General features: G+C 75.1%; 52 protein-coding genes (1 of these 52 running past the window's edge). 11 read left to right on the top strand and 41 right to left on the bottom strand.

The window, feature by feature from the left end:
- The 6 genes from rdgB to clpS all read right to left on the bottom strand — a co-directional run.
- A protein-coding gene (rdgB, locus tag Cpa01nite_RS05575) for an RdgB/HAM1 family non-canonical purine NTP pyrophosphatase (protein ID WP_203667760.1) crosses the window boundary here: on the bottom strand, window positions 1-43 show its beginning. The gene continues 590 nt to the left of window position 1, outside the view; only the first 43 of its 633 coding nucleotides appear in the window; it begins with the start codon at window positions 41-43; the stop codon falls past the left edge of the window.
- Window positions 40-879 carry a ribonuclease PH gene (gene rph, locus Cpa01nite_RS05570; RefSeq protein WP_203667759.1) on the bottom strand — a complete coding sequence of 280 codons (840 nt, stop codon included), beginning with the start codon at window positions 877-879 and terminating at the stop codon, window positions 40-42. The genes rdgB and rph overlap by 4 nt, the downstream gene beginning before the upstream one ends.
- 61 nt (window positions 880-940) lie before the next feature.
- Window positions 941-1744, bottom strand: coding sequence for an MBL fold metallo-hydrolase (locus tag Cpa01nite_RS05565; protein ID WP_203667758.1), 804 nt, complete (start codon window positions 1742-1744; stop codon window positions 941-943).
- A 211-nt stretch (window positions 1745-1955) separates the two neighbouring features.
- The gene (gene murI / locus Cpa01nite_RS05560) at window positions 1956-2771 is read right to left on the bottom strand and encodes a glutamate racemase (RefSeq protein WP_203667757.1); all 816 of its coding nucleotides are present in this window, start codon (window positions 2769-2771) and stop codon (window positions 1956-1958) included.
- A 10-nt stretch (window positions 2772-2781) separates the two neighbouring features.
- Entirely contained in the window at window positions 2782-3534 is a 753-nt protein-coding gene (locus Cpa01nite_RS05555) for a DUF2017 family protein (RefSeq protein ID WP_203667756.1), read from the bottom strand.
- Entirely contained in the window at window positions 3535-3822 is a 288-nt protein-coding gene (gene clpS, locus Cpa01nite_RS05550; protein ID WP_239068552.1) for an ATP-dependent Clp protease adapter ClpS, read from the bottom strand.
- A 96-nt stretch (window positions 3823-3918) separates the two neighbouring features.
- Here clpS and Cpa01nite_RS05545 point away from each other — a divergent pair, with 96 nt between their 5' ends.
- A complete protein-coding gene (locus tag Cpa01nite_RS05545) occupies window positions 3919-5244 on the top strand; it encodes a nicotinate phosphoribosyltransferase (protein ID WP_203667755.1) in 1326 nt (441 codons plus the stop codon).
- Between the two features lie 74 nt (window positions 5245-5318).
- On the opposite strand, the gene Cpa01nite_RS05540 is transcribed toward Cpa01nite_RS05545, so the two are convergent.
- From Cpa01nite_RS05540 to Cpa01nite_RS05490, 11 genes are all read right to left on the bottom strand, one after another.
- Window positions 5319-5474: a hypothetical protein gene (locus tag Cpa01nite_RS05540; RefSeq protein ID WP_168217007.1), complete on the bottom strand. Its 156-nt coding sequence runs from the start codon at window positions 5472-5474 to the stop codon at window positions 5319-5321.
- 177 nt (window positions 5475-5651) lie between these two features.
- A complete protein-coding gene (locus Cpa01nite_RS05535; protein ID WP_203667754.1) occupies window positions 5652-7457 on the bottom strand; it encodes a DEAD/DEAH box helicase in 1806 nt (601 codons plus the stop codon).
- Entirely contained in the window at window positions 7454-7837 is a 384-nt protein-coding gene (locus Cpa01nite_RS05530; RefSeq protein WP_203667753.1) for a DUF3039 domain-containing protein, read from the bottom strand. The genes Cpa01nite_RS05535 and Cpa01nite_RS05530 overlap by 4 nt, the downstream gene beginning before the upstream one ends.
- A gap of 171 nt (window positions 7838-8008) precedes the next feature.
- Window positions 8009-8908 (bottom strand): type IV toxin-antitoxin system AbiEi family antitoxin, encoded by a 900-nt coding sequence (locus Cpa01nite_RS05525; protein WP_203667752.1) that lies wholly within the window; start codon window positions 8906-8908, stop codon window positions 8009-8011.
- Window positions 8909-9062: 154 nt separating this feature from the next.
- Window positions 9063-9401: a DUF2200 domain-containing protein gene (locus tag Cpa01nite_RS05520; protein ID WP_275406210.1), complete on the bottom strand. Its 339-nt coding sequence runs from the start codon at window positions 9399-9401 to the stop codon at window positions 9063-9065.
- Window positions 9402-9472: 71 nt separating this feature from the next.
- Window positions 9473-10267 (bottom strand): glucosamine-6-phosphate deaminase, encoded by a 795-nt coding sequence (gene nagB / locus Cpa01nite_RS05515; protein WP_203667750.1) that lies wholly within the window; start codon window positions 10265-10267, stop codon window positions 9473-9475.
- Window positions 10267-11337 carry an ROK family protein gene (locus Cpa01nite_RS05510; protein ID WP_239068550.1) on the bottom strand — a complete coding sequence of 357 codons (1071 nt, stop codon included), beginning with the start codon at window positions 11335-11337 and terminating at the stop codon, window positions 10267-10269. Before Cpa01nite_RS05510 ends, nagB begins: the two co-directional genes overlap by 1 nt.
- A 1-nt stretch (window position 11338) precedes the next feature.
- Window positions 11339-12304 (bottom strand): carbohydrate ABC transporter permease, encoded by a 966-nt coding sequence (locus tag Cpa01nite_RS05505; RefSeq protein ID WP_203667749.1) that lies wholly within the window; start codon window positions 12302-12304, stop codon window positions 11339-11341.
- Window positions 12301-13266: a carbohydrate ABC transporter permease gene (locus tag Cpa01nite_RS05500; RefSeq protein ID WP_203667748.1), complete on the bottom strand. Its 966-nt coding sequence runs from the start codon at window positions 13264-13266 to the stop codon at window positions 12301-12303. Before Cpa01nite_RS05500 ends, Cpa01nite_RS05505 begins: the two co-directional genes overlap by 4 nt.
- A 71-nt stretch (window positions 13267-13337) precedes the next feature.
- A complete protein-coding gene (locus Cpa01nite_RS05495) occupies window positions 13338-14633 on the bottom strand; it encodes an extracellular solute-binding protein (protein ID WP_203667747.1) in 1296 nt (431 codons plus the stop codon).
- Between the two features lie 103 nt (window positions 14634-14736).
- The gene (locus tag Cpa01nite_RS05490) at window positions 14737-15924 is read right to left on the bottom strand and encodes an ROK family transcriptional regulator (RefSeq protein WP_203667746.1); all 1188 of its coding nucleotides are present in this window, start codon (window positions 15922-15924) and stop codon (window positions 14737-14739) included.
- A 141-nt stretch (window positions 15925-16065) separates the two neighbouring features.
- On the opposite strand from Cpa01nite_RS05490, the gene Cpa01nite_RS05485 reads away from it, so the two are divergent.
- Both Cpa01nite_RS05485 and pgi read left to right on the top strand, forming a co-directional pair.
- Complete coding sequence (locus Cpa01nite_RS05485; RefSeq protein ID WP_203667745.1) at window positions 16066-17112, top strand: LLM class flavin-dependent oxidoreductase; 1047 nt, start codon at window positions 16066-16068, stop codon at window positions 17110-17112.
- 90 nt (window positions 17113-17202) lie between these two features.
- Window positions 17203-18885 (top strand): glucose-6-phosphate isomerase, encoded by a 1683-nt coding sequence (pgi, locus tag Cpa01nite_RS05480; protein ID WP_203667744.1) that lies wholly within the window; start codon window positions 17203-17205, stop codon window positions 18883-18885.
- Window positions 18886-18972: 87 nt separating this feature from the next.
- Here the strand turns inward: pgi and Cpa01nite_RS05475 are convergent, their stop codons facing one another.
- From Cpa01nite_RS05475 to Cpa01nite_RS05445, 7 genes are all read right to left on the bottom strand, one after another.
- Window positions 18973-19341, bottom strand: a complete 369-nt coding sequence (locus Cpa01nite_RS05475; protein ID WP_203667743.1) for a hypothetical protein — start codon at window positions 19339-19341, stop codon at window positions 18973-18975.
- Window positions 19342-19438: 97 nt separating this feature from the next.
- Window positions 19439-20515, bottom strand: coding sequence for a glycosyltransferase family 1 protein (locus Cpa01nite_RS05470; RefSeq protein WP_239068549.1), 1077 nt, complete (start codon window positions 20513-20515; stop codon window positions 19439-19441).
- Window positions 20512-23196: a sodium-translocating pyrophosphatase gene (locus tag Cpa01nite_RS05465; RefSeq protein WP_203667742.1), complete on the bottom strand. Its 2685-nt coding sequence runs from the start codon at window positions 23194-23196 to the stop codon at window positions 20512-20514. Before Cpa01nite_RS05465 ends, Cpa01nite_RS05470 begins: the two co-directional genes overlap by 4 nt.
- 127 nt (window positions 23197-23323) lie before the next feature.
- Entirely contained in the window at window positions 23324-24091 is a 768-nt protein-coding gene (locus Cpa01nite_RS05460; RefSeq protein WP_203667741.1) for a 16S rRNA (uracil(1498)-N(3))-methyltransferase, read from the bottom strand.
- A 2-nt stretch (window positions 24092-24093) separates the two neighbouring features.
- Complete coding sequence (gene dnaJ / locus Cpa01nite_RS05455) at window positions 24094-25227, bottom strand: molecular chaperone DnaJ (protein ID WP_203667740.1); 1134 nt, start codon at window positions 25225-25227, stop codon at window positions 24094-24096.
- Between the two features lie 97 nt (window positions 25228-25324).
- Window positions 25325-26356 carry a heat-inducible transcriptional repressor HrcA gene (gene hrcA, locus Cpa01nite_RS05450; protein ID WP_203667739.1) on the bottom strand — a complete coding sequence of 344 codons (1032 nt, stop codon included), beginning with the start codon at window positions 26354-26356 and terminating at the stop codon, window positions 25325-25327.
- A 48-nt stretch (window positions 26357-26404) separates the two neighbouring features.
- Complete coding sequence (locus tag Cpa01nite_RS05445) at window positions 26405-27994, bottom strand: MFS transporter (protein ID WP_239068548.1); 1590 nt, start codon at window positions 27992-27994, stop codon at window positions 26405-26407.
- A 49-nt stretch (window positions 27995-28043) separates the two neighbouring features.
- Between Cpa01nite_RS05445 and Cpa01nite_RS05440 the strand changes: the two genes are divergently transcribed.
- Window positions 28044-28895, top strand: coding sequence for a DUF3097 domain-containing protein (locus Cpa01nite_RS05440; protein ID WP_239068547.1), 852 nt, complete (start codon window positions 28044-28046; stop codon window positions 28893-28895).
- Window positions 28896-28920: 25 nt separating this feature from the next.
- Here the strand turns inward: Cpa01nite_RS05440 and Cpa01nite_RS05435 are convergent, their stop codons facing one another.
- Window positions 28921-29832 carry a DUF2189 domain-containing protein gene (locus tag Cpa01nite_RS05435; protein ID WP_203667738.1) on the bottom strand — a complete coding sequence of 304 codons (912 nt, stop codon included), beginning with the start codon at window positions 29830-29832 and terminating at the stop codon, window positions 28921-28923.
- A 160-nt stretch (window positions 29833-29992) separates the two neighbouring features.
- Here Cpa01nite_RS05435 and Cpa01nite_RS05430 point away from each other — a divergent pair, with 160 nt between their 5' ends.
- A complete protein-coding gene (locus Cpa01nite_RS05430) occupies window positions 29993-30442 on the top strand; it encodes a DUF4870 domain-containing protein (protein WP_203667737.1) in 450 nt (149 codons plus the stop codon).
- Window positions 30443-30532: 90 nt separating this feature from the next.
- Here the strand turns inward: Cpa01nite_RS05430 and hemW are convergent, their stop codons facing one another.
- Window positions 30533-31780, bottom strand: coding sequence for a radical SAM family heme chaperone HemW (gene hemW, locus Cpa01nite_RS05425; RefSeq protein ID WP_203667736.1), 1248 nt, complete (start codon window positions 31778-31780; stop codon window positions 30533-30535).
- A complete protein-coding gene (gene lepA / locus Cpa01nite_RS05420) occupies window positions 31777-33657 on the bottom strand; it encodes a translation elongation factor 4 (protein WP_239068546.1) in 1881 nt (626 codons plus the stop codon). Before lepA ends, hemW begins: the two co-directional genes overlap by 4 nt.
- Window positions 33658-33922: 265 nt before the next feature.
- Here lepA and rpsT point away from each other — a divergent pair, with 265 nt between their 5' ends.
- On the top strand, window positions 33923-34183 hold the full coding sequence (gene rpsT, locus Cpa01nite_RS05415) for a 30S ribosomal protein S20 (protein ID WP_147796102.1): 261 nt from the start codon (window positions 33923-33925) through the stop codon (window positions 34181-34183).
- A 255-nt stretch (window positions 34184-34438) separates the two neighbouring features.
- Here rpsT and Cpa01nite_RS05410 read toward each other — a convergent pair whose 3' ends face one another.
- Complete coding sequence (locus Cpa01nite_RS05410; protein ID WP_203667735.1) at window positions 34439-35770, bottom strand: helix-turn-helix domain-containing protein; 1332 nt, start codon at window positions 35768-35770, stop codon at window positions 34439-34441.
- Between the two features lie 122 nt (window positions 35771-35892).
- Window positions 35893-36030 carry a hypothetical protein gene (locus Cpa01nite_RS05405; protein WP_203667734.1) on the bottom strand — a complete coding sequence of 46 codons (138 nt, stop codon included), beginning with the start codon at window positions 36028-36030 and terminating at the stop codon, window positions 35893-35895.
- Window positions 36031-36239: 209 nt separating this feature from the next.
- Between Cpa01nite_RS05405 and Cpa01nite_RS05400 the strand changes: the two genes are divergently transcribed.
- Complete coding sequence (locus Cpa01nite_RS05400; protein WP_203667733.1) at window positions 36240-36995, top strand: EAL domain-containing protein; 756 nt, start codon at window positions 36240-36242, stop codon at window positions 36993-36995.
- A 42-nt stretch (window positions 36996-37037) separates the two neighbouring features.
- On the opposite strand, the gene holA is transcribed toward Cpa01nite_RS05400, so the two are convergent.
- The 8 genes from holA to Cpa01nite_RS05360 all read right to left on the bottom strand — a co-directional run bounded on the left by holA (window position 37038) and on the right by Cpa01nite_RS05360 (window position 48253).
- Window positions 37038-38003, bottom strand: a complete 966-nt coding sequence (gene holA, locus Cpa01nite_RS05395) for a DNA polymerase III subunit delta (protein WP_203667840.1) — start codon at window positions 38001-38003, stop codon at window positions 37038-37040.
- 76 nt (window positions 38004-38079) lie between these two features.
- Window positions 38080-39822: a ComEC/Rec2 family competence protein gene (locus tag Cpa01nite_RS05390; RefSeq protein ID WP_203667732.1), complete on the bottom strand. Its 1743-nt coding sequence runs from the start codon at window positions 39820-39822 to the stop codon at window positions 38080-38082.
- Window positions 39819-40685 (bottom strand): ComEA family DNA-binding protein, encoded by an 867-nt coding sequence (locus tag Cpa01nite_RS05385; RefSeq protein ID WP_203667731.1) that lies wholly within the window; start codon window positions 40683-40685, stop codon window positions 39819-39821. Before Cpa01nite_RS05385 ends, Cpa01nite_RS05390 begins: the two co-directional genes overlap by 4 nt.
- 385 nt (window positions 40686-41070) lie before the next feature.
- The gene (locus Cpa01nite_RS05380) at window positions 41071-42024 is read right to left on the bottom strand and encodes a DegV family protein (protein WP_239068545.1); all 954 of its coding nucleotides are present in this window, start codon (window positions 42022-42024) and stop codon (window positions 41071-41073) included.
- Window positions 42025-42188: 164 nt separating this feature from the next.
- A complete protein-coding gene (gene leuS, locus Cpa01nite_RS05375) occupies window positions 42189-45152 on the bottom strand; it encodes a leucine--tRNA ligase (RefSeq protein WP_373307331.1) in 2964 nt (987 codons plus the stop codon).
- Between the two features lie 86 nt (window positions 45153-45238).
- The gene (locus tag Cpa01nite_RS05370) at window positions 45239-46471 is read right to left on the bottom strand and encodes an MFS transporter (protein WP_203667730.1); all 1233 of its coding nucleotides are present in this window, start codon (window positions 46469-46471) and stop codon (window positions 45239-45241) included.
- A 232-nt stretch (window positions 46472-46703) separates the two neighbouring features.
- Window positions 46704-47441 (bottom strand): metal-dependent transcriptional regulator, encoded by a 738-nt coding sequence (locus tag Cpa01nite_RS05365; protein WP_275406205.1) that lies wholly within the window; start codon window positions 47439-47441, stop codon window positions 46704-46706.
- Between the two features lie 35 nt (window positions 47442-47476).
- Window positions 47477-48253, bottom strand: a complete 777-nt coding sequence (locus Cpa01nite_RS05360) for an LLM class F420-dependent oxidoreductase (protein ID WP_203667729.1) — start codon at window positions 48251-48253, stop codon at window positions 47477-47479.
- An 84-nt stretch (window positions 48254-48337) separates the two neighbouring features.
- Here Cpa01nite_RS05360 and Cpa01nite_RS05355 point away from each other — a divergent pair, with 84 nt between their 5' ends.
- The 3 genes from Cpa01nite_RS05355 (at window position 48338) to Cpa01nite_RS05345 (ending at window position 51395) form a co-directional block, all read left to right on the top strand.
- A complete protein-coding gene (locus Cpa01nite_RS05355) occupies window positions 48338-49390 on the top strand; it encodes a hydroxymethylglutaryl-coenzyme A reductase family protein (protein WP_203667728.1) in 1053 nt (350 codons plus the stop codon).
- Window positions 49391-49756: 366 nt separating this feature from the next.
- A complete protein-coding gene (locus Cpa01nite_RS05350) occupies window positions 49757-50956 on the top strand; it encodes a hydroxymethylglutaryl-CoA synthase (RefSeq protein ID WP_203667727.1) in 1200 nt (399 codons plus the stop codon).
- 16 nt (window positions 50957-50972) lie between these two features.
- Window positions 50973-51395, top strand: a complete 423-nt coding sequence (locus Cpa01nite_RS05345; RefSeq protein ID WP_203667726.1) for a hypothetical protein — start codon at window positions 50973-50975, stop codon at window positions 51393-51395.
- Here the strand turns inward: Cpa01nite_RS05345 and Cpa01nite_RS05340 are convergent, their stop codons facing one another.
- The gene (locus Cpa01nite_RS05340; protein ID WP_203667725.1) at window positions 51396-53216 is read right to left on the bottom strand and encodes a hypothetical protein; all 1821 of its coding nucleotides are present in this window, start codon (window positions 53214-53216) and stop codon (window positions 51396-51398) included.
- A gap of 118 nt (window positions 53217-53334) precedes the next feature.
- On the opposite strand from Cpa01nite_RS05340, the gene Cpa01nite_RS05335 reads away from it, so the two are divergent.
- A complete protein-coding gene (locus tag Cpa01nite_RS05335) occupies window positions 53335-54387 on the top strand; it encodes a glutathione S-transferase family protein (protein WP_203667724.1) in 1053 nt (350 codons plus the stop codon).
- A gap of 112 nt (window positions 54388-54499) precedes the next feature.
- Here the strand turns inward: Cpa01nite_RS05335 and Cpa01nite_RS05330 are convergent, their stop codons facing one another.
- The 3 genes from Cpa01nite_RS05330 to Cpa01nite_RS05320 form a co-directional block, all read right to left on the bottom strand.
- Window positions 54500-55411 (bottom strand): VOC family protein, encoded by a 912-nt coding sequence (locus Cpa01nite_RS05330; protein ID WP_239068544.1) that lies wholly within the window; start codon window positions 55409-55411, stop codon window positions 54500-54502.
- Window positions 55412-55516: 105 nt separating this feature from the next.
- Window positions 55517-56155 (bottom strand): CYTH domain-containing protein, encoded by a 639-nt coding sequence (locus tag Cpa01nite_RS05325; RefSeq protein ID WP_203667723.1) that lies wholly within the window; start codon window positions 56153-56155, stop codon window positions 55517-55519.
- Window positions 56156-56252: 97 nt separating this feature from the next.
- On the bottom strand, window positions 56253-56858 hold the full coding sequence (locus Cpa01nite_RS05320; RefSeq protein WP_308439350.1) for a GNAT family N-acetyltransferase: 606 nt from the start codon (window positions 56856-56858) through the stop codon (window positions 56253-56255).
- Window positions 56859-57005: the final 147 nt, after the last annotated feature.

Raw genomic sequence — 57005 nt, 5'->3', positions numbered from 1 at the left:
GCGCGTTGTGGGTGGCGAGGACCAGGCGGGCCGGGCCGGTCACGCGGTCACCGCCGCGCCCGCCGCCGCACCGCCGCGCACCGTCACGGTCTCGCCCGCGGGCAGGGCCAGCACCTCGCGCTGCACGCGCGCGAGCTCGGACGTGCCGACGAGGGCCAGGTCGAGCAGCGAGTCGAGCTCCGCGCGGTCGAACGGCGCGTGCTCCGCGGTGCCCTGCACCTCGACGAAGCTGCCCGAGCCGGTGACGACGACGTTCATGTCGGTGTCCGCGCGCACGTCCTCCTCGTAGGGCAGGTCGAGCACCGGGCGCCCGCCGACGACGCCGACGCTGACCGCCGCCACCGAGTCGCGGAGCACGACCTTGCGGCCGTCGACCGCGCCCTGGGCGATGCCCCACGCGACGGCGTCCGCGAGCGCCACGTAGGCGCCGGTGACGGAGGCGGTGCGGGTGCCGCCGTCGGCCTGCAGGACGTCGCAGTCGAGCACGATCGTGTTCTCGCCGAGCGCGGCGACGTCGATGATCGCGCGCAGCGACCGGCCGATCAGCCGGGAGATCTCGTGCGTGCGGCCGCCGACCTTGCCGCGGACGGACTCGCGGTCGGAGCGCGAGCTCGTGGCGCGGGGCAGCATCGCGTACTCGGCGGTCACCCAGCCCTCGCCGGAGCCCTTGCGCCAGCGCGGCACGCCGGCCGTGAACGACGCCACGCACAGCACCTTGGTGCCGCCGAACTCGACCAGCACGCTGCCCTCGCCCGCGTCCAGGTAGCGGCGGGTGATCGCGATCGGGCGGAGCTCGTCGGCGGCGCGGCCGTCGCCGCGGGGGGTGCTGGTGCGGCCGGCGGCGGGCACGGCGGAGGCGGGGACGGCGTCGGAGGTCATCCCCCGAGGGTAACGACACCGCCCGGGCGCGGCGGAACGGCCACGACCCGGCCGCGGGGCGTCAGAGCGCGACGACCGTCCCGGGCCGGGCCAGGTCGAGCGGCCCGTCGTACGCGGCGGCGGCCTCGGCGAGGCTCTCCGCCGGGTCGTTCCACGCCACCAGGTGGGTGAGCAGCAGCCGCCGGGAGCCGTTGCGCTGCGCCGCCTGCGCCGCGCGCCGGGCGGTCAGGTGCACGCCGCGCGGGGCGTCCGGGGTCGTCTCCAGGTACGCCGCCTCGGCGAGCAGCAGGTCCGCGTCGGCGGCGAGCGCGTCGAGGCCCGGGCAGTCGTCGGTGTCGCCGGTGTACGCGAGCGTCACCGTGCGGGCCGGGTCGGTCTCGGACGGCCCGGTGACCCGGAAGCCGAACGCGGGCACCGGGTGCTCGACCGGCACGGGCTCGATGGTCAGCGGCCCGACGGTGACGGGCTCCCCCGCGCGCCACGTGCCCAGCGCGAGGTGGTCGGCCGTGCTCGTCGCGGGGTCGTGCCCGGACAGCTGCGCCAGGCGCTCGCGCACGCCCTCGGGGCCGTGCAGCGGCAGCGGCGTCGGGCGGGCGCCCCGCGGGTCGTAGCGGAGCATCACGCCCAGCACCACGACGTCGGCGACGTGGTCGGCGTGCAGGTGGCTGATCGCGACCGCGTCCAGGTCGGCCGGGGCCAGGTGCCGCTGCAGCGGGCCGAGCGCGCCGTTGCCGAGGTCGAGCAGGACGTTCCAGGTGCGGGTGCCGCCGGCGCCGTCCGGGCCCTCGGCCTGCACCAGGTAGCACGACGCCGCCGAGTCGGGGCCGGGGAACGAGCCGGCGCTGCCGACGACCACGAGCCTCATCCGCGGGCCCCTTCCGCATGCGTGTCGGCGCACCGACGTCCGCCGGCGGCCCAGGGAGCCATGATGCCGTGCGGGGCGCCGCGCCGGGCGGCGGTCGGTCCCGGGCGTGACGTGTCGCTCGTCACGCGGCGGCGCGGGCGTCGGTGGATCCACCGGGACGGACCCGCCGGGGCGCGTCGGCGCCGGTGGATCCACCCGGCCCCGGGCGCCGTCAGCGCAGCGCGCCGCGCGCCTCCACGTGCCGCACCTCGGGCCCCAGGAACCGCCGGGCCAGCGTCGCGAACGAGTCCGGGTCGCCGGTCGCGAGGAACCGGTGCTCCGGCGGCCCGGCGGCCGGGTCGCGCTCCAGGTCGTGCGCCACCAGCTGGCGGTACACGTCCTTGGCGGTCTCCTCGGCGGACGACACCAGGGTCACGTCCTCGCCCATGACGTACGAGATGACGCCGGTGAGCAGCGGGTAGTGCGTGCAGCCCAGCACGAGGGTGTCGACACCCGCCTCCTTGACCGGGTGCAGGTACTCCTCGGCGACGCTCAGCAGCTCCGGTCCGGACGTGACGCCCGCCTCGACGAACTCCACGAACCGCGGGCACGCCTGCGTCGTCACGTGCACGCCGGGCGCCACGGCGAAGGCGTCCTCGTACGACCGCGACTGCACGGTCGACGCGGTGGCGATCACGCCGATCTTCCCGGTCCGGGTCGCGGCGACGGCGCGGCGCGCGGCGGGCAGGATCACCTCGACCACCGGCAGGCCGCGGCGCAGCGTGTACCGCTCCCGGGCGTCGCGCAGCACGGCGGACGACGCGGTGTTGCAGGCGATGACCAGCATCTTCACGCCGGCGTCGACCAGGTCGTCCATCACCTCGAGCGCGTGCGCGCGGACCGCCGCCAGCGGCTTGGTGCCGTACGGGGTGTTGAGGGTGTCGCCGATGTAGAGCACCGACTCGTGCGGGAGCTGGTCGATGATCGCCCGCGCGTTGGTGAGACCACCCACCCCCGAGTCGAAGATCCCGATGGGTGCGTCGTTCACGGCACCGATCCTAGTCCCGGGCGCCGAGCGCGCCCGGCAGGTCGGCGAGCAGGCACGCCATCAGGGTCTCCTGCCACCAGCCGAGCGCGAGGAACACCGAGCCCAGGTACTGCCGCGCCTGCCCCTCGGCGTCCGCGGGGCGCCCGTGGACGACGTCCCGCTCCAGGCGCTCGCTCGCCTCCTCGTCGGTGACGCCGAGCCGCTCGCCGAGCACCAGCCGGACGTCGGTGAGCGTGGCCGCGAGCGCCGGGGCGCGGTCCTTCGCGACCCGGACGACGGCGACGGCCTCGTGCCGGCCGCGGTCGCGGCGGCGCCGGCGGGGCGGCTCGTCGTCGGCCGCCGCGGCGTCCGGGGGCTCCTCCCCCGGTGCGCCGTGGCCGAGCGCCTCGACCGTCAGCGCGTCGAACAGCACCGCGAGCCGGTCGATCTTCTGCTGCCGCAGGTCGTCCTCGGTCAGCCGGCGGAACTCCGCCGCGACATCGGCGTCGTCGCGGGACGCGTCGGGCAGCAGCCGGTGCACGGCCGGGTCGTCGGGCGCGGGCAGCGGGTCGAGCCGGAGCCGCATCGCGAGCGCGGCGGGGTCGTCGGGGCCGCCGGACGCGTCGGGCTGCGGCCGCGCGCTGCCGGTCTCCCGCGCGCGGTCCTCGAACCGCCCGCCGCCGAGCAGCTCGGCCACGTCCGCGACCACCGTCGCGAGCACCTCGCGCTCGCCCGGGTCCACCTCCGCGACCAGGTGGTCGCCCTCCCGCCGGAACGCCCGCACCTAGGCGTCGCTCCGCTGCAGCGTGGCCCACAGACCGAACGAGTGCATGGCCTGCACGTCCACCTCCATCTGCTCACGGTTGCCCGTCGACACCGCGGACCGGCCCTCCTCGTGCACCTCGAGCATGAGCTTCTCCGCCGTGGCCTGCGGGTACCCGAAGTACGAGCGGAACACGTAGGTGACGTAGGACATGAGGTTGACGGGGTCGTTCCACACGATCGTGACCCAGGCGTCGGCGAGCTCCCCGTCGGCGCGGGTCGTCTCCTCGGGTGCGGTCTCCACGGACACCCGACCACTGTAGGTGCCGTCGGCGACGGGCCCGGACCCGCGCCGGCCTCGCGCCGCGGCGGCGCGCAGCCGCAGGTCGCCGCATACGGTGTGGCCATGACCTCGAGCACCGCGCTGCTGACCGACCGGTACGAGCTGACCATGCTGCAGGGCGCCCTCGCCGACGGGACCGCCGACCGCCGGTGCGTCTTCGAGGTGTTCACGCGCCGCCTCCCCCACGGCCGCCGGTACGGCGTGCTCGCCGGCACCGGGCGCGTGCTGGAGGCGCTGGCCGACTTCCGGTTCGGCGCCGAGGAGCTCGACTGGCTGGCCCGCGAGCGCGTCGTCGACGACGCCACGCTGGAGTACCTGTCGACCTACCGGTTCACGGGCTCGGTGCGCGGGTACGCCGAGGGCGAGATGTTCTTCCCGCACTCCCCCGTGCTGACTGTCGAGGGCACGTTCGCCGAGGCCGTGCTGCTCGAGACGGTCGTGCTGTCGGTCCTCAACTACGACTCGGCGATCGCGTCGGCCGCGTCCCGCATGACGAGCGCCGCGATCGGCCGGCCGGTGCTGGAGATGGGCGCGCGCCGGGCGCACGAGCAGGCCGCCGTCGCCGCCGCGCGGGCCGCCGCCGTCGCCGGGTTCGCCGGGACCTCGAACCTGGAGGCCGGCCGCCGGTACGGGCTGCCGACGATCGGCACCGCCGCGCACGCGTTCACGCTGCTGCACGACGACGAGGAGGCCGCTTTCGCCGCGCAGGTCGCCTCGTCGGGGCCGGGCACGACGCTGCTGGTCGACACCTACGACGTCCGGCGCGGCGTCGAGCGGGCGGTCGCGGCGGCCGGCACCGGGCTCGGCGCCGTGCGGCTCGACTCGGGCGACCTCGGGGTGCTCGCGCAGGAGGTCCGGGCGCAGCTCGACGGGCTCGGGGCGCACGGCACGAAGATCGTCGTCACCTCGGACCTGGACGAGTACGCCATCGCGTCGCTCGCCGTGGCGCCGGTCGACACGTACGGCGTCGGCACCTCGCTCGTCACCGGCTCCGGGGCGCCGACCTGCGGCATGGTCTACAAGCTCGTCGCCCGGGAGGGGTCGGACGGCCGGCTGGCCCCGGTGGCGAAGGCGTCGACGTCGAAGGGGTCGGTCGGCGGCCGCAAGTCGGCCGCGCGCCGGCTGGACGGCGACGGCCGGGCCGTCGAGGAGGTCGTGGTCGGCGGCGACGACGCCGCGGTGCGCGCCTGGACGCCGGACGCCGACGACCTGCGGGCGCTGGTCGTGCCGCTGGTGATCGACGGTGAGGTCTGCCCGGGCTGGACCGGCGCCGAGGGCGTGACGGCCGCCGCGGCGCGGCACGCGGCGTCCCGGGACGAGCTCCCCCGCGGCGCCCGGCGGCTCTCCGCGGACGAGGCGGCGATCCCGACGGTGACGCTCACGGTCTAACCCTCGGCCCCGCACACGACGGCGCCCGCGCTCCCCGAGGGGTGCGCGGGCGCCGTCGGGCGTCGTGCGGTGCGTTAGACGCGGGCCTTGCCCCGGCGCAGCAGGCCGAGGATCAGGCTGACGACGAGCACGGCGATACCGATCCAGATGAGGATCTTCGCGGCCTCGACGGCCACGCCGACGATCAGCAGGACGGCACCGATGATGATGAGGATCAGCCACGTGGGCATCTGACGGCTCCCTTTCGCTTGCGTCATCGCGTCACCGGGGGGTGGACGCGCTGGTCACGGGGAAGACCATGGCACCGATCCTGAGGTTCGGCACGTCGAACGCCCGGGTTGCGGAACGGACGACCGGTGGTACGTCCGGGCCGCTGACCTGCGGTTTCCCGCCGGGTGTGACGTCGGTCAGCGCTTGCCGACGAACCAGCCGCGCAGCATCGCCACGCGTGCCTCGAGCTGCTTCGGGTCCGCCAGGGCGACCTCCGGACCCCCGCAGCGGCGGCGCAGCTCGGTGTGCACCGCGCCGTGCGGCTGGCCGCTCTTGCGCGACCAGGCGCCGACGAGCTGGGCCAGCTCCTTGCGCAGCTCGGCCTGCTTGCGGTGGTCCATCTCGGCGCGGTCCTCGACCGGCTGGGCCTTCGACCGCTTGGCGCTCTGCTGGCTCGCCTGGCGCTGGCGCAGCAGGGTCGTCACCTGGTCGGGGTCGAGCAGGCCGGGCAGGCCGAGGAAGTCGAGCTCCTCGTCCGAGCCGACGTCCGCGCCGGTGCCGAACTCGCCGCCGTCGAACAGCACGCGGTCGAACGACGCCTGCGCCTCGAGCGCCTCGAACGTGCCCTGCAGCGCGTCCGACCCCTTCTCGGCGCGGTTCGCCTGCGCGACCAGCGCGTCCTCGGGGTTGTAGCCCTCGCCCTGCTCCTCCGCCGTCAGCGGCCGGTCGAGGGCGTGGTCCCGCTCGACCTCCATGCTGTTGGCCAGCGCGAGCAGCGGGGCGACGCTCGGCAGGAACACCGACGCCGTCTCGCCGCGCTTGCGGGCGCGCACGAACCGGCCGATCGCCTGCGCGAAGAACAGCGGCGTCGAGGTGCTCGTGGCGTACACGCCGACGGCGAGTCGCGGGACGTCGACGCCCTCGGACACCATGCGGACGGCGACCAGCCAGCGTTCGTCGGACGCCGAGAACTCGTCGATCCGGGCGCTCGCGCCGTCGTCGTCCGACAGCACGACCGTCGGTGACTTCCCGGTGAGCCGCGCGATGTGCCCGGCGTACGCGCGGGCGTCCGTCTGGTCCGTCGCGATGATCATGGCGCCGGCGTCCGGCACGGTGCGGCGGACCTCCGTCAGCCGGCGGTCGGCCGCGGCGATCACGGACGGGATCCACTCGCCGTCCGGGTTGAGCGCCGTCCGCCACGCCTGCGCCGTCATGTCCTTGGTCAGCGGCTCGCCGAGCCGGGCGCTGACCTCGTCGCCGGCCTTGGTGCGCCAGCGCATGGAGCCGGAGTACGTGAGGAACAGCACGGGGCGGACGACGTGGTCGCGCAGCGCCTCGGAGTACCCGTAGGTGTAGTCGGCCTTGCTGCGGCGGATGCCGTCGACGCCGCGCTCGTACTCGACGAACGGGATCTGGGCGGTGTCGCTGCGGAACGGCGTGCCGGTCAGCGACAGCCGGCGCGTCGCGCCCTCGAACGCCTCGTGCACGGCGTCGCCCCAGGAGAGCGCGTCACCGCCGTGGTGCACCTCGTCGAGGATCACCAGCGTGCGGGCGGCGGTCGTCCGGGCGGCGTGCAGCGCGGGCTTGGACGCCACGCCGGCGTAGGTCAGCGCCACGCCGTCGAACCCGTGGCCGTGCCGGCCCTGGGAGTTCTTGAAGTTCGGGTCGAGCTTGATGCCGACCCGCGCCGCCGCGTCGGCCCACTGGTGCTTGAGGTGCTCGGTGGGCGCGACGACGGTCACCCGGCGCACGACGCCGGCCTGCAGCAGCTCGGTGGCGATGCGCAGCGCGAACGTCGTCTTGCCCGCGCCCGGCGTCGCGACGGCGAGGAAGTCCCGCGGCTCGGTCGTCAGGTACTGCTCGAGCGCCTCGGCCTGCCAGGCGCGCAGCTTGCCCGCCGTCCCCCAGGGCGCACGCGCAGGGAACGCCGGGGGCAGCTGCGATGCTGCCGACGGCGAGGCGTGCGTGCTGGGTGCGGAGGCGGGGCGGTCCGCGGCGCTCACTGGCCGCCGGAGGAGTCGCCCGACCCCTTGCCGCGCCCGAAGCCCCAGCGGCGGCCGCCGCCGGAGCCCTTGCCGGAGTCCCCGTCGCCGCCGTCCTGCGGCTCGCGGAGGCCCTCGTAGATCTCCTTGCACACCGGGCAGACCGGGAACTTGTTCGGGTCGCGGCCCGGCACCCAGACCTTCCCGCAGAGCGCGACCACGGGCTTGCCGGACATCGCCGACTCCATGATCTTCTCCTTGCGCACGTAGTGCGCGAATCGCTCGTGGTCGCCGGGCTCGGCCAGCTGCTCCTCGGGGCGCTCCAGGAGCCCGGTCCCGGCGCCGGTGCTGGGGTCCGAGAGACGGTCCGGCTCGGTGCTCGGCGGCAGGGGCTCACTCATGGTGACAACTGTACGCGGCCCCTCCGACGCCCCCCGGCCTCGGCTGGGTGACCTCCGCCGCTCCGACCGGCCCGCGGCCCGCGGCCCGCGGCTCGCGGCCGTCGAGGTCGTCGGTTCCGTCCAGCTGATGCGTGGCGCAACTGCCGACCTCGGGCGGAACCGTCGACTTCGTCAGCGCGACGCGCGTGAGAGGGCTCGGGAGACGCGCGCCACGAGGCGGTCGGGCGCGCGGAGGTCGTCCCAGGTGACGCGCAGGATCCGCCAGCCCTCGTCCTCCAGCGCGTCCTGCCGCTGCTTCTCGGCGAACACGACCTCGGGCGCCGTGCCCCCGAACGCGCCCGAGTACTTGACGAAGCCGTCGAACTCGACCGCGACCCCGAGCGCGGTCCAGCCCAGGTCGAGGAAGAACCGGCCGCGGCGAGTGACCACCTCCACCTGCAGGTCCGGCCGGGGCAGGCCTCCCGAGTGGAGCGCCCAGCGCACCAGCGTCTCGCCCGGCGACTGCGCGCGCCCGTCCGCGAGCTCGATCACCTCTCTCGCCCGGACGATGCCGCGAGCACCTGATCGGGTGGCCAGAGTGGTGTCGAGCGCGTCCCGGTCAGCCCCCGCCCGCAGCGCCGAGTCGGCGATCACGATCCCGCGATCGGGCGACAGCGACGCCGCGCAGTCGACCACGGTGCGAGCGAGCGTCGTCACCGGCAGTCCGGACACCTCCGCCCGGTGCTCCGCGGGGAGGTCTCCGTGATGCCGCACGACGGGATCGCCGCCCCGGCTCCGCGGGCGGCTCGGCTGGATGAGGTGCGTCAGGCCGGACAGCCCGACGGTGTCGCACCCCCAGAGCAGCGCAGCGGACTCGTGGCTGAACCACCGCTCCCCCGACGTCTGCCGGTGGACCGCGTGGATCCGCGCGAGTGCGATCCGACGCCGGTCCCGCGCAGGCCCCAGCGACTCTCCTCGCTCGACGTAGGCGCCCCGCCGCACCCGCTCGAGGTCGCGCCGCCGGCGCAGCCGCCCGGCGGTCGTCGGGACGTCACGAACGAGCAGCACGTCGGTGCCCAGGGAGTCGACCATCCTCCACGATCCCGCGCGCCGGCCGGCGACGGCGGGGTCTGCGGACATCTGTGGACGGCCGGCGCCGAAGTCGTCGGTTGTGTCCATCCGACGGGGTGCGCAACCGACGACCTCGGGCGGAACCGCCGACCTCGCGCTCGGCCGGCCGGCGCCGCTACGGGGTGCGGAGGATGGTCGCCAGGCGCTTGCCGCGGGCCAGCTCGTCGACCAGCTTGTCCATCCAGCGGATCTGCTGCATGAGCGGGTCCTCGATCTCCTCGACCCGGACGCCGCAGACCACTCCCCGGATCAGGGCCGCGTCCGGGTTCATCCGCGGGGCGCGCTCGAAGAACTCCGCCAGCGTGCGCTCGTCCGCCAGCGCCGCCTCGATCCCCGGCCCGTCGTACCCGGTGAGCCACTCCAGGACCTCGCCGAGCTCCGCGACGTCGCGGCCCTTGCGCTCGACCTTCGTCACGTAGTGCGGGTGGATCGCCGCGAACGGCGTCCCGAAGATCCGGTGCCCTCCCGACGCCCCCGACGCCCCCGACGCCCCTGGCGCCGCCGACGCCCCCGACCCGGCCACGCTCAGATCCCCTGCCAGCCCGGCTTGGCCGCGAACGTCTCGCGGTAGTACGACGCCAGCTGCAGCCGGCTCGCCGCGGCCTCGTCGACCAGGACCGTCGCGTGCGGGTGGTGCTGCAGGACCGTGCCCGGCCACATCGCGCTGACCGCGCCCTCGGCGAGCTGGTGCACGGCCTCGGCCTTGTGCTTCCCGCTCGCGAGCAGGACCACGTGCCGCGCGGACATGATCGTCGCCAGCCCCTGGGTCAGGCAGTGCGTCGGGACCTGGGACACGTCGCCGCCGAAGAACCGCGCGTTGTCCTCGCGGGTCTGCCGGGTGAGCGTCTTGATCCGGGTCCGGGACGCCAGCGACGACCCGGGCTCGTTGAACGCGATGTGCCCGTCGGTGCCGACGCCGAGGATCTGCACGTCCACGCCGCCGGCGTCCGCGATCGCCGCCTCGTACGCCGCGCACGCCGCCGGGATGTCCGCCGCGAGGCCGTCCGGCCCGTGCACGTCGGCCGGGTCGATGTCGACGCGGGACGCGAACTCCTTCTCGACGACGTTCCGGTACCGCTCGGGGTGGTCGGCGGGCAGCCCGACGTACTCGTCGAGCATGAACGCCCGCACCCCGGCGAACGACAGGCCCTCCTCCGCGTGCCGGCGCGCGAGCTCGTCGTAGACGGCCAGGGGGCTGGACCCGGTGGCGATGCCCAGCACCGCGCGCCCGCCGTCCGCCGCGCGCCCGCGCACGACCCGCTCGATCGCGTCGGCGGCCAGTCGCGCGAGCTCGGCGCCCGGGGCGATGACGACCTCCATCAGGACTCCTTCCGTCCGACCAGCGCGGCGCCCACGGCGCCCACCGGGACTCCGCGCGGTGCGAGCGTCACCCGCTCCGCCATGTGCATCGCGGCCAGGAACGCGGAGTCCCGGGCCTCGTCGTCCAGGCGGGCGCGCACCACCCGCAGCAGCGGGTCGCCGAGCTCGCTGACGCCGCCGCCCACGACGACGTGCGCCACGTCGGTCGTGAGCAGCAGCACGCGGACGGCGGCGGCCACGGCCCCGGCGAACCGGTCGCGCACCGCCACGGCACCAGCATCCCCGGAGTCGGCCGCCGCGAACAGGGCCACGGGCGCCGGGCGGTCGCCTGGCCCGGGCCACGCCGCCGACAGGGCGCCGCCGGACGCGTACTGCTCGAGGCAGCCGCGCTGCCCGCACGGGCACGGCAGCCCGCCGGGCACGTGCACCAGGTGGCCGATCTCGCCGGCCACCCCCGACGCCCCGCGGCGCAGCCGGCCGTCCAGCACCAGTCCCGCGGCCAGCCCGGTGCCGAGCGCGAGGAACGCGAGGTCCGGCGCCGGGTCGGGCAGCAGGTGGGCGGCGCCGAGCGCGGCCACGTTGAGGTCGTTCTCCAGCCGGACGGGCACGCCGCCGAGCGCAGCGGACACGTCGGCGGCCAGGGGCACGGCGACCTCGATCCCGAGGTTCACCGCGTGCTCGACGCGGCCCGCCACCGGGTCGACGATCCCGGGCAGCCCGATGCCGACGCCGGCCAGGGCGCCCGGCGCCAGCCCGGCCTCGGCGACGAGCGCGCGCACGGCCTCCGCGGCGGTCCCGGCGACGCCCGCTCCCCCGGGCCGCGCGGCGAGCCGCACACGGGGCCCGAGCGCGCCGTCCGGCCCGACCAGCACGCCGAGCGTCTTGGTGCCGCCGACGTCGAGCCCGACGGACCAGCCGCCCGGGTCGCCCGCGGCGGCCTCGGCGGCCTCGGTGGCGATCCCTGTGGTGGCCTCGGCGGCGAGCCCCCCGACGACCCCCGCCGGTGCCGGCACGCCGGCCCCCTCCGGCCCCGCGGACGCGCCGCGCGGCCAGGTGATCAGCTCGTCCACGTCAGCCCTTCACCGCTCCGGACACCAGCCCCGACGTCATCCTGCCCTGCACCAGCAGGAAGAACACGATGACCGGCACGGCGATCAGGGTGGACGCGGCCATGACCTCGCCCCAGTCGACGCCGCGGTTCGCGGACGACGCGAGGAACGACCGCAGCCACAGCGGCAGCGTGCGGGCGGACTCGGCGGGCAGGGCGACGAGCGCGACGGTGAACTCGTTCCAGGCCTGCAGGAACGCGTACACGCCCGAGGCCACGAGCCCCGGCGCGAGCAGCGGGAACGTGATCCGCAGGAACGCCTGCACCCGGCTGAGCCCGTCGACCATCGCGGCCTCCTCGAGCTCGATCGGCACGCCGGCGACGAACCCGCGCAGCATCCAGATCGTGAACGGCACGACCGCCGCGGTGTAGAGGATCGAGACGCCGACGACGCTGTTGAGCAGGTTGGTCGACGACAGCATCTTGTACTGCGCGATGAACAGGCCCTCGGCCGGCAGCATCTGGACGAACAGCACGGCGACGACGAAGGTCAGCCGCCCGCGGAACCGGAACCGGCTGATCGCCAGCGCCGCGAGGAACGCGAAGACCAGCACCGCGACGACGGTGACTCCGGTGATCGCCAGGCTCATCCGCAGCGCGGACCCGAAGCCCGCGCCGTCCAGCACGGACCGGAAGTTGCCGAGCGTCGTGCCGGTGGGCAGGAACGTCGGCGTGGAGGCCCGCAGCCGCGCGCTCGGCAGCAGCGACGACAGCACCATCCAGTAGACGGGGAACGCCCACACGACGGCGACGACGACCGCGAGCAGCCCGAGCAGCGCGCGGCGCACCCGCCGACCCGTGCGGCCCCCGGGCGTGCCCCGGCGGGGGCCGGCCGGCGTCGGCACCGCGGGCGTCCCGGCCCGGGCGGGCGGCGCGGCGACGGGGGCGGAGGCGGCGGACGGAGCGGACGGGGCGGACGCGGCGCTCATCGGTCCTCCTTCAGCAGGTTCCGGACGTAGGGCCAGCTCAGCAGCACGGTGAGCGCGAGCACGAAGATCGAGACGGCCGCGGCGCCGGCGAAGTCCTGCCGCCCGATGCCGATCTCGTAGATGAAGTTGCCGAGCAGGTTGGTCTCGCCGACGGGGGCGCCGCCGTCCTGCAGCAGCTTGATCTGGGCGAACACCCGCAGGTCCCAGATGATCTGCAGCAGCAGGACGATGGACAGCACGGGGCGGACCAGCGGCAGCGTGACGTGCCAGAGGATGCGGGCGGGGCCGGCGCCGTCGATGCGGGCGGCCTCGAGCACCTCGTCGGACACCTGGGTCAGCGCGGCGTACATCGACAGCGCGACGAACGGCACGGACATCCAGACGATGATCACGGTGGCGACGAAGAAGAACGACAGCGGCTGGGCGAGCCAGGTGTGCCCGCTGTACTGGTCGAAGCCCATCTGGACCAGGAGCCAGTTGATGACGCCGGTGCGCCAGTCGAACAGCCACTTCCAGACGGTCACCGCGGCGACGAGCGGCATGGCCCAGGCGAGCAGCAGCGACACCTGCAGCACGACCCGGACGACCGGGTGCACGGCCTTCATCAGCAGCGCGAGCAGCGTCCCGATGCCGACGGTGGCGAACGCGTTGACCAGGCAGAAGACCACCGAGCGGACGACGACGGCCCACATCCGGTCGTCGCTGAAGATCCGCGCGTAGTTGTCGAGCCCGACGAAGGTCGGCGGCTGGCCGAACTGCTGCGCCAGGCCGAACTCCTGCAGCGACGTGACGATCTGCCAGTAGAGCGGGTAGCCCATGCCGGCGAGCAGGACCAGCACGGCGGGGATCAGCAGCACGTACGCGGTGGGGCTGAACCGCCGGCGGCGGCGGGCGGCGGGGGGCGGGGACGGCGACGGCGCGGGCGGGGTGGCCGGCGCCGGGCGGGCCGCGGTGGTGGACATGAGACCTCTCCTGACGGGCGACGACCGGACGGGCCCGGCCGCGGGGCTCGCGCCCCGCGGCCGGGACGGCGTCACTGGCCGTTGAGCATCGGCGTGATGCGCTCGTCGTACTGCGCGGCGAGCTCGGTCACGTCGCCGCCCTCGGCGATCGCCTGGAACAGCTCCTCGTAGACGAACGCCGCCTCGACGGCCGCCCAGCCCGGCGCGGCCGGGGTGAGCTTGGAGGCCGCGGCGGTCTCGATCATCGTCTGCGCGAACTTGTCGTCGCCGAGCGAGTCGACGTACTGCGCGTTCGCCGGGCCGAGGCCGTTCTCGCCCAGCATCTGCTGGTACTCGGACGAGAAGATGATCCGCAGCAGGTTCTCGGACAGCTCCGGGTGCTGGGACTGCGCCGAGATGGCGACGTTCGAGCCGCCCGCGAACACCGGTGCGATGCCGCCGTCCACGCCGGGCAGGGCGAAGATGTCGAACTTCGACTCGTCGGCCATGCCGTCGCGGACCTCCTCGCCGTCGTCGTTCGTCGTGAGGTCGCCGATCGACCAGCGGGCCCAGCCCGGCGCCATGATCGTCGCGGCGGCCGGGGCACCGCCCTCGGCGGAGTCGTTGAGGAAATCCCAGTACGCCACGTCGCGCTCGGTGGCCGGCACGTTGGACGCGCCCTGGTAGACGGCCTGCCACTCCTCGAGCCCCTTGACCGTGTTCGGGTCGGACAGCGTGGAGGTCCAGGCGCCGTCCTCCTCGACGGCGAGCTCGCCGCCGTTCGCGAACACCCAGGAGATGCCGTTGCGCCAGTCCTGACCGCCGATCGCGAAGCCCGACCGGGTCCCGTCATTGAGCGCCGTCACCGACTCGCCGAACTCGGCGAGCGTCGTCGGCTTCTCCAGGCCCGCGGCGGTCCAGATGTCCGGGCGGTAGAACATGTAGCGCGAGCCGAAGTAGTACGGCAGCGCGTAGTTCTTGCCCTCCGACATGCCGACCTCGACGAACGACGGCAGCAGGTCGTCGCCGCCCAGCTCGTCGTACAGCGGGGTGAGGTCGCGGAACGCGCCGATGGTGGTGAACGTCGGCGACTGCGTGTTGCCGATCTCCACCACGTCGGGCGTGTTCTCCGCGTCGGGCAGCGCGGTCGTCAGCTTGGTGACGACGTCGTCCCAGGTCTGCTCCTCGATCACGAGGGTCGACCCCGGGTTCTCCTCCTCGAAGGTCGTCTTGAGGTAGTCGCGCAGCTCCTCGGGCGTGTCGGCGCCGTTGAGCCACAGGGTGATCTCCGCGGCCTCGGGGGTGCCGTCGGACCCGGTCGAGCCGCCGTCGTCTCCCGACGAGCAGGCGGTCAGCACGAGCGCCGCCGCCACACCGACGGCTGCCATCCGTACGATCTTCACGTTGGTGTTCCTCCCTGATGCGAGGCGGGGCCTGCAAGCCCCGCCGGGGGTGGTGGTACCGGCACTGCAGGCGGTCGGCTCGGGGTCGTCACGTGACCCCGAGCTGACCGGACAGCACGAGGGCCGCGGCGCCGGACAGCGCCCCGTCCTCGTCCAGCGAACCCATCCGCAGCACGAGGTCCTGCCCCAGCAGGGGCAGGGTCCGGGCCCGGAGCGTGGCGAGCGCCTCGACCCTGAGGGCTCCGTCCAGCAGCTCCGGGGGACCCGAGAGCAGGACCTCGGCGAGGTTGAGGGCACTGACGACGGGAGCCAGGGCGACGCCCAGCTTCCGTCCGACCGACGCGAGCACCGCGTCGGACTCCTGGGGGGTGCGGCCGGCGGTGGCGCGGCGCAGCGCGGGCAGGGAGAGCAGGGTCTCCAGGCAGCCGGCGCGCCCGCACGCGCACGGCCGGGGCTCGGGGTCGCCGGCGCGCACGTCGCGGTCGTCGACGACGGTGACGTGCCCGATCTCGCCGGCGGCGTGCGCGCGACCGCGGACCAGCGCGCCGTCCAGCACGATCCCGGCGCCGAGGCCCTGCCCGACGGTGACGACCATGAGACCCGCCCCGGTCGCGCCGCCGTAGGTGTACTCCCCCAGCGCGTGCGTGTTGGCGTCGTTGGCGACCTGCACCGGTACGCCGAGCCGCTCGGCCAGCAGGTCGGCCAGGGGCAGGTCGTACCAGCCGCGGTTCGGCGCCTGCACGACCACCCCCGACGCGTCGATCACGCCGGGCGACCCGATGCCGACCCCGACGACCGGGCGGTCCGCGGCGGCGAGCAGCTCGCGGCACAGGTCCTCGAGCACGCCGACCGCGGCGTCCCCGGTCCGGCCGTCGAGCGACACCGTGCGGCGGGCGACCACCGCGCCCGTCAGCGTCATCACCGCGCCGCGCAGGCTGGCGTCGTCGGCGAGGTCGACGGCGACGACCTGGAACTCCTCGGTCCGCATCCCGACGAGCGTCGCGGGCTTGCCGACCCGGCCCTCGGGGCGGACGCCGAGCTCGGCGACCAGGCCCTCCGAGATGAGCACGGACACGAGGTCCGAGACGGTCACCCGGGTCAGGCCGGTGCTGCGCGCGAGGTCAGCGCGGGACGACGGCCCCTGGTGGAACAGGGCCTGCAGGACGAGCGACCGGTTGTGCGCCCGGGCGTGCTCCGGGAGCACCTTGCCCGTGGGTCGCAGCGTCCGCCCCACTCCGCGGTGAGCGGGAGCTGCGGACGGCGTCGTCGTCGTCATGTTTGTTAGTACACCTTCCTTACTAATCGACCGTCAAGGTGTTCGTGTGACCGTGACCACATCGTGACCGGGCGTTCACCGGCGTGACATACGGCCCCGGCGGCCGGGAATGCCGCACCCCCGCCCGGCGCTGCACCGGGCATGGAGCTCGGTCTGTACACGTTCGGCGACGTCCACCCCGACCCGGTGACCGGCGCCGTCACCTCCCCCGCGCAGCGGCTGCGCGACGTGCTGGAGCGCGTGCGCCTGGCCGAGCAGGTCGGGCTCGACCACGTCGGCATCGGCGAGCACCACCGCCCCGACTACGCGATCTCCTCCCCCGCGACCGTCATCGCCGCCGCGCTCGCGCAGACCGAGCGGATCCGCGTCGGCAGCGCCGTGACCGTGCTGTCGACCGAGGACCCCGTCCGGCTGTACCAGCAGTTCGCGACGATGGACCTGCTGTCCGGCGGCCGGGTCGAGCTGCTGGCGGGGCGCGGCTCGTTCATCGAGTCGTACCCGCTGTTCGGCGCCTCGCTCGACGACTACGACGACCTGTTCGAGGAGAAGATCCGGCTGCTGCTGCGGATCGACCGGGGCAACCCGGTGACCTGGTCGGGCCGGTTCCGCGCGCCGCTGCACGCCGCGGAGGTGCTGCCCCGCCCGCTCGACAAGCCCGGGCTCGGCGAGCACCTGCGGATCGCGGTGGCCACTGGCGGCAACCCGGCGTCGTCCGACCGCGCGGGCCGCCTCGGCCTCCCGGTGTCCTACGCGATCATCGGCGGCCGGCCCGCGGACTTCGCCCCGCTCGTCCGGCTGTACCGCGCGGCGCACGAGGGGGCCGGCCACGACGCCGCGACCCGCCGGGTCGAGGTCGCGGGCATGGGGTTCGTCGCCGACGACGCCGAGCAGGCGCGCGAGTTCTTCTTCCCGTACTGGCTGGACTCGATGCGCCGGATCGCCGCCGAGCGCGGGTTCGCCATCCCGAACCGGATCGCGTTCGAGTCCCAGGCGGCGAAGGGCGGGGCCTACTTCGTCGGGTCGCCGGAGGAGGTCGCCGAGCGCATCGTCGCGCTGCACGCGGTGCTCGGCCACGACCGGCAGATCTTCCAGATGGACCTCAGCGGCGTCCCCCAGCGGGAGTCGATGCGCGCGATTGAGCTGCTCGGCACCCGCGTGGCCCCGCTGGTCCGCGAGGCGCTGGGCTGAGCGGATCGGCCGGGCCGCACGTCCCGCGCCCCCACCCCGGCGACCTCGATACGGTGTGACCGTTCGATCTGCTTCCGAGAGGGACTCGCCGTGACTGCACCCGTCGACGCCACCACCACCGGCGCCTGGACCGCCCTGACCGCCCACGAGGAGGCGTTCGACCCCGACCTGCGCGGCTGGTTCGCGGCCGACCCCGAGCGGGCGACGCGCCTGACCCGGCAGCTCGCCGACCTCACCGTCGACCTGTCGAAGAACCTGGTCACCGACGAGACGCTGGCCCTGCTGGTCGCGCTGGCCGAGCAGGTCGACCTCAAGACCCGCCTCGACGCGATGTTCGCCGGCGAGCACATCAACGTCACCGAGGACCGCGCCGTGCTGCACACCGCGCTGCGCCGCCCGGCCGACGCCGAGCCGCCGCTGGTCGTGGACGGCCAGGACGTCGACGCCGACGTGCAGGAGGTGCTCGCCAAGGTCGCCGCGTTCGCGGAGAAGGTGCGCTCCGGCGAGTGGACCGGCGTCACGGGCGAGCGCGTCGCGACCGTCGTCAACATCGGCATCGGCGGCTCGGACCTCGGGCCGGTCATGGCGTACGAGGCGCTCAAGCCGTACGTGCAGGACGGCCTCGAGGTGCGGTTCGTGTCGAACATCGACCCGACCGACATCGCCGAGAAGACCAAGGACCTCGACCCGACGACGACGCTGTTCATCGTCGCGTCCAAGACGTTCGGCACGCTCGAGACCCTGACCAACGCGCGCCTCGCCCGCGACTGGCTGTGGCGGGAGCTCGTCGCCGCCGGCGCGATCGAGGACACCGAGGAGGCCCGCACCGGCGCGGTCGCCAAGCACTTCGTCGCGGTGTCGACGGCGCTGGACAAGGTCGCGGCGTTCGGCATCGACCCGGAGAACGCGTTCGGCTTCTGGGACTGGGTCGGCGGCCGCTACTCGGTCGACTCGGCGATCGGCACCTCGCTCGCGATCGCGATCGGCCCGGACGCGTTCGGCGAGCTGCTCGAGGGCTTCCACGCCGTCGACGAGCACGTCCGCACCACGCCGTTCGAGCAGAACGTGCCGGTGCTGATGGGGCTGCTCAACGTCTGGTACGTCAACTTCCTGGACGCGCACACGCACGCCGTCCTGCCGTACGCCCAGTACCTGCACCGGTTCCCGGCGTACCTGCAGCAGCTGACCATGGAGTCGAACGGCAAGTCGGTCCGCTGGGACGGCACGCCGGTGACGACCGAGACCGGCGAGGTGTTCTGGGGCGAGCCCGGCACCAACGGCCAGCACGCGTTCTACCAGCTGATCCACCAGGGCACCCGGCTGATCCCGGCGGACTTCATCGCGGTCGCCAACCCGGCGCACCCGCTGAAGGACGGCGACACCGACGTGCACGCGCTGTTCCTGGCGAACTTCTTCGCGCAGACCAAGGCCCTGGCGTTCGGCAAGACCGCCGACGAGGTCCGCGCCGAGGGCACCGCCGAGGACATCGTCCCGGCGCGGGTGTTCCCGGGGAACCGCCCGACGACGTCGATCCTCGCGCCCGCGCTCACGCCGTCGGTGCTGGGCCAGCTCATCGCGCTCTACGAGCACATCACGTTCGTCGAGGGCGTCGTGTGGGGCATCGACTCGTTCGACCAGTGGGGCGTCGAGCTGGGCAAGAAGCTCGCGCTCGAGATCGCCCCGGCGGTCGAGGGCGACGCGGGCGCGCTCGAGGGCCAGGACCCGTCGACCCGCTCGCTGATCGCGCGCTACCTGGAGCTGCGCCAGGGCTGACCCCCGGCCGCGCACGCGCCGACGGGCCCGCTCCGACCACGCGTCGGGGCGGGCCCGTCCGCGTCCGGGCCGGCGGGCCCGCCCGCGTCAGCCGACGGGCCGCGCCCGCCGCCCGCCCAGCGGGTCGTCCCGCACCCGGTCGTGCACCTGTGCCGCCACGGGCGGCAGCCCGCTGCCGACGTCGACCGACGGCAGCACCGGCCCGCCGAGCAGCACCGTCGGCTGCGGCACGGGGATCCCGTCCGCGGCCGGCCAGCGCGCGCCGTCGACCCGCTGCGCCCGGCGCCGCGAGCGCGCGAACGCCCGCAGCCCGATCCCGAGCATCGCGACGAGGACCAGCGCGGCCTCGTAGGCCAGCACCACCTGCGCGTACAGCGTCAGCCACACCTGGAGCACCAGCACGGCCACGCCGATCAGTACCGCGACCACCCGTCCCATGAGGCCCCCTCGGCTCATCCACGCTGCGGCGCGTGCGGCAGGCCAGCGTCCCGCCGATCCCGTGCGGCGTCAAGACCCGCCGGGTGACGGTCGTCGGGCCGCCCGGTGCCCGCGCTCACCCGGCCGCCGCGCCGTCCCCGAACCAGTCCGCGACCCGGGCGACGACGGCCCGGTCGAACGCGTCGTCGTCGTGGTGCGCCGACAGCCAGCGCACGAAGGACCCGCCCGCGACCGCGTCCAGCTGCCGCCGGCACGCGGCGGGCCGGGTGACCGCGAGCTCGAGCTGCTCGGCGGCCTCGTCGGGCGTCCGGTACAGGAACGGGTAGCCGTCGGGCAGCAGCGCCCGCGCCCAAGGCAGGTCCGGGAACACCCCGACGGCCCCGGCCGCGAGCGCCTCGACGTACTCGAGGCCGTACGACTCCTCGGTCGCGGTCGCGAGGAACGCCGTGGTCCGGCCGAGCGCCTCCCAGTACGAGTCGCGGGTCGCGGTCAGCGGGCCGACCCAGCACCACGGCCGCTCGGACATCCGCATGGCGACGTCCGACACGAGGTGCGACTCGTGCAGCCGCGCCTCGACCCGGATCGGCGTGCGGCGCTGCACGCGGTCGACGACCTCGAGGAACAGCCGCGGCTGCTTGCGCTCGGAGACGTAGATCGCCGGGTAGAGCACGACGGGGGTCTCCGGCTCGTGCCGGGGTCGGACGTGGTCGACCCGGAACCCGAGGTTGACCCACGCGATCCGCGCCCGCTCCCCCAGCGCCGGCACGGTGAGCCGGCCGATGAGCTCCGTGATCTCGGAGGCCGTCCGCGCGGAGTTCGCGAACGTCGGGAACAACGCGCAGGACAGCGCGAGGGCCGCGCGCTCGACGTCGTGCGGGTACCGGGTCGCGTCCCACCACACGAAGTTCATCACCCGCGGCCGCTCGCACCCGCCCGCGCGCAGCGTCCGCCACACCTGCACCGAGTCGAGCACGTCCATCGTGATGACCACGGTGTCGGTGCCGTCGACGAACTCGAGCGGCAGGAGGTCGAACCCGGCGCCGCGCCGCGGCCCCGGCCCGATCAGCACCGATCCGGGGAACACCCGCAGCAGCCTCCGGACCAGCGTGGCGCCGGCGTCGTGCCCCTGGACGAGCCCGTCGGGACCGACCAGCGCGTCGTCGTGCTTGACCGCGACCCGCACCGGGCTCACCGCCCCTCGGTGTCGACGAGCGCCCCGTCGTCCGCGCCGCCGGCCGGCCGCGGCAGCACGTCCCCGCGGTCCCGGACCGGGCCCCCGTCCGCCGAGACCACCGGCTCGGCGGGCTCCCCCGGCTCCGCCGCCTCGCCGCCGTCCCCCGGCTGCCCGCCGATCCGCATCGCGTAGAACGACCGGTGCACGAACACGGCCGACGCCACGAAGAACACCGCCGCCAGCACGCGCACCAGCGTGCCGCGTCCGTCGTCGACGAGGCTGACCGCCAGCTCGACGGCCAGCAGCCCGAACAGCGTCGTGAACTTGATGACCGGGTTGAGCGCGACCGACGACGTGTCCTTGTACGGGTCGCCGACGGTGTCGCCGACGATCGTCGCGTCGTGCAGCGCGGTGCCCTTGGCGTGCAGGTCGACCTCGACGATCTTCTTGGCGTTGTCCCAGGCGCCGCCGGCGTTCGCCATGAAGATCGCCTGGTACAGCCCGAACACCGCGATCGAGATGAGGTAGCCGATGAAGAAGTAGGGCTCGACGAACGCGAACGCCAGCGTGGCGAAGAAGATCGCCAGGAACATCGTCAGCATGCCCCGCTGGGCGTACTGGGTGCAGATCTCCACGACCCGGCGGGAGTCGGCCTCGCTGGCCCGCTCGGTGCCGTCCAGCCGGATGGTCGCCTTGATGAACTCCACCGCGCGGTAGGCGCCCGTCGTCACGGCCTGGATGGACGCGCCGGTGAACCAGAAGATCATCGCGCCGCCGGTGACCAGGCCGAGCAGGAACGGCGGGTGCAGCAGCGACAGGTTCTCCAGCCCGGTCGTCAGGCCGTGGGTGAGCGCCATGATGATCGAGAAGATCATCGTGGTGGCCCCGACGACCGCGGTGCCGATCAGCACGGGCTTCGCGGTGGCCTTGAACGTGTTGCCGGCGCCGTCGTTCTCCTCGAGCATCCGCTTGGCGTGCTCCCACCGCGGCGTGAACCCGTGCTCCGCCTCGATCTGCGCGGCGGCGCCCGGCAGCTCCTCGACCAGCGACAGCTCGTAGACGCTCTGCGCGTTGTCCGTGACCGGCCCGTAGGAGTCGACGGCGATCGTCACCGGCCCCATGCCGAGGAAGCCGAACGCCACCAGCCCGAACGCGAACACCGCCGGGGCGATCATCACCTGGTCGAGCCCCTGCTCGCTGATCAGGTACGCGCCGCCCATCAGGCCGACGACCGTCATGCCCAGCCAGTAGGCGGACACGTTGCCGGCGACGAGGCCGGACAGGATGTTCAGCGACGGCCCGCCCTCCCGGGACGACGTGACGACCTCGCGCACGTGCCGGCTGCTGGTCGACGTGAACACCTTGACCAGCTCCGGGATGAGCGCCCCGGCCAGCGTGCCGCAGGAGATGATCGTCGCGACCTTCCACCACAGCCCGCCGCCGGCGTCGTCGAGGTGGCCGAGCACCGCCCAGGTCGTGAGGTACGTCAGCGCGATGCTCACCACCGACGTGAGCCAGACGAGCGAGGTGAGCGGCTTCTCGAAGTCCATCCGCTCCGTGGCGGCGTACCGGCGGCGGGTCCACGCGTCGTTCGCCAGGTAGGACAGCGCCGACGCGATGACCATGACGGCGCGGACCACGAACAGCCAGACCAGCAGCGTCGCCTGCATGACCGGGTCGTCGACGGCCAGCAGCACGAACGTCACGAGCGCGACGCCGGTGACCCCGTAGGTCTCGAACCCGTCGGCGCTGGGGCCGACCGAGTCGCCCGCGTTGTCGCCGGTGCAGTCGGCGATCACACCGGGGTTCCGGGCGTCGTCCTCCTTGATCTTGAACACGATCTTCATGAGGTCGGACCCGATGTCGGCGATCTTGGTGAAGATGCCGCCCGCGATCCGCAGCGCGGAGGCCCCGAGCGACTCGCCGACGGCGAACCCGATGAAGCACGCGCCGGCGACGTCCGCGGGGAGGAACAGCAGGATGACCAGCATCATCAGCAGCTCGAGGCTGATCAGCACCATCCCGATCGACATGCCGGACTGCAGCGGGATGCGGTGCACCGGCAGCGGCCGGCCCGCCAGTGACGCGAACGCGGTGCGGGAGTTGGCGAGCGTGTTGACCCGGATGCCGAACCACGCGACGGCGTAGGACCCGGCGATCCCGAGCAGGCTGAACGCGATGATCGTGGCGACCCGGCCCCACTCGAACCCCACGAGCGCGCGGTAGTAGACGACGACCACCGCGGCGATGAACACCCACAGCAGCAGGAGGAACCGGCCCTGCTGGGTGAGGTAGGTGCGGCAGGTCGAGTAGATCAGCTCGGAGATCTCCCGCATCGCGGCGTGCACCGGCAGCCGGCGGAGCTGCACGTAGGTGGCGACGCCGAACGCGAGGCCGAGCACGCACACGAGCAGGCCGACGACGAGCAGCAGTCGGCCGGACACGCCGCCCAGCGCGGACACGGCGCCGAGGTCCGGCAGCACGAGGCTCGCCTCGCCGCCGTGGACCGCGCCGCCGTCCGCGCCCGACGCCGTACCGGACGCGGCGCAGCCGGCGAGGGACGCGACGACGGCTGCCGGACCGGCCCCCGCGAGCGCGACCCGCCGTCGCCGGCGGCGCCGACCCGGGCCGGTGCCGCGCGGCGGCTCCGCCGGTGCGGGCGAGGTGGTGGTCGTGCCGGTCCGGACGTCAGTGTTCACGGTCGGGTCCCTGGTGAGAGCGCCTTCGCTGCCACCCTCGACGCTAGGACCGGCCCGGCCCCGCCGGATGAGACGTACGGCCCACCCGGGGGCCACCCCCGCGCGTCAGCCGCGCGTCAGCCGCGCGTCAGCCCCAGCGCCCCAGCCGCTGCGCGAGCAGCGCGAGCGCCACCGGGCCCGCCGTCGACGTCCGCAGCACGTGCGGGCCGAGCAGCACCGCCTGCGCCCCGGCCTCCACCAGGTCGGCGAGCTCGCGCTCCGCGATCCCGCCCTCCGGGCCGACGACCACCAGCACGTCCGCGGGCGTCCCGGGCGCGGGCAGCGTCGCCGAGGCGAGCGGCGTGGTCGCCTCCTCGTGCAGCACGAGCACGGCGCCCCCGGCCTCGACCACCTCGCGCGCCCGGCGGACCAGCGCGGCGCTGGTCTGCGCCAGGTCGACGGCGGGGACGTGCGCCCGGCGGGCCTGCTTCGCGGCGGTCCGCACCGTGCCCAGCCAGCGCGCGCGGCTCTTGGCCGCCCGGTCGCCGCGCCACACGACGATCGACCGCTCGGCCTGCCACGGCACGACGCCGTCGGCGCCGACCTCGGTGGCCGCCTCGATCGCCATCTCGTCCCGGTCCCCCTTGGCGAGCGCCTGCACCAGCACCAGCCGCGGCGCGGGCACCGGCTCGACGACGACCTCGCGGACGCGCAGGTGCACGCCCTCGGGCCCGGTGGCCTCGACCTCGCCGACCAGCCGGGTGCCGGCGCCGTCGACGACGTCGACCCGCTCCCCCGCCGTCTTGCGCTGCACCACGCCCGCGTGCCGTCCCTCGGCGCCCGCCAGCAGGTAGGTGCCGCCGGCCGCGAGCGCGTCGAGGTCGCCCGGCTCCGCCAGGAAGACCGGAGCGGTCACGCTCAGCGCCCGGCGAGCTTGTCGCGGAGCTTGGCGAACACGCCGCCGCCGGACGCGGACAGCCGCGCCTCGGGCCGCTCCTCGCCGCGCAGGCCGGCGAGCCGCCGCAGCAGCTCGGCCTGCTCGTCGTCGAGCGACGTCGGCACGTGGACGTCCACGTGCACGTGCAGGTCGCCGCGGCCGCCGGCGTGCAGGTGGCCCACACCGAGCCCGCGCAGCGTGACGACCTGGGCGGGCTGGGTGCCCGGGCGCAGGTCGACCTCCTGCGGGCCGTCGAGCGTGTCGAGGGTCAGCACGGTGCCGAGCGCGGCCGCGGTCATCGGGACCTCGAGCGTGCAGTGCAGGTCGTCGCCCTCGCGGACGAACGTCTCGTGCTTGCGCTCGCGCACCTCGAGGTAGATGTCGCCGGCCGGGCCGCCGGCGGGGCCGACCTCGCCCTGCGCGGTGAGCTTGATCCGGGTGCCGGTGTCCACGCCCGCGGGGACGTCGACCTCGAGCGTGCGGCGCGACCGCACGCGGCCCTCGCCGGCGCACTCGGTGCACGGCTCGGGGATGACGGTGCCGAAGCCGTGGCACGCGGCGCACGGCTGCGAGGTCATGACCTGGCCGAGGAACGACCGGGCGACCCGCTGGACGGAGCCGCGGCCGCCGCAGACGTCGCAGGTGCGCGGCGAGGTGCCCGGGCGGCAGCAGGAGCCGTCGCAGGTCGGGCAGACCACGGCCGTCTCGACCGGGACCTCCCGGTGCGTGCCGAACGTCGCCTCGGCGAGGTCGATGTCGAGCCGCAGCAGCGCGTCCTGGCCGCGGCGGGCGCGCGGGATGGGGCCGCGCTGCGCGCCGGCGCCGGCCGCCGCGCCGAAGAACGTCTCGAAGATGTCCTGGAAGCCGAAGCCGCCCTGGCCGCCCATGCCGCCGCCGGGGGCCGACGGGTCCGCGCCCATGTCGTACATGCGGCGCTTCTCGGGGTTGGACAGCACCTCGTAGGCGCGCGAGACGTCCTTGAACCGGTCCTCGGAGCCGGCGTCCGCGCCCGCGACGTCGGGGTGCAGCTCGCGCGCGAGGCGGCGGTACGCCTTCTTGATCTGCTCGGGCGTGGCGTCCCGCTGGACGCCGAGGACCTCGTAGTAGTCGCTCACTCGTCACTTCCTGTGCGTGTGTCGTCCTCGCGCGCGTGCGCGGGTCGGGTGCTCGTTGCTGAACGTGCGGGGACGCGGGTCGGTGCCCGGCCGGCGCTCATCCGGCGAGGATCCGGGACAGGTACCGCGCGACGGCGCGCACGGACGCGATGGTCCCGGGGTAGTCCATGCGGAGCGGGCCGACGGAGCCGATCCGGGCGACCGCGGTCCCGCCGCCGTCGGGCCCGCCGTACCCGGTGGTCACGAAGCTCGTCTCGAGCAGCCCCTCGTGCTGGGTCTCGCGGCCGATCCGGACGGAGACCGCGGCCTCGTCCTCGGCCATCTCGCCGAGCAGGCGCAGCAGGACGACCTGCTCCTCCAGCGCCTCCAGGACGGGGCTGATCGTGCGCGCGAAGTCGGCCCCGCCGCCGCGGACCAGGTTCGCGGTGCCCGCCAGCACGACGCGCTCCTCGCTCTCCTGGGCCAGCGTGTCCTCGACCACCGCCACCACGCCCCGCACGAGCGGGCCGTCCACGGGGGCGAAGTCGTCGGCCAGGTCGGACAGCGCGGTGCCGAGCTCGGCGAGCCGGCGACCCGCCGCGGCGGTGTTCAGCCGGACGCGCAGCCGCGCCACCGTGCCGACGTCCAGCGGGTCCGGGACCTCGATCGTGCGCTGCTCGACGCGGCCGTGGTCGGTGATGATCACCACGAGCAGGTGCCGGTCGCCGACCGGGACCAGCTCCACGTGCCGCAGCGCGGTCCGGCGCAGCGACGGGTACTGCACGACGGCGACCTGGTGGGTCAGCTGCGCGAGCAGCCGCACCGAGCGGTCGACGACGTCGTCCAGGTCGGCGGCGTCCTCGAGGAAGGTCTCGATCGCGCGGCGCTCCGGCGCGGACAGCGGCTTGACGGTCGCGAGGCGGTCGACGAACAGCCGGTAGCCCTTGTCGGTCGGCACCCGGCCGGCCGAGGTGTGCGGCTGCACGATCAGCCCGGCGTCCTCCAGGGCCGCCATGTCGTTGCGGATCGTCGCGGGCGACACCCCGAGGGAGTGCCGCTCCACCAGGGCGCGGGAGCCGACGGGCTCGCGGGTGGCGACGTAGTCCTCCACGATCGCCCGCAGCACGTCCAGCCTGCGGTCCTCGCTCATCGCCACCTCCCTGGCCGACCTGGCACTCGCTGGAACCGAGTGCCAATTCTACGCGTCCGCGGGCGCGGACGCGGCGTCGGTCCCGGCGCCGCCTGCCGCGCCGGCCTCCGCGTCCGCGTCGCGCCGCCGCGCGCGCAGGTCGACCAGGCCGACGACGAGGGCCACGGCGACCAGCGCGACCGTGATGAGCAGCGCGCGCCCCGCGGCCGCCGCGCCCTCGACGCCCGACGCCAGGGCGGAGTAGTACGTCGACAGCGCGACGGCGACGCCGAGCGCCGACCCGATGCGCTGGCCGACCTGCAGCATGCTGCCCGCGACGCCCGCCCGCTCGACCGGCACGCGCGCCAGCGTGAGGGTCTGGTTCGGCGCGATCACGAACCCGCTGCCGGCGCCCGCGACCATCTGCGTCGCCGCCATGACGAACCCGACGGCCGGCGGGTCGACGAACCGGATCGCGAGGTCGGTGCCGATCAGCCCGAGGACGACCAGCCCCAGGCCGACGACGACCAGCGCCCGCCCCCGGGTCGCCACCAGGCGGCCGGAGCGCTGCGCCGACACCGCGGACGCGATCGCGAACGGCATGTTGACCAGGCCGGCCTGCAGCGGCGTGAACCCGGCGACCTGCTGCAGGTAGAGCGTCGCCACCAGGAACACCGACGTGAACCCCGCGAAGTAGGCGATGCCCAGCAGTGCGCCGTTCCGGAACGCCGGCTCGCCCAGTACCCGCGGGTCGAGCACGGCCGCGCTCGTGCGCCGCTGGTACCCGCGCTCCCACACCACCGTCGCGACGCCGAGCACGGCGGCGACCGCGAGCCACCACCAGCGCGCCGGGTCGTCGCCGCCCTCCCCCGTCGTCGTGACGAACGGCACCATCACCGCCGCGGCGGTCAGCGCCACGCCCGCCAGGCCGACCACGTCGAGTCGCGGGCGCCCGCCCGGCCCGGTCGCCGTCGCCCGGCCGACCGCCCCGCGCGGCAGGAACCGCAGCGCGAACGGCAGCACGACGGCGATGACCGGCACGTTGACGAAGAACACCCAGCGCCAGCCCTCCTCCGCGCCGAACGCCTGGATGATCAGGCCGCCGAGCAGCGGGCCGAGCGCCGTCGACACCCCGATGGTGGCGCCGAACCAGCCGAACGCCCGGCCGCGCTCGTAGCCGGTGAACAGCTGCTGGATCGTGCCGACCACCTGCGGGTTCAGCAGGCCCGCGCTCATGCCCTGCAGCAGGCGCGCGACCGCGAGCGCCTCGTCGGACGGCGCCAGGCCGGCGCCCAGGCTGGTGAGGGCGAACCCCACCAGCCCGATCAGGAACAGCGCCCGGCGGCCGCGGGCGTCGCCGAGCCGGCCCGCGGGCACGAGCACCAGGCCGAACGCCAGGGTGTACCCGGCGACGATCAGCTGCAGCTGGCTCGCGCCGGCGTCCAGGCTGCGCTCGATGGACGGCAGCGCCACGTTGACGATGGAGACGTCGAGCATCGTGATGAACCCGATCGCCAGGCAGACGCCGAGGGCGCGCCAGCGGTGCGGGTCGGGCTCGGAGCCGGCCGGGGTGCCCGGGCTGCTGCCGGGCCGGCCGCCCGGCTGGCTGCCGGCCGGGCTGCCGGGGCGGTCGGGGTGCTGCGCGGGGCTCGACGTCACCGTCGTGTCGTACCACGCGGCCGGTCGGTCGGCACCTAGGCTGCCGCGGGTGACAGACCGCTACGGAACCGACGTGCTGTCCGGCGGCTCGCCCGCCGCGCACCGCCGCCCCACCTCCACCCCCACGCCCGCCGAGCGGGGCCTGGTCGTCGAGGAGGTCACGACCGGCTGGGTCGGGGCCGTCGTCCGGGTCGAGAAGTCCGGCGGCGAGCACGTCGTCGTCCTGGAGGACCGCAAGGGACGCACGCGGACGTTCCGGCTCGGCCCGGGGTTCTGGGTCGACGGGAAGCCGGTCGAGCTGGTGCCGCCGCGGCCGACCGCACCCACCGGCCCGAAGCGCACCGCGTCCGGGTCGCTCGCCGCCGCCGACCAGCGCGCGCGGGTTGCCATCGGCTCGCGGATCTGGGTCGAGGGCAAGCACGACGCCGAGCTGGTCGAGAAGGTCTGGGGTGACGACCTGCGCGCCGAGGGCGTCGTGGTCGAGCTGCTCGACGGCGTGGACAACCTGGTGGACGCCCTCCGCGACTTCCGGCCGGGACCCGGCAAGAAGGTCGGCGTGCTGGTCGACCACCTGGTGCCCGGGTCGAAGGAGCAGCGGATCGCCGACGAGGCGGCGCGGACGGTGCCCGCCGGGACGCTGCTCGTGCTCGGGCACCCCTACGTCGACGTGTGGCAGGCCGTGAAGCCCGCGCGCGTCGGGCTCACCGCGTGGCCGACGATCGAGCGCGGCACCGAGTGGAAGCGCGGCATCCTGCGCGAGCTCGGCTGGCCCGCCGCCGAGCAGGCCGACGTCGCCCGCGCCTGGCAGCGGATCCTGCGCTCGGTGCGGTCGTACGCCGACCTGGAGCCGTCGCTGCTCGGCCGGGTCGAGGAGCTGATCGACTTCGTGACGGCACCCTGACCGCGGGCGCCGTCACGCGGCGTCGTCAGGGCGCGACGGGCTCGGCCTGGAGCCGGCGGTACATCCACGTCGTCGCCAGCAGGCCGACCGGGAACGACACCAGCTGGCCGACGCCGCACAGCGCCGAGCCGACCAGGTTCGCGGCGTACACGCCCAGGAACAGCAGGACGACCGTGCCGACGTTCCGGTACACGAGCGTGAAGCTGGCCTTGATCGCGTCCACCGGCGACAGGCGCTTGTCGATGACGAAGAACAGCGTGAACTGCGCGAAGAACGCGAACACGAGGCCCGGCAGCACGAACAGCAGGGACCCGATGCCGGTGCCCAGCCCGACGAGCAGGGCCGCGAGCAGGACGCTGCCGAGGTTCTCGAACCGGAAGAACGTGCCGACCTCGACCCGGCGGCCGTCCGCGACCTCGAGCGACGCGCGGGTCACGCCGGCCTGCATGAACGCCGTCAGCAGCAGGACGACCGCGAGCACCAGCAGGTAGCCGAACACGAGCCCGAAGCCGGCGCCGTCGCGCAGCTCCTGGGTGGCCGGGTCCACGCTGGCGACGCTGCCGCCGATGATCGCGATCGACAGCACGACGGACACGGCGACGATCACGGCCAGGTACGCGAGGACGCCCAGCAGGAACGGTCCGACGTTCTGGGTGAACTTGGTCCAGCCCCAGGAGAACGCCTCGCCGACGCCGGTGCCCCCGGTGGGCGCGCCGTACTGCTGGGGGTGGGGCGGGCCGTAGGGCGGCTGGCCGTAGGGCGGCTGCTGGCCGTAGGGCTGCTGCTGGCCGTAGGGCGGCTGCTGGCCGTAGGGCGGCTGCTGGCCGTACATCTGCTGCTGGCCGTAGCCGGGCGGCGGCGGGTACGCGCCCGCGGGCGGCGGCGGGGTCGCCGGCTCGTCGTCGCGCGGCGGCGTACCGCCGGGGTTCTCCGTCATCGCTGCCCTCCTGGCCCGGGCGTCGGTCGCCCGTCGCGCCAGCGAACCGAAGGCGGCCGACGCGTGTCAAGGAGGCCGATCCCTGGACAGAAGGGGACGAACGACCCGGTCACACCGCTACGCTGCGACCGCCGTAGCCCTGCAGCACCCGAGGAGACCCATGTCGTACGACCAGCAGCCGCCCGCCGGCGGCCCGCAGCAGCCGCCGTTCGGCGGTCAGCCCCAGCAGCCCTACGGCGGCCAGCCGCAGCAGCCGTACGGCGGCCAGCCGCAGCAGCCGCTGCGCCCGGACGAGGAGAAGACCTGGTCGCTGCTCGCGCACCTGGGCGGGATCCTGTTCTCGTTCGTCGCCCCGCTGGTCGTCTGGCTGGTGTTCAAGGGCCGCGGCCCGTTCCTGGACGACCAGGCCAAGGAGGCGCTGAACTTCCAGATCACCGTCGCGATCGCGTACGTCGCGTCGTGGATCCTCGCGGGGATCACGTTCGGCTGGCTGTCGTTCCTGCCCTTCGTGGTCGGCGTCGCCGCGCTGGTGTTCGCGATCCTGGCCGCCGTCGCCGTCAACAAGGGCCAGTGGTACCGCTACCCGGTCACCCTGCGCCTGGTGAAGTGACCCACGCGCACTGACGAGGCGAAGATCCGGCCCGACACGCCCCGGCGTGTCGGGCCGGATCTTCCACTCCAGCGGCCCGGGTGGTCCGGCTCAGTCCGCGAGCGTGCGGACGACCGCGTCGGCCAGCAGCCGACCGCGCCGCGTGAGGCGCACCCGCCGCCCCGGGGCGTCGCCCGCGGCCCCCAGGGCGGCCCGGCCGTCGACCAGCCCGTCGGCCACGAGGCCCGCGACCCGCGAGCGCGCGGCCGGGCTCAGCGCGTCGACCGGCAGCCCCTCGTGCAGCCGCACGCCGAGCATGACCCGCTCGAGCCGCGCCGAGGCGTCCTCGACCGTCTCGCGCCCCGCAGCCGGGCTCTCCCCCGCGGCCAGCCGCGCCGCGTAGGCGCGCGGGTGCTTGACGTTCCACCACCGCACGCCGCCGACGTGGCTGTGCGCGCCGGGGCCGACGCCCCACCAGTCGTCATTCCTCCAGTAGGCGAGGTTGTGCCGGCAGGCGTCCGCTGGGGTGCGCGCCCAGTTGCTCACCTCGTACCAGGTCAGCCCGGCGGCCGTCAGCAGGTCGTCGGCGAGCTCGTACTTCGCGGCCTGGTCGTCCTCGTCGGGCAGCGCGAGGTCGCCGCGCCGCACCTGGACCGCCATCTTCGTGCCCCGCTCGACGACGAGCGCGTACGCCGACACGTGGTCGACCCCGGTCGCCAGCGCCGTCTCCAGCGAGGTCCGCCAATCGGCGAGCGACTCCCCCGGCGTGCCGTAGATGAGGTCGAGCGACACGGCGAGCCCCGCGTCCCGCGCCCAGCGCACGACGTCTGGGATCCGCCGCGGGTCGTGGGTGCGCTCCAGGGTCGCGAGCACGTGCGGCACCGCGGACTGCATGCCGAACGACACCCGCGTGAACCCGCCCCGGCGCAGCTCGGCGAGCGACTCCGGGGTGACCGAGTCGGGGTTCGCCTCGGTCGTGACCTCGGCGTCGTCCGCCAGGCCCCAGGCGCCGCGGACGCCGTCGAGCATCCGGACCAGGTCGCCGGCCGGCAGCACGGTCGGGGTGCCGCCGCCGACGAACACCGTCGACGCGGGCCGCTCCGGCAGGCCGGCGTCCCGCATCACGCGGGCGCCGAGCGTGATCTCGGCCAGCGCCGTGTCGGCGTAGGCCACCTGGGACGCGCCGCCGCCGAGCTCGGTCGCCGTGTACGTGTTGAAGTCGCAGTACCCGCAGCGCACGGTGCAGAACGGGACGTGCAGGTACACGCCGAACCCGCGCCGGCCCGCGCCCGCGCGCACGCTCGGCGGGAGGGCGCCGTCCGCGGGAGCGGCGTCACCCTCCGGGAGCGCCGGGCTCACTTCTTCTTCGCGTCCTTGGCGTCCTTGGCGCCGCCCGCGTCGGACGAGAGCGCCGCGATGAAGGCCTCCTGCGGCACGTCGACCCGGCCGATGGTCTTCATGCGCTTCTTGCCCTCCTTCTGCTTCTCCAGCAGCTTCCGCTTGCGGGTGATGTCGCCGCCGTAGCACTTGGCGAGGACGTCCTTGCGGATCGCGCGGATGGTCTCGCGGGCGATGACGCGCGAGCCGACGGCCGCCTGGATCGGCACCTCGAACTGCTGGCGCGGGATGAGGTCCTTGAGCTTGGACGCCATCATCACGCCGTACGAGTACGCCTTGTCCTTGTGCACGATCGAGCTGAACGCGTCGACCTGCTCGCCCTGCAGCAGGATGTCGACCTTCACCAGGTCCGCGACCTGCTCGCCGACGGGCTCGTAGTCGAGGCTGGCGTAGCCGCGGGTGCGGGACTTCAGCTGGTCGAAGAAGTCGAACACGATCTCCGCGAGCGGCAGCGTGTAGCGCATCTCGACGCGGTCCTCGGACAGGTAGTCCATGCCGAGCAGGTCGCCGCGCTTGCCCTGGCAGAGCTCCATGATCGCGCCGATGAACTCGCTCGGGGCCAGGATCGTCGACTTCACGATCGGCTCGCGCACCTCGCGGATCTTGCCGCCCGGGAACTCGCTCGGGTTGGTGACCGTGACGACCTGGCGGTCCTCCATCGTCACCTCGTAGACCACGTTGGGCGCGGTCGAGATGAGGTCGAGGTTGAACTCGCGCTCCAGCCGCTCCCGGATGATCTCGAGGTGCAGCAGCCCGAGGAACCCGACGCGGAACCCGAAGCCCAGCGCGACCGAGGTCTCGGGCTCGTAGTTCAGCGCGGCGTCGTTGAGCTTGAGCTTGTCGAGCGCGTCGCGCAGCACCGGGTAGTCGGAGCCGTCGATCGGGTACAGGCCCGAGAACACCATCGGCTTCGGGTCGGAGTAGCCGCCGATCGCCTCGGTGGCCGGCTTGCTCGCGTTCGTGACGGTGTCGCCGACCTTCGACTGGCGGACGTCCTTCACGCCGGTGATGAGGTAGCCGACCTCGCCGACGCCCAGGCCCTTGGTCGGGACGGGCTCGGGCGAGATGACGCCGATCTCCAGCAGCTCGTGCGTGGCCTTCGTCGACATCATCGCGATGCGCTCGCGCGGGTTGAGGTTGCCGTCCTTGACCCGCACGTAGGTCACGACGCCGCGGTAGGTGTCGTAGACCGAGTCGAAGATCATCGCGCGCGCCGGGGCGTCGGGGTCGCCGACCGGGGCCGGGACCAGCTCGACGATCCGGTCCAGCAGCGCCTCGACGCCCTCGCCCGTCTTGCCGGACACCTTGAGGCAGTCCGCCGGGTCGCCGCCGATGAGGCTCGCGAGCTCCTCCGCGTACTTCTCGGGCTGCGCCGCCGGCAGGTCGATCTTGTTCAGCACCGGGATGATCTGGAGGTCGTTCTCCATCGCCAGGTACAGGTTGGCCAGCGTCTGCGCCTCGATGCCCTGCGCGGCGTCGACCAGCAGCACGGCGCCCTCGCAGGCGGCGAGCGACCGGGACACCTCGTAGGTGAAGTCGACGTGTCCCGGGGTGTCGATCATGTTGAGCGCGTAGGGGGTGTCCCCCATCGCCCAGGGCATGCGCACGGCCTGCGACTTGATCGTGATCCCGCGCTCGCGCTCGATGTCCATGCGGTCGAGGTACTGCGCGCGCATGGCGCGGGCCTCGACGACGCCGGTCAGCTGGAGCATGCGGTCGGCGAGGGTCGACTTGCCGTGGTCGATGTGCGCGATGATGCAGAAGTTGCGCAGCAGCTCGGGCGGGGTCGCCGCGGGGGTGATGCGCCGGGACTGCTCGGCGCTCGGGATCGGGGACACGTGCTCCCTCGGTTTCGCAGGGTCGGACTGCCACCATGGTCCCATGCCCGCGCCCGAGACCCGAGCCGCCGCTCGCGCGCGCCCGACGGGCTTCGTCCGCGAGGCGGTCTCCTGGTAGGCTTGTCAGTCGCGTGTCCGCCCGGGTCGGCGGGCACTAGTCCGGTTCCTCTCCGCGGGTGTCCCCACGCCCCAGTCCCGGCGCCGGACGCGCCCTCTACGACCTTGTTCCTCTCGCTCCGGCGAACACACGAAGAGAGACCACACCGTGGCCAACATCAAGTCCCAGATGAAGCGCATCCGCACCAACGAGAAGGCGCGCCTGCGTAACAAGGCTGTCAAGTCCGAGCTGAAGACGTTCGTGCGCCGCGTGCGCGAGGCCGTCGCCGGTGGCGACAAGGACGCCGCGGGCGTCGCGCTCGTCGCCGCGTCGAAGAAGCTCGACAAGGCCGTCTCGAAGGGCGTCATCCACGCCAACCAGGCCGCCAACAAGAAGTCGGCGCTGGCGAAGTCGGTCAACGCGCTCTGACGCGACCGTAGCCGTCACGAAGGGCGGCCACCCTCTCCACGGGGTGGCCGCCCTTCGTCGTCCCCGGGGCCGGCGCTCCGCCGAGCGGGCAGAAGATCTCCCCTCATCGGAGCGGGAGGCGACACCTGCTGCCCTTCCGGAGCGACCGCCGAGCGCCGTGCGACCCCGGGACGCGCCGAGGGCGTCACCCCCCCTGCGGGGTGACGCCCTCTGTGCGGGTCGGGCCGTGGCCCGTCCCGTGGGGAACGCGGTCGCTCAGTCCTGAGCCACCGCGCTCCACGCCTCCCACAGCACCGCGGGCACGGCCGGCCGGAAGCCCGCCTCCCGCAGCGCGCGGTCGAACGCCTGGGCCGCCCCGGTGACGTCGCCGTGACCGAGGAACCGGTCGCCGAGCTCGCGCCACACCGCGGCGGACTGCCGCGAGGCGGACATCATGCCGAGCATGTCGGCCGCCCAGCGGTACGCGCGGGACGCCGCGTCGACCTCGCCACGCGCGTGCAGCGCGTCGCCGATCGCGAGCTGCGCGGCCGCGCCGTCGAGCCGGGGCTGGTCGCCGAGCCGGTCGAGCGCCGCGCGGCCGTAGCCCTCCGCGGCGACCGGGTCGCCCTGCATGAGGTGCGCGCGGGACCGCTCGACGTCGAGGCGGGCCATCTCCACCTCGGAGCCGGACACCTGGAGCTCGGGGGCCGCGCGGTCGAGCTGCTCGAGCGCGGTCGCCGGCTCGGCCGGGTCGCTCCGCAGCAGCAGCCACGCGTAGTTGAGGCGCAGGCGCGGGATGTCGCGGCTGACCTCGCCCTCGCCCAGCAGCGCGAGCGCGCGCTCGGTGTACCGCTTGGCCAGCGCGTAGTCGTGCCGCTGCTCCGCGACGAGCGCCGCGTTCCAGTAGACCGACCCGCGGCCGCGCGGGGTGCCGAGCGACTCCGCCTGGCGGATCAGCTCGGCGGCGCGGTGCGTCGCGTACAGCAGGTCGCCGCGCTCGACGTACGACCACAGGGTCGTCGAGCCGAGGCGGAGGTGCTCGTCGGTGCCGGTCAGGCCGGCGTCCTCGAGCTCGGCGAGCTGGCGGTCGCCGACCTCGATCGCGCGGCCCAGGTCGCCGGACTCCACGTAGGAGGCGACGAGCGCGGTGGCGGCCGCGGCGGCGTCGAGGTGGTGCTGGTCGGCCCGGGCCTGCGTGAGCAGCGGCTCCAGGACGCCGACGGCGGACTCGAGGTCGCCGAGCATCTCGTGCGCCTGCGCGAGGGCGAGCTGGGCCTCGACCCGCACGCCGCGCGACACCGGCTCGAGGTCGAGCGCGAGAATGCGGTCGCGGGCCGACGCGGCCTCGCCCGACACCAGGTCGAGGCGGGCGAAGTCGAGCGCGAGCTTGGCGCGCGCCTCGGCCGGGCCCTCGTCGCCGTGCTTGAGGTACTCGACCGTGGACCCGAGCCGCTCGGCGATGACACCGAGCGCGGCGTCGGTCGGCTCGCGCCGACCGGACTCGATGAGGGAGATGTAGCTCGGCGAGAGCGCGTCTCCTGCGAGGGCCGTCTGGGAGAGCCCAGCGGCCAACCGCGCCTGGCGGACGCGGTCAGCAATGGTCGTCATGGGTGTCACTGTACCTATGACGCCTCGCCAGGGCGAGCACGTCACCCGTCCGCCGCGCGCGGGCCCCCGCTCGCCCCGCGCACCGAGAGTCAGCGGGGCGAGCCGGGAGGCGCCGGAGGCGTTCAGACCATCGTCCGGCAGCAGCCGGTGGCACCGCTCTGGATCGTGAAGCCGCCGGCGGCGTTCGCCACGCCGGAGGCACCGAGGGTCAGGGTCAGGGCGAGGGCGGCGGTGGCGACGGCCTTCAGCGTGTTGCGCATGGGAGCTCTCCTGTCACAGAACGTTGACTCTCTGTCACGAGAAGCATGACTGACGCGGAGCGCTTCGCACCACCTCCTGAGCGTTTTGGCCGGATGTCCGCCCAATCGGGTGAATCGACCGTCACTTCGCCGCGTGATCCCGGGATATCACCCCCGGTGAGCGACCTGAGGCCGTGTCATGACGCGTCGTATGTGGTGTCATAGAGGGCATGACGACGGGACAGGGCGACGCCGAGCGACTTCTCGCGGCCGAGATCGACGCCGCGATCCCGGACGTGCTGCGCCAGGAGTGGGACCGGCACGTCGCCCGTGAGCAGGTGGTGGTGGGACGGCAGGGGATCTTCTCCCCCCGCCTCCACCCCTTCGGTTACGAGCTCGCGTTCCGCGCGCCGGGCGCGACGTCGACGGACGCGGCGGGCTGGAGCGAGCTGCAGCACGAGCGTGCCACCAGCGCTGTGCTCCGCGCCACCTTCGGGCGGGTGGATGTGGACGAGGTCGGCCACGGGCGCTGGCTGTTCGTGCGCTGCCCGCGCGCGTTCCTCACCGGCGAGCTGCACCTGCCCCACCGGCCGGACCGGCTGGTCATCGAGATCACCGGGACCACCCGGATCGACGGCGACGTCCTGCGCGGGGTGCGCCGGCTGCGCGAGCAGGGCTTCCGGATCGCGATGGCCGGCTTCGTGTCGCGGCAGGACCAGCGCTCGCTGCTCCCCCAGGCCGACTTCGTGAAGATCGACGCGCGGGACCTCGACGTCGAGGGCGAGCCCGTGGTCGACCTGGCGCGCTCGCACGGCGCCCTGCTGGTCGCCGAGTTCGTCGAGACCAGCACCGAGCTCAAGGCCGCGCGGCGGCTCGGGTTCGACCTGTACCAGGGCAACCTGCTCGAGCGGAGCCTGCTGGTCGACCGGACCTCGGCGCCGCTGCTGCGGCCCGGCCGCAACACGCTGGGCCAGCACTACATCTGATCGGCGCGGGCCCGGGCGGGCCTCTGCCGGCTGCGCGTCCCGTCAGCGGCGGACGACGGCGGCGATCCGCAGGACCGCGCGCTCGACGGCGAACCGCGGGTCGCGACTCGCACCCTTGACCTCCGCGTCCGCCTGCGCGACGGCGGTGATCGCCGCGGCCAGCGCCTCGGGGGTCCACCGCGACAGCTCCTTGCGCGACCGGTCGACCTGCCACGGCGCGAGGCCGAGGTCCCGCTCGGCTCCGGGCCCGCGCCCGCGCACCGCGGACACCTTCGCGAGCACGCGCAGCCGCGCCGCGAGCGCCGCCACGAGCGGGACCGGGTCGACGCCGGTGGCGAACGCGTGCCGCAGCAGCGCGACGGCCTCCCCCGCGTTGCCGTCCACGGCGGCGTCGGCCACCCGGAACCCGGTCGCCTCGATCCGGCCGCCGTAGTACCGCTCGACCACCTCGACGCTGATCACGCCGGTGGTGTCGGCGACGAGCTGGGAGCACGCCGCCGCGAGCTCGCGGAGGTCGCTGCCGACCGCGTCGACGAGCGAGCGGACGGCGCGGGCCTCCATGCGCCGGCCGGCGCGCCGCAGCTCCTGGGTCACGAACGAGGCCTTGTCCGCGTCGCGCTTGATCGTCTCGCAGACCGCGACCGGGTGGCCGGCCGCGCGCACCGCGTCGAGCAGCCGCTTGCCGCGCTGGCCGCCGCCGTGCCGGAGCACGAGGACGACGTCCTCCTGCGGGGCGGCGACGTAGGACGTGGCCTCCAGGATCAGGTCGTCCGTGGCCTTCTCGACGTTCTCGACCACGACCACGCGGTCCTCGGCGAACAGCGAGGGGCTGGTCGCGAGCGTCAGCTCCCCCGCGCCGTAGGCGGCGCCGTCGAGCCGGGTCACCTCGATCTGGGCGTCCCGCTCGCGCGCGAGACCGACGACCCGCTCGACGGCGCGCTCGGCCAGCAGCTCCTCGGGCCCGGTCACGAGGACCACGGGGGCGAGCCCCACCTCGTCCCACGCCAGGCCGGCGGAGGCCGTCGACCCGCGACCACCGCCCCGGGCGGGGCGGCGCGAGGCGGAGGTGGAGGTCGGCACGCCCCTAGGGTGCCATGCCCCGCCGACACCGCAGGACCAGCACCAGCGCCGCCCCGCACGCGGTGGCGAGCAGCACCTGGCCCACCGCCCCGCCCGCCCACGCCACCTGCGCGCCGGGCAGCCCGGTGGCCGTCCGGGCGACGGCGGCGATCCACCAGCAGGCCGCGCCGGCGACGTGCGCGCACGCGGTCGCCGCGGCCGGCCACCACGGGCCGAGCACCGCGGCGAGCAGGCCCCCGACGGTCGCCGGCGCCACGGCCGGCGCGGCGGCGACGTTCGCCAGCACGGCGTAGGCGGGCACCGCCGGCGACAGCACGAGGACGACCGGGGCGCACACCGCCTGCGCGGCGACGGGGACGGCGAAGGCGGTCGCGACCGGGCCGGCCACGCGGCGGCGGGTGGTTGTCGAGGGCGGGGCGCCGGCCCGGCGCACGCCGTCCGGCGGCGCGGACCACCGGCGCGCGAGCGGCCCGGCGAGCAGCGCGATCCCGGCCGTGGCCACGACCGACAGCACGAACCCCACGTCGCGCGCGAGCCACGGGTCGACGACGACCAGGACGAGCACCGCGCACGCGAGCGCCGGCACCGAGCGCGAAGGGCGGCCCGCCACGATCCCGAGCACGCCGACCGCGCCCATCACGGCGGCCCGCACGACGCTCGACCCGGGCTGGACGACGGCGACGAACCCGCCCAGCACCGTCGTGACCGGCAGCCATCGCCACCGCCTCGGCACCCCGCACCGGGCGACGACCGCGAGTACCGCCGCCCCGAGGATCGAGAAGTGCGCGCCCGACACCGCGGTGATGTGCGCGAGCCCGGAGACGCGCATCGCCTCGTCGAGGTCGCCCACCCCGCGGGTGTCCCCCACGGCGACCGCCGGCAGCAGCCGCCCGGCGTCGCCCGGCACGGCGGAGGCGGTCGACACGAGCCCGACCCGCAGGGCGTCGGCGACGCGCAGGACGCCGGTCGGCGGCGCGCGGACCGCCGGGTCGCCGTCGGCGCGGGCGCGGGCGACGGCGCGCCGGGCCGGGTCCGGCAGCGTCGACAGGCGCGCCTCCACCTCGACGCGCGTGCCGTAGGCCAGGTCCGCGGCGGAGGCGGGCGCGTAGACCTCGACCGCGGCGCCGGTGCCGACCACCCCGCGGCCGGCCACCGCCCCGTCGGCCGGCACCGCTCCGTCGCCCGCCCCGCCGGCCACCGCCCTGGACGCCCCACCGCCGAGCACCTCCACCGACCGCGCCGCCAGCAAGAAGCGCACCGTGCCCGAGCCGCCCGCCCCGCCGGGGATCTGCGGCGTCGAGCGCACGGTGCCGACGAGCCGCACGCGGTCCCGCGCCTCGGCGAGCGCGCGGACCTCGCCCGCCTCGCGCGCCGTCACCTGGGCGGCGGTGGTGAGGAGCAGGACCGCCACCGCGCCGAGCGCGAGCGCGGCCTGGGCGCGCCGGGCCTCCGCGACCCCGACCCGGGCTCCCCCGCCGGCGCGGGCCGAGCCGGGACCTCCCGCACGCCCGGCATCCGCAGGCGCCGCGCCGCCCGCTTCGTGTTCGCGCCGCGCGGTCCCACCACCGCTGCCGCCGCCGGGGCTCCGTCTGCGGCGGCACAGCGGCACCGTCGCGGCCAGCACCGCGGCCACCAGACCCGACGCGACCAGGCCCCGCGCGCCGGTGCCGACGACCGCCGCCGCCACGCCCCACACCGCGAGCGCCGCCGGGACCAGGCGGACGTCGACCGGCTCCTCGACGCTCACACCCGCACCAGCTCCCGGATCTGCCCGAGCACGGCCGGCCCGATGCCGGAGACGTCGAGCAGCGCGTCCACGCTGTCGAACGGTCCGTGCTGCGTGCGCCACGCGACGATGCGGTCGGCGAGCACCGGCCCGATCCCGGGCAGCGTCTGCAGCTCCGCGCTGCCGGCCGCGTTGACGTCGACCAGCCCGTCCGCGGCGCCGGCCCCGGTCCCGGCCCCCGGCCCGCCCCCGGCCGCGCCCTCGTCCGTCCCGACCGCCGGATCCTCCCCGGGCGCGGGCACCCGGATCTGCGCGCCGTCCTGGACCACGGCCGCGAGGTTGAGCCCCGCGAGGTCCGCGTCCGGCAGCGCGCCGCCCGCCGCCGCGACCGCGTCGCCGACCCGCGACCCGGCGGGAAGCGCCACGACGCCCGGCGACGCGACCTGCCCGACGACGTGCACCCACACCGTCGACGCCCCGGTGGGCGACGCGTCGGCGGCGTCCGCGGCGCCACCGCCCGCGGAGTCCGGCCCGCCGGCCGTGGCCGTCACCACCGGCTCCTCGATCGCCACGGGCTCGCCCGTCGGCTGCGACGCGGCGCGGACCGCGACCGCGCCGCCGACGAGCGCCAGCGCCGCGAGCGCGACCACCGCGGTCCGGGGCGGCAGGCGCCACCGCAGGGAGTCGCCGAGCCGGGGCGCCCGGTCGGGGCCGGCGTCGTCCTCCGCCCACGTCGGGTCCTCTCCATCGGCGTCGGCACCGCGCGTCGACCCCGCCTGAGCCGCGGCCCGCAGCCGCGCCGTGCCGGCGATGACGCCGGCGGCCGGCCCCTCCGAGTGTTCCGGTGCGGCGCCGTCGTCCGCGGCGCGTCCGGGACGAACCACCTGGTCCCGCGACGCGGCCGGGAGCGGCTGGGTGGGCGGGTCCGGTGCGGACCACGCGACCTCGTGACCGACCGCGGCGTCGCGATCCCCCCAGCGGGCGGGATCGCCTTCGGCGCGCGCCGCACCCCGGTCGTCGCCCTGCGCACGAGCGGACCGGGGTGCACGGTCGCCCGCCGGGTCCGGCGCCGGTCCACCGTCGTACCAGGTCATGCCCGCGACGCTAGGTCGCGGCCCCGGGTTCCCGCCGACGCCCCCCACCACCCCTGGGGACCACGCGCGCGCCGGCACCTGTGGAGGGCTCGGCGCCCGCGCACCGAGTCGGCCCGCGCCGACCCCGCGCTCGCCCTCCTGCGCCGGCCTCGCCCGCGCCGATCCGGCACCGCCCTCAGCGGTCGGTGACCGTCACCGCCAGCGCCCCCACGCCGAGGTGCCCGCCGAGCACGGCCCCCACCTCGCGCACGAGCACCTCGTCGACCCCGGCGGCGGACCGCAGCCGCTCCGCGACCTCGGCGGCGACCTCCGCCCGGCCGAGGTGCTGCACGCCGACCCGCACCGCGCGCGCCCCGCGCCGCTCGACCTCCGCGAGGGCGAGCGCGTGCAGCCGGTCCCGGGCCGCGCGCCGGGTGCGCACCCGCTCGGCGACCTCGATCTTCCCGTCGTGCAGCGCCAGCACCGGCCGCAGCCCGAGCACGTTGCCGAACGCGGCGGCCGCCGCCGACAGCCGACCGCCGCGGCGCAGGTGGTCCAGCGAGTCGACGACGAACCACGCCGCCGTCGACCGCCCGACCTGCTCTGCGGCGCCCGCGACCGACTCGCCGTCCGCCGGCCCCCACACCGTCCCGCGGGCGGCCTCCGCGGCGGCCAGGGCGGCGAACCCGAGCCCGAGGCCCGCGCTCCGCGAGTCGACGACGTGCACCGGCAGCGGCGCGAGCTGGGCGGCGAGCCCGGCGGCCCGCACGGTGCCGGACAGCTCCCCGGACAGGTGCACGGACACCACCTCCGCGGCGCCCCGGGCGGCCGCGGCCTCGTAGGCGGTCGTGAACGCGGCGGGCGGCGGCTGCGAGGTCGTCACGCGGCGGCCGGACGCGAGCAGCGCGGCCAGGTCACCGGGCGACAGGTCCACGCCGTCGCGGAAGCGCTCGGCGTCGGCGGCCACGTCGAGCGGGACCACGTCGATCCCCCACGCGGCCGCGTCCGCCGGGGTCAGGCAGGACGTCGAGTCGGTGACGACGACCACCCGCGGGGCCGCGGGCACGGCGTCGCCGGGGCCGGGGTCGGCCACGGCCCGCGCCCCGCGCCGCAGCCGCCGGGCCACCCGCTCCGCCCACGCGGGCGGCACCACGGCGACCCGCAGGCCCGCCCGCGCAGCACCGCGCCCCGCCGCGACGCCACGCTCCGCCGCAGCACCGCGCCCCGCCGCAGCACCGCGCCCCGCCCCCGCGCCGCCCCCACTCTCGGGGGCGTCCGGCGCGGTCGGCGGGGCGTCGGCGCCGTCCGGCACCGTCAGGCCGGCACCACGTTGACGAGCTTCGGCGCCCGCACGATCACGGTGCGCACGTCGCGCCCGGCCATCGCGCGCTGGACCCCGGGGTCGGCCAGCGCGAGCTCGCGCAGGGTGGCCTCGTCGGCGTCGGCGGGCACCTCGGCCCGGCCCCGGACCTTGCCCTGCACCTGGAACACGCAGGTCACGGTGTCCTCGACCAGGTACTGCGGGTCGACGACCGGGAACGGCTCGTGCGCGAGCGACCGCTCGTGGCCCAGCCGGGACCAGAGCTCCTCGGCCAGGTGCGGCGCGACGGGCGCGGTCATGAGCACCAGCTGCTCGGCGACGGTGCGCGGGACGGCCGGCAGCGAGGTCAGGTGGTTGTTGAGGACGATCAGCTTGGCGATCGCGGTGTTGATCCGCATCGCCTGCATGTCCTCGCCGACCTCGGCGATCGCCCGGTGCAGCACGCGCAGCGTCTCGACGGTCGGCTCGGAGTCCACCACCGTCACCTCGCCGGTCTCCTCGGAGACGACGTTGCGCCACACGCGCTGCAGGAACCGCTGCGCGCCGACCACGGCCCGGGTCTCCCACGGGCGGGACAGGTCCAGCGGGCCCATCGACATCTCGTAGACGCGCAGGGTGTCGGCGCCGTACTCGGCGTACATCTCGTCCGGGGAGACGGCGTTCTTCAGCGACTTGCCGATCTTGCCGTACTCGCGGAACACCTCCTCGCCGTTCCAGGTGAAGCCGGACTCGACGGACTCGTCCTCGACCACCTCGGCGGCCGGGACGTACACGCCGCGGGCGTCCGTGTAGGCGTACGCCTGGATGTAGCCCTGGTTGAACAGCTTGTAGAACGGCTCGCGGCTGGACACGTGGCCCAGGTCGTACAGCGCCTTGTGCCAGAACCGGGCGTACAGCAGGTGCAGCACGGCGTGCTCGACGCCGCCGACGTACAGGTCGACGCCGCCCGCGCCGTGGGTGTCGCCGGCGTTGTGGCCGGGGCCCATCCAGTACTGCTCGAGCGCGGGGTCGACGACCTGGCCGGTCGCGTGGGACGGGTCCAGGTAGTGCAGGTAGTACCAGCACGACCCGGCCCAGTTCGGCATGGTGTTGGTGTCGCGGCGGTAGACCTTCGGGCCGTCGCCCAGGTCGAGCGTGACGTTGACCCAGTCGTCGTTGCGGCTCAGCGGCGCCTCGGGCGAGGACTCCGCGTCGTCCGGGTCGAAGGTGCGCGGCGCGTAGTCCGGCACGTCCGGCAGGTCGACGGGCAGCGCCTGCTCCGGGATCGCGATCGGCAGGTCGTCCTCGTCGTAGACGATCGGGAACGGCTCGCCCCAGTACCGCTGGCGGCTGAACAGCCAGTCGCGCAGCCGGTACGTCGTGGTGCGCGACCCGGCGCCGCGCTCGGCCAGCCAGTCGATGATCCGGGTCTTGGCCTCGGCGACCGACAGGCCGTCCAGGCTGATCTCGTCGTTCGACGAGTTGATGATCGCGCCGTCGCCGGTCCAGGCGCCCTCGTGGCCCTCCGGCGGCTGGACGGTGTGCACGACCGGCAGGCCGAACGCCGCGGCGAACGCGAAGTCGCGGGTGTCGCCGCCGGGCACGGCCATGATCGCGCCGGTGCCGTAGCCCATCAGCACGTAGTCGGCGATGAACACGGGCAGCTGGGCGCCGTTCACCGGGTTCAGGGCGTAGCCGCCGGTGAACACGCCGGTCTTGCGGCCGGCGTCGGCCTGGCGCTCGACGGCGGTCTTGCCGGCGGCCTCGCGGCGGTAGGCGGCGACGGCCACGGCGGGCGACTCGGCACCCCCGCGCCAGGACTCCGGCACGTCCTCGTCCCAGGCCGGCTCGGAGTCCGCGACGATCGCGTCGACCAGCGGGTGCTCGGGCGCCAACACGACGTAGGTCGCGCCGAACAGGGTGTCCGGGCGGGTGGTGAAGACGGTCAGCGGCTCGTCGGCGTCGGTGACCTCGAAGTCGACGTGCGCGCCCTCGGAGCGGCCGATCCAGTTCCGCTGCATCGCGGTGACCTTCTCGGGCCAGTCGATCAGCGACAGGTCGTCGGCCAGGCGGTCCGCGTACGCGGTGATCCGCATGTTCCACTGCCGCAGCGTGCGCTGGAACACCGGGAAGTTGCCGCGCTCGGACCGGCCGTCGGAGGTGACCTCCTCGTTGGCCAGCACGGTGCCCAGGCCCGGGCACCAGTTCACGGGCGTCTCGGAGACGTAGGCCAGGCGCTGGGCGTCGACGACCCGGCGGCGCTGCACGGCGTCCAGGTCGGCCCAGGCCGCGCCGGCCGGCACGCCGTCGATCCCGTCCGGCACCTCGCGCGCCCCCGACTCGTACGCCTCGACCAGCGTCGCCACCGGGCGGGCGGCGCCCCGGCCGCCGTCCGGGCGCACGGCGTCCTCGTCGTACCAGGACCCGAAGATCTGCAGGAAGATCCACTGCGTCCAGCGCACGTAGTCCGGGTCGATCGTGGCGAACGAGCGGCGCGGGTCGTGCGCGACGCCCAGGCGCTTGAGCTGGCGCGCCATGATCTCGATGTTCGCCTCGGTGGTCGTGCGCGGGTGCTGGCCGGTCTGCACGGCGTACTGCTCGGCGGGCAGGCCGAACGCGTCGTAGCCCAGCGCGTGCAGCACGTTGTCGCCCTGCATCCGGCGGAACCGCGCGACGACGTCGGTGGCGATGTAGCCCAGCGGGTGGCCGACGTGCAGGCCCGCTCCCGAGGGGTACGGGAACATGTCCATGACGAAGAACGGCCGGGCGCCCTCGCGCGCCGGGGCGCCGTCGCCGTCGGTCAGCGCGGAGCCGGCCGGGTTGGCCGCGAAGAACGTGCCGCGCTCGACCCACTCGTCCTGCCACCGGAGCTCGATCTGCTGGGCGAGCTCGGCGGTGTACCGGAACGGCACGTCCTGGCCGCCGGCGGTGGCCGGGGCGGAGGCGGGATCGGGCTGGGTGCTGGCGGGCGACGTCACCGGGGAAGTCTATCGACGCCCGCGGCCCGCGCCGGACGCGCCCGCGGGCTCCGCCGGGCGCGACCGGGACCGGCTCGCGGCGCTGGTCAGGCGGTGCGCCGCCGCGCGGCCCCGCCGAGCACAACGGCCGAGATGACCAGGCCGACGACGGTCAGCCCCGCCCCGACCCACGCCGGCGCGACGTAGCCCAGCCCGCCCGCGATGACGAGCCCGCCGACCCACGCGCCGAACGCGTTCCCGGCGTTGAGCGCGGAGTGGCACAGCGCCGCCCCGAGCGACGGCGCGGACGGCGACAGGTCCATCAGCCACGCCTGCAGCGACAGCCCGAGCACCTGCGTCGTGACGCCGAGCAGCACGATCGCGAGGACGCCCGGGACCACCCACTGCGCGAGCACGGCGATCAGCACCAGCGCGACGATCGTCGACGCGAAGCCGAGCAGCACCGTGCGGGCCACCGACCGGTCGGCGAGCTTCCCGCCGAGCAGCGTGCCGGCCGTCATGCCGACGCCGAACAGCGCGAGCACGACCGGCACCGTCACCTCGGCGAGCCCCGTCACCTCGGTCAGCAGCGGCGACACGTAGGAGTACACGGCGAACATGCCGCCGAACCCGATCGACCCCGCGGCGCAGGCGACCCAGAGCCGCCCGTTGCGGAGCGCGCCGAGCTCCGCGCGCACCGTGGCGCCGTCCCGGACCGGGAGGCCGGGCAGGAACCGGAGCAGCGCGAGCAGCGTCAGCGCGCCGAGCACGCCCACCGCGACGAACGCGACCCGCCAGCCGAACACCTGCCCCAGCACCGTCGACAGCGGGACGCCGACGACGTTCGCGATCGTCAGGCCGGCCATCATCGTGGCGACCGCCTGCCCGCGGCGCCCGGGCCCGGCGACGTGCGCGCCCATGACCGCGCCGACGCCGAAGAACGCGCCGTGCGGCAGGCCCGCGACGAACCGCGCCGCCACCAGCCAGCCCAGCGACGGCGCGAGCGCCGACAGCACATTGCCGACCGTGAACGCCGCCATGAGGATCAGCAGCAGCGTCCGGCGGTCCATCCGCGCGGCCATCGTCGTCAGCAGCGGCGCGCCGACGACCACGCCCAGCGCGTACGCCGTGATCGCGTGGCCGGCCTCGGGGATCGTGCCGTCGAGGTCCTCCGCGATCAGCGGCAGCAGGCCCATCGTCGCGAACTCGGTGGTGCCGATCGCGAACCCGCCGAGCGCCAGGGCCAGCAGCGGGAGGCGCGCGCGGCGGCGCACCAGGTGCGGGTCCAGGATCACGTCGGTGTCCACGGCGGGCGGCGTGCCCGGCGCGCTGGTCTGCATGTGCGGCTCCCGCGGTCGTGGTCGGTGGACCGCGGGCGCCCGGCGGGATGCGCCGACGGGTGCGGCGGCCCGTCCCGGCAGACCGCGTCGGTGGGGCGTCCGGTGCGGCCCAGCCTACCGGTCGGTCGGTCCCGGCCCGGCCCGCGTCCGGCCGGCCGGGTGCGCGCGCCGAGTGTCCAGAACTCCGGGGACGAACCGGGTCGAACGGGGCGGGTTTCTGGACTCTCGTGCGTCAGGACGGGTCGAGCAGCACCCAGATCGCCCGCGCGGCGACCTCGCCCAGCTCGACGGGGCGCGGCTCGGGGGCCGCCCCGACCGCCTCCGCCGCGGCGTCGGCGAGCGATCCGCCCGCCAGCGGCGGCAGCACCCGCACGGCCGTCATCCCGGCGAAGTCCCGCCGCTCGACGACCTCCACCCGCGCGTCCAGCACCACGCCGACCGAGGCCAGGTAGCGCAGCAGCCCGGGGTCGGCGTCGGAGATCCGGGCGATCCGGCCCGAGCCGGCCGTGAGGTCCCACAGCATGTCCGCGGCCGGCGTCGGCACGGTGCCGTCGGGCGCGGGGATCGGGTCGCCGTGCGGGTCGCGGGTCGGGTGGCCCAGGCGGGCGTCGATCCGCTCGACCATGAGGTCCGACACCGCGTGCTCGAGCACCTCGGCCTCGTCGTGCACCTCGTCCCACGCGTAGCCGAGCTCGCTGACCAGGAACGTCTCGATCAGCCGGTGCCGGCGCACGACCTGGACCGCGTGCCGCACGCCCTCGTCGGTCAGGGTGATCGCGGCGTACGGCGCGTGCTCGACCAGGCCCTGGTCCGCGAGCCGGCGCACGGTCTCCGACACCGTCGACGCGCCGACGCCCAGCCGCTCGGCGAGCATCTTGGTCGTGACGGGGGCCGTCGACCACTCCCGGGCGGTCCAGATCACCTTGAGGTAGTCCTGGGCCACGGGGGTCAGGTCGCTGGTCTCGCTCACGACGACCAGGGTAGGGCCCCGCCCAGGGGGCAGGCTCAGCCCTGGGCGTCCCGCCAGGCCACCCACTGCTCGACGAGCGACAGGTCGTAGTCCGGCCCCGACACCCCGACCGTGAACAGCGTCACCCCGGCGTCGACCAGCGGCGCCGCCACGTCGGCCGGCGGCGCGGACACCCCCACGCTGCGCTCGACCAGCGCCGCGGTGTCGCGGCCGACCGCCGCGCCGTGCTCGTCGAGGATCGCGCTCTTGCGGGTCAGCGTGTCCAGGTCGCCGAACGAGTGCCACACGTCGGCGTGCTCGGCCACGACGCGCAGCGTCTTCCGCTCGCCCCCGCCGCCGACCAGGACCGGGATGTCCCGCGTCGGGGCCGGGTTGCCGGCGGCGAGCCGGGCCTTGATCCGCGGCAGGGCCGACGCCAGCTCGGCGATCCGCGTGCCCGGGGTGCCGAACTCGTAGCCGAACTGGTCGTAGTCCTTCTCGAACCACCCGGCGCCGATCCCGAGGATGAGCCGGCCGCCGCTGATGTGGTCGACGGTGCGCGCCATGTCGGCCAGCAGCTCGGGGTTCCGGTACGAGTTGCAGGTGACGAGCGCGCCGATCTGCACGCGGCTCGTCTGCTCCGCCCACGCGCCGAGCATGGTCCAGCACTCGAAGTGCTTGCCGTCCGGGTCGCCTGTCAGAGGAAAAAAGTGATCCCAGTTGAACAAGACGTCCACTCCGAGGTCCTCCGCGCGGCGCACCGCGTCGCGGATCTGCGCGTAGTCGGCGTGCTGGGGCTGGATCTGGACTCCGATGCGGATCGGTCGCGTCATGGGTGCACCGTACGTCCGCGGCGACCCGCGCGCCCCCGCCGTCTACGCTGGCCGACGCCCCACCCGCGATCCCCGGAGGTCCCCATGCCCGCCGCCGACACGTCCGCGCCGATCCCCCTGCGCTGGGTCGGACCCCTGCGGGTCAGCGGCAACGTCATGACCGGCGAGACCGAGGTGCCGCTGGCCACCTACGAGTCGCCGCTGTGGCCCAGCGTCCGCCGCGGCGCCCGGCTGTCGACGATGGTCGAGGGCGGGATCAAGGCGACGCTCGTCGACGAGCGGATGTCCCGGTCGGTGCTGCTCGAGGCCGACGACGCCGAGGCCGCGCTGGCCGCCTGGCAGCACCTGTCGTCCCGGCGCGAGGAGCTGGCGGCGGTCGTCGCCACGTCCAGCCGGTTCGCCCGGCTGATCGACCTGCACGTGCAGATCGCCGCGAACCTGCTGTTCGTGCGGTTCGAGCTGACCACGGGCGACGCCTCCGGCCACAACATGGTCACCAACGCGGCCGACAAGCTGATGGACCACGTGCTCGCGACGGTCCCGGGCGTCCGATACGGGTCGATCTCCGGCAACTTCTGCTCGGACAAGAAGGCGACGGCGGTCAACGGCATCCTCGGCCGCGGCAAGAACGTCGTCACGGAGATCGTGCTCCCCCGCCGGCACGTCGAGCGGTTCCTGCACACGACGCCCGAGGCGGTCGTGCAGCTCAACATCCGCAAGAACCTCATCGGCACGATGCTCGCGGGCGGCCTCCGGTCGGCCAACGCGCACTACGCGAACATGCTGCTGGCCTTCTACCTCGCGACCGGCCAGGACGCGGCCAACATCGTCGAGGGCTCGCAGGGCCTGACGCACGCCGAGGTCCGCGACGGCGACCTGTACTTCTCCTGCACGCTGCCCAACCTGATCGTCGGCAGCGTCGGCAACGGCAAGGGCCTGGACTTCGTCGAGGAGAACCTGACCCGGCTCGGCTGCCGCGAGGAGCGCGAGCCCGGCGACAACGCCCGCCGGCTGGCGGTGCTGTGCGCCGCGACCGTGCTGTGCGGCGAGCTGTCGCTCATGGCGGCGCAGACGAACCCGGGCGAGCTGATGGCCGCGCACCTCACGCTGGAGCGGGGCACCCCGGCGAAGGGCTGAGCGCCCGCCCGCCGCCCTCGCGCCGCGCGCCCCTCCCGCGCCCCGCCCTCCCGCCGACGTTGCAGAAGATGCGGTGTTCACCACCGGGAAGCCAGCATCTTCTGCAAGGTCGGCGCACCGGGCCGCCGAGCAGGCCCTGACCCGGCATGTGACCATGTTCACGAACGGGATGAAACCGGGCGCCGGGAGCGTTCCGTGTGGAGCAGGTGAAGAGTGCCGACGCTCGCTGGTCGGGGCTCGCACGCAGGGCTACAGTCGTCCGGGCCTCGCGTGACCGCCGACGACGGCGGGCCGCACCAGGGGCCCGTCGCCGCTCCGGGTCACCACCCGCGGACGACGTCCAGCCGGAGAGGAACCCACCCCGACATGCAGCTCGGCATCGACGACCTGGCCTTCGCCACCGCGGGCCGGTACCTCGACCTGGCGGACCTGGCGCCCGTGCACGGCGTCGAGCCGGCCAAGTACACGGTCGGCCTCGGCCAGGACCGGATGAGCGTGTGCGCGCCCGACGAGGACGTCGTGACGCTGGCCGCGGCCGCCGCGCTCCCCCTCGTGGAGGCCCTGGCCGACGACGAGCGCGCGGCGATCCGCACCGTGCTCCTCGCCACCGAGAGCGGCATCGACCAGTCGAAGTCGGCGGGCGTGTACGTGCACGCGCTGCTCGGCCTCAGCCCCGCCGCGCGGGTCGTCGAGCTCAAGCAGGCCTGCTACTCGGGCACCTCGGCGCTGCAGATGGCGCTCGCGCTCGTGGCGCGGAACCCGGAGCAGAAGGTCCTGGTCATCTGCTCCGACGTCGCCCGGTACGACATCGGGTCGGCCGGCGAGCCCACCCAGGGCTGCGGCGCGGTCGCCATGCTGGTCACCGCGAACCCGCGCCTGGTCGCGATCGAGCCCGTGTCGGGCCTGCACACCTCCGACGTCATGGACTTCTGGCGCCCGAACTACCGCACCACCGCGGTCGTCGACGGCCGGCTGTCGCTGCGCGCGTACACCGACGCGCTCACGGGCGCGTGGGAGGACTTCCGCGCGCAGGGCGGCGCCGAGTTCGGCGACATCGACGCGTTCGTCTACCACCAGCCGTTCACCAAGATGGCCGTCAAGGCGCACGCGCACCTGACCCGCCTGGCCGGCGCCCCGCGCGACGCCGCCGTCATGGACGCGCAGATCGCCGACACCCTCCGGTACAACCGGGAGATCGGGAACTCGTACACCGCGTCGATGTACATCGGCCTCGTGTCGCTGCTCGACCACGCGACCGAGGACCTCGGCGGCTCGCGGATCGGCTTCTTCTCGTACGGCTCCGGCGCCGTCGGCGAGCTGTTCACCGGCGTCGTCCAGCCGGGTTACCGCGCCCACCTGCGCACCGCCGCGCACCGCCGGCTGCTCGACGAGCGCGACCGGGTGTCGCACGCGGAGTACCTGCGGATCGTCGCGCCGGTGAACCCGGTCGACGGCGGCGAGCACGACGTCGAGCGCCTGACCCGCGGCCCGTTCCGGCTCGCGGCGATCACCGGGCACCAGCGCCTGTACGAGCCCACGACGGCAGCCGCGACCGCGGTCGCCTGAGACCGGCGCGCGGCACGTGACGGGACGACGCGTCGGCGACGAGGTCGCCGACGCGCTGGCCGAGCGGCTCGCCGGGCCCGACCTCGCCCACGTGCGGCTCGACAGCCGGCGGCCGGCGCCGCCCACCCGGCTGGTCGTGCTGGACCTGACCGGCCCCGGCTGGGCGGTGTCGCTGGCGGTCGGCGACGACGGCGGGACCGTCGTGTCCGCGGACGGCGTCCCGCTGGCCGAGCCCGACGTCGCCGGCGACGTGACCGGGTTCGTCGACGCGACCGTGCTGCCCCTCGTCGCGGCGCTCGACGCCGGTGCGGTCGCGATCGAGCGCGAGCACGACCGCCGGGGCCGGGTGCGCGACGCCACGGTCACGTTCTCCGGCACGCCCCCGGCCGGCCTGCCGCCCGTGCACCGCTACCGGGCGCTGCCCGGCGCCCGCGGCTGACTACTGGTACGTCACCAGGTCCGGCACCGGCTGCACCGCGTAGGTCTGCGCCGGGTCGAGCATCGGCGTGTCCTCGTCGTAGAAGTTCTTCCAGCCCCAGTGCACGTCCGGCGCGCCCTGGCGCAGCGTCGCCCAGGTGCCGGCCTTCGCCGGCTGGGAGCCCTGGCCGTCGGCATGGATGATCATGGCGAGCTCGTCGTGGCCGGTGTGCAGCCGCTCGCGGTCGGTGATCATCCGCAGCGAGAACTGGTGCAGCAGGAACATCTTCTGCGGCAGCTGCCGGTCCCGCGTGAACGTCGCCAGCCAGTCCGCGGTCGCGTTGACCTCGTCGATGCCGACCGAGCCGATCTGCCGCAGGTGCACCTGGTCCGGCGCCAGCCGCCACTCCGGGTCGAGCGCGAGGCCGACGTGCGGGTACTCGAGGAGCTCCGCGTACCGCTGCGCCTGCGTCACGAAGTCGGTCCGGCCGGGCTGCAGGTCGATGACGACCGCCTGCCCCGCCTCGCCGGCGGCCTCGACCAGCGGGCGCAGGTCCTCGACCGACCGGCCGCGGGAGTACGAGCCGTCCGGCTCGGGCGCGGCGGACGCGATGGTGGCGATGATCTCGAGCGTCGGCACGACCGTGTCGTCGGTCAGCGCGTCGTACGGGGCGGCGGTCTGCTGCGCGCGGGCGATCGCGGCGGGCACGTCCTGCTCCCCCAGCACGCCGAGCGCGGGCGTCCCCGGGGTCCCGTAGAGCGCGACGTACCGCTTGCCGGCGACGCCCGGGGCCGAGGCGGCGTCCGGGAAGACGAGCTGGCCGCCGCCCGGCAGCTGCACGCCGGTGGCGGCGCTGGCCACGCGGGGCCCGAGCCGGGCGGCGTCGCCGAACGACGACCCGACGGCGACGACGGTCCCGACGCCGGTCAGCGCCTCGACCGCGGCGGAGGTGGCGCGGGGGTCGGCGCCGGGCACGTCCACGACCGGGACGCCCGCCGCGCGCGCCGTGGCGGCGGCCACCGCGGTGCCCGCGGGGTCGGCGTGGGTGTCGACCAGGAGGGCCGCGGCGTCGACGGGCTCGGGCGGCTCGACGGTCGTGCCGTCGGCGCCGAGGACGCTCGGCGCGGCGCCGTCGGCCGTCCCCTCGCCGTCCGGCGCGGCCGCGGTCGACGCGGCGGAGGTCGACGCGCCGCCGCCCGGCGACGCGGAGGGCGCGGCGCCGGCGGCGTCCTCGGCGGCCAGCAGCGCCGGCTCCGGCGCCTCGAGCCCCGCGACGGCCGCGACCAGGTCGCCGTCCGCGACCTCCTCCGCGTCGCCGAAGGCCAGCCCGAGGTCCGCGGGCGCCGGATCCGCCGCGTCGACCGCCGCGACGCGCACGTCGTCGGGCAGGTCGGCCGCGAGCTCGTCCTGCTCGGCCGGGTCGTCCGCCACGACCACCACGTCCGTCGTGCCGAGCCGGTCCAGCTCGTCCGCGACGCCGTCGCCGGCGACCAGCAGCGGCGACCCGAGCGCCACGGCGGCCGACGCGGCGGGCGCGACGACCGCCGGGTCGTCGTCGGCCACCAGGACCGCCGCCGGCGCCTCCGCGAACAGCGCCCCGCTGACCGCGAGCGCCACCTCCGCCGCGGTCCCGTCCGGCACCACGGTCGTCGCGGCGTCCGGCAGGGCGACGGCCGAGCGCAGCGTCACGGGCGTCGGCGTCGGGTCGGGGCTGCCGTCCTCGGTGCTGCCGCCCGTGCAGGCGGCGAGCAGGCCGACGGCCGCGAGCGCGGCGACGCCTCGCCGGGGTCGGGCCCCGCGGGGCCGGGTCGGACGGGTCGGGCGGGCGGCTGCGGCAGGCACGGCTCTCCGGGGCCGGGGACACGGGGACCCCGCCACTGTAGGCACGGCCACCGACGCCCGGCGACGCCGCCGACGTCCGACGTGTGCGTGGCGGTGGCCGACGCGCGATGATCGGGGCATGACCCAGAGCCCCACCGACGAGTTCAGCACCGCCGGCGCGTACGTCACGTCCGGCGAGGAGTTCGTCCGCGACCAGAGCTACATCACGACGCGGATCACCGCCGACGGCCGCGACGGCTACCCCGTCGAGCCCGGGCGGTACCGCCTCGTGGTGTCGCGGGCGTGCCCGTGGGCGAACCGCGCGATCATCGTGCGCCGGCTGCTGGGGCTCGAGGACGCGATCTCGCTCGGCGTGTGCGGCCCGACGCACGACGCCCGGTCGTGGACGTTCGACCTCGACCCGGGCGGCATCGACCCGGTGCTGGGCATCCCCCGCATCCAGGACGCCTACTTCCGGCGGTTCCCCGACTACCCCAAGGGCATCACGGTCCCCGCGATCGTCGACGTGCCGTCGGGCGCGGTCGTCACGAACGACTACGCCCAGCTGACGCTGGACCTGTCGACGGAGTGGACGGCGCACCACCGCGCGGGCGCCCCCGACCTGTACCCGGAGCACCTGCGCGACGAGATCGACCAGGTCGCCCGGAAGGTGTTCACCGACGTGAACAACGGCGTCTACCGCTGCGGGTTCGCCGGGTCGCAGGAGGCCTACGAGCGCGCGTACCACCGGCTGTTCTCCCGGCTCGACTGGCTCTCCGAGCGGCTGTCGACCCAGCGGTACCTGGTGGGCGACACGATCACCGAGGCCGACGTCCGGCTGTTCACCACGCTGGTGCGGTTCGACGCCGTCTACCACGGGCACTTCAAGTGCAACCGGAACAAGCTGACCGAGATGCCGGTGCTCTGGGCCTACGCGCGGGACCTGTTCCAGACCCCGGGGTTCGGCGACACGATCGACTTCGACCACATCAAGCGGCACTACTACGTCGTGCACGAGGACATCAACCCGACGCAGATCGTGCCCGCCGGCCCGGACCTGCGCGGCTGGCTGACCGAGCACGGCCGCGAGGCCCTCGGTGGCCGCCCGTTCGGCGACGGCACCCCGCCGCCCGCGGTCCGCGAGGCGGAGCGCGTCGACCCGGCCCACACCGCGGAGGCGATGGCGGGCTGAGCCCCTGCCGCGGCACGACCTCGCCCGTGAGGTCGTCACAACGCGCCGAGGTCGTCAGGAACGACTGACGACCTCGTGCCGATGTGACGACCTCGCCGGGGGCGGGCTCCCGCTACGCCGCGGCGGGGCGCACGCGCACTACGTTGCGCCACGGGTCGTCGAACGTGACCGTCGCGCCGTCGTCGCGGACCGCGACCCCGTGCGCGCGCAGGCGCTCGCGCAGCGCGCCGAGGTCGTCGGTGCCCGGGACCACGAGCGTGACCTCGCCCAGGCCGAGGCTGCTCGCGCGCGGGCCGGCGCCGGCCGAGTTCCACGTGTTCATCGCCATGTGGTGGTGGTACCCGCCGGCCGAGACGAACAGCGCGCCGTGCCACTCCGCCATGACGTCGAAGCCGAGCGCGTCGACGTAGAACGCCCGCGCCCCGGCGACGTCGCCGACCTGCAGGTGCACGTGCCCGACGACCGGGCGCCCCGCCGGCGCGGCGAGGGCGGCCTCGGTGACGTGGCCCTGGATGAACTCGTTCGGGTCGAGCCGCAGCGAGTCCATCTGCACCCGCCCGTGCTCGTCGTAGCCCCAGAGCTCGCGCGCGCGGTCCCAGTACAGCTCGACGCCGTTGCCCTCCGGGTCGGTCAGGTAGAACGCCTCGGACACCAGGTGGTCCGCGCTGCCGACGTACGTGCGCGGCGCCCGGGCGGCGACCGACGCCAGCGTGGCCGCGAGCGCCTCCTGGGTGTCGAACAGGATCGCCGTGTGGAAGAGGCCGGCCTGGCCGCGGCTGGTCGGCGGCAGGTCGGGCGTGTGCCGCAGCACCATCAGCGGCTGCGTCCCCCGCCCCAGCACGACGACGTCCGGGCGGCCGACGCCCTCGATGCGCTCGTCGGGCCGCTCGACGACCTGGAGGCCGAGCACGTCGCGGTAGTAGCGCAGCTGCAGGTCGAGGTCGCCGACCAGCAGGGTCACGGGGCCCATGGCGGTGTCGGCGGCGAGGCGGTCGAGGGCGGGGCGCGGGTCGGCGGCGGTCATGCCGATACGATAGTTGAGGCTTCAACGGTTGTCGAGACACATGTCGTCGTCCGGGCGCGCGAGAGCCGCGCGGGCGCGTGGACCGGCCCTGAGGGCGGCGCCCCGTCAGCCCCGGCGCTGCAGGTCGTTGCGCCCGAAGTCGGTGAGGAACCGCGGCCCGCGCTCGCGCAGCTCCGCCTCGTACTCCCCCGCCCACCCGCGGTACGGCACCCGGGCGAGCCCGTCGTTGGCGAACCGCGCGTCGTCGGTGACCTCGGACTCGCAGAACGCCGGGATCTGCAGGTCGGTGACCGGGCCGGACCGCTCGCACTCGGCGATCACCAGCGGGGCGTTGGGCCCGCCGAACACGTCGACCACCCAGCCGTCGGCGCCCAGCCACACGGAGTACCGGTTCTTGACGATCCGGTGCCCGCCGCGGCGGATCATCTCGGTGCCGACCGTGACGTCGACCTCGCGCTCCGCCTCGTAGCGCGTCCCGACGTTCATCGGGCCCTTGAGGGTCACGGCGCAGAACTCGAACCGGTCGCCGACCTCCTCGAGCACGTCGAGCGGGTCGGCGTCGGGCCCGAGCGGCAGCCGGAGCCCCGAGGCCTGGACGCGGAGCCGCAGCGCGTAGCCGTCCTGGGCGAGCAGGTACGACTGCACGATGAGCACCGGGTCGGGCTCGGACAGCAGCTCCATCGGCGGCGTGCGCACGAAGAACCGGCGCTCGAACTCGAAGTCGCCGTACCCGGTGTCGCTCACCGAGCCCTCCTCGCGTGGTCGGGGCGGCGGGGCTCCGCCGCGGGTCCGCTGCCCGTCACGCTACGCGACGGGTGCGCAGGAGCGGCGGAACCGGGCCTCACGCCGCGGCGCGCAGGTCCATCCCGAGCGTCCGGCCCCAGGCGTGCGCCTCGACCTGGCGGAACCCGACCCGGCCGTAGAACGCGATCGCGCCGGCGTTCTGCTCGGCCACCCCGAGGTGCAGCCCCGGCACGCCGCGCTCGCGCAGCGCCCCGGCGAGGGTCTCGATCAGCGTGCGCCCGAGCCCCCGGCCCTGGGCGCGCGGCAGCAGGTCGATGTGCAGGTGCGCCGGGTACCGGTCGGTGACGGCGGGGTCGTACCGGCCACCGTCGTGCACGGTGGCCAGCAGCTCGTGGTCCCGGTAGCCCTCGACCGCCGGGCGCCGCGGGTAGCGCTCGCGCAGCGGCGGCCACCACGCCTCCTCCTGCCAGCGCGCGAACGCCTGGGAGTCGGCGGTGCCCACGACGTAGCCGGCGACGCCCTCGTCGTCGGTCACCACCCAGGTGAGCGACGGGTCGGCCACCGGGTAAGGCGCCGCGTACACGTGCCCGAGCAGGTCGGGGTCCCGGTACACGGGCGTGGCGTCAGTCCCCGCGTCGCCCGTCAGCAGGCACACGCGGTACATCCCCGGCAGGTCGCACGTCGCGAACGGTCTCACCCGCATGGCCAGCGACCCTACCGGCCGGGTCGGACGCCGCGGCAGCCCCCGCGCCGAGGCCGGCCCCCGCGCCTGGTCCGGCCCCCGCGCCTGGTCCGGCCCCCGCGCCTGGTCCGGCCCCCGCGCCTGGTCCGGCCCCCGCGCCTGGTCCGG

Origin of the sequence: Cellulomonas pakistanensis, assembly GCF_016862755.1 — a bacterium.
GTDB lineage: Bacteria > Actinomycetota > Actinomycetes > Actinomycetales > Cellulomonadaceae > Cellulomonas > Cellulomonas pakistanensis.
Note: the sequence above shows the minus strand (reverse complement) of the source record. Positions and strands in the feature narration are given on the sequence as shown.

What these genes read in the sequence shown, in the direction of transcription:
- Cpa01nite_RS05350 (WP_203667727.1), top strand. Translation starts at nt 49,757, where the DNA reads ATGCAGCTCGGCATCGACGACCTGGCCTTCGCCACCGCGGGCCGGTAC.
- Cpa01nite_RS05485 (WP_203667745.1), top strand. Translation starts at nt 16,066, where the DNA reads ATGGAGCTCGGTCTGTACACGTTCGGCGACGTCCACCCCGACCCGGTG.
- Cpa01nite_RS05500 (WP_203667748.1), bottom strand. Translation starts at nt 13,266, where the DNA reads ATGTCCACCACCGCGGCCCGCCCGGCGCCGGCCACCCCGCCCGCGCCG.
- Cpa01nite_RS05565 (WP_203667758.1), bottom strand. Translation starts at nt 1,744, where the DNA reads ATGAGGCTCGTGGTCGTCGGCAGCGCCGGCTCGTTCCCCGGCCCCGAC.
- Cpa01nite_RS05490 (WP_203667746.1), bottom strand. Translation starts at nt 15,924, where the DNA reads ATGACGACGACGACGCCGTCCGCAGCTCCCGCTCACCGCGGAGTGGGG.
- Cpa01nite_RS05370 (WP_203667730.1), bottom strand. Translation starts at nt 46,471, where the DNA reads ATGCAGACCAGCGCGCCGGGCACGCCGCCCGCCGTGGACACCGACGTG.
- Cpa01nite_RS05475 (WP_203667743.1), bottom strand. Translation starts at nt 19,341, where the DNA reads ATGAGCCGAGGGGGCCTCATGGGACGGGTGGTCGCGGTACTGATCGGC.
- Cpa01nite_RS05430 (WP_203667737.1), top strand. Translation starts at nt 29,993, where the DNA reads ATGTCGTACGACCAGCAGCCGCCCGCCGGCGGCCCGCAGCAGCCGCCG.
- Cpa01nite_RS05360 (WP_203667729.1), bottom strand. Translation starts at nt 48,253, where the DNA reads ATGACGCGACCGATCCGCATCGGAGTCCAGATCCAGCCCCAGCACGCC.
- Cpa01nite_RS05495 (WP_203667747.1), bottom strand. Translation starts at nt 14,633, where the DNA reads ATGGCAGCCGTCGGTGTGGCGGCGGCGCTCGTGCTGACCGCCTGCTCG.
- rph (WP_203667759.1), bottom strand. Translation starts at nt 879, where the DNA reads ATGACCTCCGACGCCGTCCCCGCCTCCGCCGTGCCCGCCGCCGGCCGC.
- Cpa01nite_RS05410 (WP_203667735.1), bottom strand. Translation starts at nt 35,770, where the DNA reads ATGACGACCATTGCTGACCGCGTCCGCCAGGCGCGGTTGGCCGCTGGG.
- Cpa01nite_RS05540 (WP_168217007.1), bottom strand. Translation starts at nt 5,474, where the DNA reads ATGCCCACGTGGCTGATCCTCATCATCATCGGTGCCGTCCTGCTGATC.
- Cpa01nite_RS05335 (WP_203667724.1), top strand. Translation starts at nt 53,335, where the DNA reads ATGACCCAGAGCCCCACCGACGAGTTCAGCACCGCCGGCGCGTACGTC.
- Cpa01nite_RS05400 (WP_203667733.1), top strand. Translation starts at nt 36,240, where the DNA reads ATGACGACGGGACAGGGCGACGCCGAGCGACTTCTCGCGGCCGAGATC.
- Cpa01nite_RS05525 (WP_203667752.1), bottom strand. Translation starts at nt 8,908, where the DNA reads ATGGTCGACTCCCTGGGCACCGACGTGCTGCTCGTTCGTGACGTCCCG.
- Cpa01nite_RS05405 (WP_203667734.1), bottom strand. Translation starts at nt 36,030, where the DNA reads ATGCGCAACACGCTGAAGGCCGTCGCCACCGCCGCCCTCGCCCTGACC.
- Cpa01nite_RS05505 (WP_203667749.1), bottom strand. Translation starts at nt 12,304, where the DNA reads ATGAGCGCCGCGTCCGCCCCGTCCGCTCCGTCCGCCGCCTCCGCCCCC.
- nagB (WP_203667750.1), bottom strand. Translation starts at nt 10,267, where the DNA reads ATGGAGGTCGTCATCGCCCCGGGCGCCGAGCTCGCGCGACTGGCCGCC.
- Cpa01nite_RS05530 (WP_203667753.1), bottom strand. Translation starts at nt 7,837, where the DNA reads ATGAGTGAGCCCCTGCCGCCGAGCACCGAGCCGGACCGTCTCTCGGAC.
- Cpa01nite_RS05545 (WP_203667755.1), top strand. Translation starts at nt 3,919, where the DNA reads ATGACCTCGAGCACCGCGCTGCTGACCGACCGGTACGAGCTGACCATG.
- Cpa01nite_RS05355 (WP_203667728.1), top strand. Translation starts at nt 48,338, where the DNA reads ATGCCCGCCGCCGACACGTCCGCGCCGATCCCCCTGCGCTGGGTCGGA.
- Cpa01nite_RS05435 (WP_203667738.1), bottom strand. Translation starts at nt 29,832, where the DNA reads ATGACGGAGAACCCCGGCGGTACGCCGCCGCGCGACGACGAGCCGGCG.
- hrcA (WP_203667739.1), bottom strand. Translation starts at nt 26,356, where the DNA reads ATGAGCGAGGACCGCAGGCTGGACGTGCTGCGGGCGATCGTGGAGGAC.
- Cpa01nite_RS05330 (WP_239068544.1), bottom strand. Translation starts at nt 55,411, where the DNA reads ATGACCGCCGCCGACCCGCGCCCCGCCCTCGACCGCCTCGCCGCCGAC.
- Cpa01nite_RS05320 (WP_308439350.1), bottom strand. Translation starts at nt 56,858, where the DNA reads ATGCGGGTGAGACCGTTCGCGACGTGCGACCTGCCGGGGATGTACCGC.